The 57,671-nt window shown below is 38.3% G+C and carries 59 protein-coding genes (2 of these 59 only partly in view); 35 read left to right on the forward strand and 24 right to left on the reverse strand.

What is annotated here, in order from left to right; genetic code table 11:
* The 4 genes from G3567_RS08785 to G3567_RS08800 form a co-directional block, all read left to right on the forward strand.
* Window positions 1–2: a 2-nt sliver of an alpha/beta hydrolase family protein gene (locus G3567_RS08785; RefSeq protein ID WP_205521210.1), read on the forward strand. 649 nt of this gene lie to the left of the window's left edge; a 2-nt sliver of its 651-nt coding sequence is all that appears in the window; its start codon lies beyond the left edge, outside the window; the stop codon is cut by the window's left edge — 2 of its three bases fall inside, at window positions 1–2.
* A 21-nt stretch (window positions 3–23) separates the two neighbouring features.
* Complete coding sequence (locus G3567_RS08790; protein ID WP_164004957.1) at window positions 24–956, forward strand: lytic transglycosylase domain-containing protein; 933 nt, start codon at window positions 24–26, stop codon at window positions 954–956.
* A gap of 594 nt (window positions 957–1,550) precedes the next feature.
* Window positions 1,551–2,153: a sensor histidine kinase family protein gene (locus G3567_RS08795; RefSeq protein WP_164004958.1), complete on the forward strand. Its 603-nt coding sequence runs from the start codon at window positions 1,551–1,553 to the stop codon at window positions 2,151–2,153.
* Window positions 2,150–2,887, forward strand: a complete 738-nt coding sequence (locus tag G3567_RS08800) for a response regulator transcription factor (protein WP_164004959.1) — start codon at window positions 2,150–2,152, stop codon at window positions 2,885–2,887. The genes G3567_RS08795 and G3567_RS08800 overlap by 4 nt, the downstream gene beginning before the upstream one ends.
* Window positions 2,888–2,893: 6 nt before the next feature.
* On the opposite strand, the gene G3567_RS08805 is transcribed toward G3567_RS08800, so the two are convergent.
* The gene (locus G3567_RS08805; protein WP_164004960.1) at window positions 2,894–3,409 is read right to left on the reverse strand and encodes a DUF2892 domain-containing protein; all 516 of its coding nucleotides are present in this window, start codon (window positions 3,407–3,409) and stop codon (window positions 2,894–2,896) included.
* Between the two features lie 135 nt (window positions 3,410–3,544).
* Here G3567_RS08805 and rpmH point away from each other — a divergent pair, with 135 nt between their 5' ends.
* The 3 genes from rpmH to G3567_RS08820 all read left to right on the forward strand — a co-directional run bounded on the left by rpmH (window position 3,545) and on the right by G3567_RS08820 (window position 7,159).
* A complete protein-coding gene (gene rpmH, locus G3567_RS08810; RefSeq protein WP_003438882.1) occupies window positions 3,545–3,706 on the forward strand; it encodes a 50S ribosomal protein L34 in 162 nt (53 codons plus the stop codon).
* A gap of 89 nt (window positions 3,707–3,795) precedes the next feature.
* Window positions 3,796–6,648, forward strand: a complete 2,853-nt coding sequence (carB, locus tag G3567_RS08815) for a carbamoyl-phosphate synthase large subunit (protein ID WP_164004961.1) — start codon at window positions 3,796–3,798, stop codon at window positions 6,646–6,648.
* A 1-nt stretch (window position 6,649) separates the two neighbouring features.
* The gene (locus G3567_RS08820; RefSeq protein ID WP_164004962.1) at window positions 6,650–7,159 is read left to right on the forward strand and encodes a gamma carbonic anhydrase family protein; all 510 of its coding nucleotides are present in this window, start codon (window positions 6,650–6,652) and stop codon (window positions 7,157–7,159) included.
* Window positions 7,160–7,232: 73 nt separating this feature from the next.
* Here the strand turns inward: G3567_RS08820 and clpB are convergent, their stop codons facing one another.
* Window positions 7,233–9,818, reverse strand: coding sequence for an ATP-dependent chaperone ClpB (clpB, locus tag G3567_RS08825; protein ID WP_164004963.1), 2,586 nt, complete (start codon window positions 9,816–9,818; stop codon window positions 7,233–7,235).
* Between the two features lie 270 nt (window positions 9,819–10,088).
* On the opposite strand from clpB, the gene G3567_RS08830 reads away from it, so the two are divergent.
* Window positions 10,089–11,273 (forward strand): hypothetical protein, encoded by a 1,185-nt coding sequence (locus G3567_RS08830; RefSeq protein WP_164004964.1) that lies wholly within the window; start codon window positions 10,089–10,091, stop codon window positions 11,271–11,273.
* On the opposite strand, the gene G3567_RS08835 is transcribed toward G3567_RS08830, so the two are convergent.
* The 6 genes from G3567_RS08835 to porX form a co-directional block, all read right to left on the reverse strand.
* Window positions 11,270–12,694, reverse strand: a complete 1,425-nt coding sequence (locus tag G3567_RS08835) for an MltF family protein (RefSeq protein WP_164004965.1) — start codon at window positions 12,692–12,694, stop codon at window positions 11,270–11,272. The two genes, G3567_RS08830 and G3567_RS08835, sit on opposite strands and share 4 nt — an antisense overlap.
* Window positions 12,695–12,820: 126 nt before the next feature.
* On the reverse strand, window positions 12,821–13,117 hold the full coding sequence (locus G3567_RS08840) for a hypothetical protein (protein ID WP_164004966.1): 297 nt from the start codon (window positions 13,115–13,117) through the stop codon (window positions 12,821–12,823).
* Between the two features lie 58 nt (window positions 13,118–13,175).
* Window positions 13,176–13,550: a DUF4258 domain-containing protein gene (locus G3567_RS08845; protein WP_164004967.1), complete on the reverse strand. Its 375-nt coding sequence runs from the start codon at window positions 13,548–13,550 to the stop codon at window positions 13,176–13,178.
* Between the two features lie 9 nt (window positions 13,551–13,559).
* On the reverse strand, window positions 13,560–14,765 hold the full coding sequence (locus tag G3567_RS08850) for an alanine dehydrogenase (protein WP_164004968.1): 1,206 nt from the start codon (window positions 14,763–14,765) through the stop codon (window positions 13,560–13,562).
* A 57-nt stretch (window positions 14,766–14,822) separates the two neighbouring features.
* Window positions 14,823–15,233, reverse strand: coding sequence for a tRNA (adenosine(37)-N6)-threonylcarbamoyltransferase complex ATPase subunit type 1 TsaE (gene tsaE, locus G3567_RS08855; protein WP_164004969.1), 411 nt, complete (start codon window positions 15,231–15,233; stop codon window positions 14,823–14,825).
* A 6-nt stretch (window positions 15,234–15,239) separates the two neighbouring features.
* Window positions 15,240–16,790: a T9SS response regulator signal transducer PorX gene (gene porX / locus G3567_RS08860; protein WP_164004970.1), complete on the reverse strand. Its 1,551-nt coding sequence runs from the start codon at window positions 16,788–16,790 to the stop codon at window positions 15,240–15,242.
* 38 nt (window positions 16,791–16,828) lie between these two features.
* On the opposite strand from porX, the gene G3567_RS08865 reads away from it, so the two are divergent.
* The 20 genes from G3567_RS08865 (at window position 16,829) to G3567_RS08960 (ending at window position 36,080) form a co-directional block, all read left to right on the forward strand.
* Window positions 16,829–18,058, forward strand: coding sequence for an HD domain-containing protein (locus G3567_RS08865; RefSeq protein ID WP_164004971.1), 1,230 nt, complete (start codon window positions 16,829–16,831; stop codon window positions 18,056–18,058).
* Between the two features lie 24 nt (window positions 18,059–18,082).
* The gene (gene lpxD, locus G3567_RS08870) at window positions 18,083–19,117 is read left to right on the forward strand and encodes a UDP-3-O-(3-hydroxymyristoyl)glucosamine N-acyltransferase (protein ID WP_164004972.1); all 1,035 of its coding nucleotides are present in this window, start codon (window positions 18,083–18,085) and stop codon (window positions 19,115–19,117) included.
* On the forward strand, window positions 19,104–20,498 hold the full coding sequence (locus G3567_RS08875; protein ID WP_164004973.1) for a bifunctional UDP-3-O-[3-hydroxymyristoyl] N-acetylglucosamine deacetylase/3-hydroxyacyl-ACP dehydratase: 1,395 nt from the start codon (window positions 19,104–19,106) through the stop codon (window positions 20,496–20,498). The genes lpxD and G3567_RS08875 overlap by 14 nt, the downstream gene beginning before the upstream one ends.
* 1 nt (window position 20,499) lies before the next feature.
* Window positions 20,500–21,282: an acyl-ACP--UDP-N-acetylglucosamine O-acyltransferase gene (gene lpxA, locus G3567_RS08880; protein WP_164004974.1), complete on the forward strand. Its 783-nt coding sequence runs from the start codon at window positions 20,500–20,502 to the stop codon at window positions 21,280–21,282.
* A gap of 7 nt (window positions 21,283–21,289) precedes the next feature.
* Entirely contained in the window at window positions 21,290–21,856 is a 567-nt protein-coding gene (gene efp / locus G3567_RS08885) for an elongation factor P (RefSeq protein WP_164004975.1), read from the forward strand.
* 10 nt (window positions 21,857–21,866) lie between these two features.
* On the forward strand, window positions 21,867–22,802 hold the full coding sequence (locus tag G3567_RS08890) for a UDP-3-O-(3-hydroxymyristoyl)glucosamine N-acyltransferase (RefSeq protein WP_164004976.1): 936 nt from the start codon (window positions 21,867–21,869) through the stop codon (window positions 22,800–22,802).
* On the forward strand, window positions 22,799–23,209 hold the full coding sequence (locus tag G3567_RS08895; RefSeq protein ID WP_164004977.1) for a nuclear transport factor 2 family protein: 411 nt from the start codon (window positions 22,799–22,801) through the stop codon (window positions 23,207–23,209). The genes G3567_RS08890 and G3567_RS08895 overlap by 4 nt, the downstream gene beginning before the upstream one ends.
* A 74-nt stretch (window positions 23,210–23,283) precedes the next feature.
* Window positions 23,284–24,159 (forward strand): succinate--CoA ligase subunit alpha, encoded by an 876-nt coding sequence (sucD, locus tag G3567_RS08900; RefSeq protein WP_164004978.1) that lies wholly within the window; start codon window positions 23,284–23,286, stop codon window positions 24,157–24,159.
* 63 nt (window positions 24,160–24,222) lie between these two features.
* Window positions 24,223–24,969, forward strand: a complete 747-nt coding sequence (fabG, locus tag G3567_RS08905; protein ID WP_164004979.1) for a 3-oxoacyl-[acyl-carrier-protein] reductase — start codon at window positions 24,223–24,225, stop codon at window positions 24,967–24,969.
* A 6-nt stretch (window positions 24,970–24,975) separates the two neighbouring features.
* Complete coding sequence (locus G3567_RS08910) at window positions 24,976–26,988, forward strand: hypothetical protein (RefSeq protein WP_235923531.1); 2,013 nt, start codon at window positions 24,976–24,978, stop codon at window positions 26,986–26,988.
* An 11-nt stretch (window positions 26,989–26,999) separates the two neighbouring features.
* Window positions 27,000–27,815, forward strand: coding sequence for a prohibitin family protein (locus tag G3567_RS08915; RefSeq protein WP_164004980.1), 816 nt, complete (start codon window positions 27,000–27,002; stop codon window positions 27,813–27,815).
* A 207-nt stretch (window positions 27,816–28,022) separates the two neighbouring features.
* Entirely contained in the window at window positions 28,023–28,880 is an 858-nt protein-coding gene (gene hisG, locus G3567_RS08920; RefSeq protein WP_164004981.1) for an ATP phosphoribosyltransferase, read from the forward strand.
* Window positions 28,880–30,169, forward strand: coding sequence for a histidinol dehydrogenase (gene hisD, locus G3567_RS08925; protein ID WP_164004982.1), 1,290 nt, complete (start codon window positions 28,880–28,882; stop codon window positions 30,167–30,169). Before hisG ends, hisD begins: the two co-directional genes overlap by 1 nt.
* A gap of 9 nt (window positions 30,170–30,178) precedes the next feature.
* Window positions 30,179–31,219, forward strand: a complete 1,041-nt coding sequence (gene hisC, locus G3567_RS08930) for a histidinol-phosphate transaminase (protein WP_164004983.1) — start codon at window positions 30,179–30,181, stop codon at window positions 31,217–31,219.
* A 39-nt stretch (window positions 31,220–31,258) separates the two neighbouring features.
* Entirely contained in the window at window positions 31,259–32,392 is a 1,134-nt protein-coding gene (gene hisB, locus G3567_RS08935) for a bifunctional histidinol-phosphatase/imidazoleglycerol-phosphate dehydratase HisB (protein ID WP_164004984.1), read from the forward strand.
* Window positions 32,393–32,983: an imidazole glycerol phosphate synthase subunit HisH gene (gene hisH / locus G3567_RS08940; RefSeq protein ID WP_164004985.1), complete on the forward strand. Its 591-nt coding sequence runs from the start codon at window positions 32,393–32,395 to the stop codon at window positions 32,981–32,983. It abuts the gene before it with no gap.
* A 106-nt stretch (window positions 32,984–33,089) separates the two neighbouring features.
* Window positions 33,090–33,815, forward strand: a complete 726-nt coding sequence (hisA, locus tag G3567_RS08945; RefSeq protein WP_164004986.1) for a 1-(5-phosphoribosyl)-5-[(5-phosphoribosylamino)methylideneamino]imidazole-4-carboxamide isomerase — start codon at window positions 33,090–33,092, stop codon at window positions 33,813–33,815.
* A 12-nt stretch (window positions 33,816–33,827) separates the two neighbouring features.
* Window positions 33,828–34,583, forward strand: a complete 756-nt coding sequence (gene hisF / locus G3567_RS08950; protein WP_164004987.1) for an imidazole glycerol phosphate synthase subunit HisF — start codon at window positions 33,828–33,830, stop codon at window positions 34,581–34,583.
* Window positions 34,584–34,673: 90 nt separating this feature from the next.
* The gene (hisIE, locus tag G3567_RS08955) at window positions 34,674–35,276 is read left to right on the forward strand and encodes a bifunctional phosphoribosyl-AMP cyclohydrolase/phosphoribosyl-ATP diphosphatase HisIE (RefSeq protein ID WP_164004988.1); all 603 of its coding nucleotides are present in this window, start codon (window positions 34,674–34,676) and stop codon (window positions 35,274–35,276) included.
* Between the two features lie 15 nt (window positions 35,277–35,291).
* Entirely contained in the window at window positions 35,292–36,080 is a 789-nt protein-coding gene (locus G3567_RS08960; RefSeq protein WP_164004989.1) for a tRNA pseudouridine synthase A, read from the forward strand.
* On the opposite strand, the gene corA is transcribed toward G3567_RS08960, so the two are convergent.
* From corA to G3567_RS09015, 11 genes are all read right to left on the reverse strand, one after another.
* Window positions 36,077–37,186: a magnesium/cobalt transporter CorA gene (gene corA / locus G3567_RS08965; RefSeq protein WP_164004990.1), complete on the reverse strand. Its 1,110-nt coding sequence runs from the start codon at window positions 37,184–37,186 to the stop codon at window positions 36,077–36,079. The two genes, G3567_RS08960 and corA, sit on opposite strands and share 4 nt — an antisense overlap.
* Window positions 37,167–37,571: a glyoxalase gene (locus tag G3567_RS08970; protein ID WP_164004991.1), complete on the reverse strand. Its 405-nt coding sequence runs from the start codon at window positions 37,569–37,571 to the stop codon at window positions 37,167–37,169. The genes corA and G3567_RS08970 overlap by 20 nt, the downstream gene beginning before the upstream one ends.
* Window positions 37,572–37,768: 197 nt before the next feature.
* The gene (locus G3567_RS08975; RefSeq protein WP_235923532.1) at window positions 37,769–38,326 is read right to left on the reverse strand and encodes a type 1 periplasmic binding fold superfamily protein; all 558 of its coding nucleotides are present in this window, start codon (window positions 38,324–38,326) and stop codon (window positions 37,769–37,771) included.
* 21 nt (window positions 38,327–38,347) lie between these two features.
* Window positions 38,348–40,759: a TonB-dependent receptor gene (locus G3567_RS08980; protein ID WP_164004993.1), complete on the reverse strand. Its 2,412-nt coding sequence runs from the start codon at window positions 40,757–40,759 to the stop codon at window positions 38,348–38,350.
* Window positions 40,760–40,803: 44 nt separating this feature from the next.
* Window positions 40,804–41,115, reverse strand: a complete 312-nt coding sequence (locus tag G3567_RS08985) for a hypothetical protein (RefSeq protein WP_164004994.1) — start codon at window positions 41,113–41,115, stop codon at window positions 40,804–40,806.
* Between the two features lie 52 nt (window positions 41,116–41,167).
* Complete coding sequence (locus tag G3567_RS08990) at window positions 41,168–41,491, reverse strand: DUF6787 family protein (protein ID WP_164004995.1); 324 nt, start codon at window positions 41,489–41,491, stop codon at window positions 41,168–41,170.
* 19 nt (window positions 41,492–41,510) lie between these two features.
* Complete coding sequence (locus G3567_RS08995) at window positions 41,511–41,918, reverse strand: DUF6146 family protein (RefSeq protein WP_164004996.1); 408 nt, start codon at window positions 41,916–41,918, stop codon at window positions 41,511–41,513.
* Window positions 41,919–41,926: 8 nt separating this feature from the next.
* Window positions 41,927–42,697 (reverse strand): septal ring lytic transglycosylase RlpA family protein, encoded by a 771-nt coding sequence (locus tag G3567_RS09000; protein WP_164004997.1) that lies wholly within the window; start codon window positions 42,695–42,697, stop codon window positions 41,927–41,929.
* Window positions 42,694–43,653 (reverse strand): NAD(P)-dependent oxidoreductase, encoded by a 960-nt coding sequence (locus tag G3567_RS09005; protein WP_164004998.1) that lies wholly within the window; start codon window positions 43,651–43,653, stop codon window positions 42,694–42,696. The genes G3567_RS09000 and G3567_RS09005 overlap by 4 nt, the downstream gene beginning before the upstream one ends.
* A 10-nt stretch (window positions 43,654–43,663) precedes the next feature.
* Window positions 43,664–44,734, reverse strand: a complete 1,071-nt coding sequence (serC, locus tag G3567_RS09010; RefSeq protein ID WP_164004999.1) for a 3-phosphoserine/phosphohydroxythreonine transaminase — start codon at window positions 44,732–44,734, stop codon at window positions 43,664–43,666.
* Between the two features lie 6 nt (window positions 44,735–44,740).
* Window positions 44,741–45,778 (reverse strand): acyl-CoA reductase, encoded by a 1,038-nt coding sequence (locus G3567_RS09015; RefSeq protein WP_164005000.1) that lies wholly within the window; start codon window positions 45,776–45,778, stop codon window positions 44,741–44,743.
* Between the two features lie 61 nt (window positions 45,779–45,839).
* Between G3567_RS09015 and G3567_RS09020 the strand changes: the two genes are divergently transcribed.
* From G3567_RS09020 to G3567_RS09035, 4 genes are all read left to right on the forward strand, one after another.
* Window positions 45,840–46,190, forward strand: coding sequence for a 4Fe-4S dicluster domain-containing protein (locus G3567_RS09020; protein ID WP_164005098.1), 351 nt, complete (start codon window positions 45,840–45,842; stop codon window positions 46,188–46,190).
* A gap of 171 nt (window positions 46,191–46,361) precedes the next feature.
* The gene (locus G3567_RS09025) at window positions 46,362–48,242 is read left to right on the forward strand and encodes a DNA topoisomerase IV subunit B (RefSeq protein ID WP_164005001.1); all 1,881 of its coding nucleotides are present in this window, start codon (window positions 46,362–46,364) and stop codon (window positions 48,240–48,242) included.
* Window positions 48,243–48,252: 10 nt separating this feature from the next.
* Window positions 48,253–48,705 (forward strand): hypothetical protein, encoded by a 453-nt coding sequence (locus tag G3567_RS09030; RefSeq protein ID WP_317164170.1) that lies wholly within the window; start codon window positions 48,253–48,255, stop codon window positions 48,703–48,705.
* Window positions 48,702–51,293 (forward strand): DNA gyrase/topoisomerase IV subunit A, encoded by a 2,592-nt coding sequence (locus G3567_RS09035; RefSeq protein ID WP_164005003.1) that lies wholly within the window; start codon window positions 48,702–48,704, stop codon window positions 51,291–51,293. Before G3567_RS09030 ends, G3567_RS09035 begins: the two co-directional genes overlap by 4 nt.
* On the opposite strand, the gene G3567_RS09040 is transcribed toward G3567_RS09035, so the two are convergent.
* Both G3567_RS09040 and G3567_RS09045 read right to left on the reverse strand, forming a co-directional pair.
* The gene (locus G3567_RS09040) at window positions 51,290–51,658 is read right to left on the reverse strand and encodes a DNA topoisomerase IV (protein WP_164005004.1); all 369 of its coding nucleotides are present in this window, start codon (window positions 51,656–51,658) and stop codon (window positions 51,290–51,292) included. The two genes, G3567_RS09035 and G3567_RS09040, sit on opposite strands and share 4 nt — an antisense overlap.
* A gap of 41 nt (window positions 51,659–51,699) precedes the next feature.
* Window positions 51,700–52,125, reverse strand: coding sequence for a helix-turn-helix transcriptional regulator (locus G3567_RS09045; protein ID WP_164005005.1), 426 nt, complete (start codon window positions 52,123–52,125; stop codon window positions 51,700–51,702).
* Window positions 52,126–52,422: 297 nt separating this feature from the next.
* On the opposite strand from G3567_RS09045, the gene G3567_RS09050 reads away from it, so the two are divergent.
* Both G3567_RS09050 and G3567_RS09055 read left to right on the forward strand, forming a co-directional pair.
* A complete protein-coding gene (locus G3567_RS09050; protein ID WP_164005006.1) occupies window positions 52,423–53,571 on the forward strand; it encodes a M14 family zinc carboxypeptidase in 1,149 nt (382 codons plus the stop codon).
* A gap of 86 nt (window positions 53,572–53,657) precedes the next feature.
* Complete coding sequence (locus tag G3567_RS09055) at window positions 53,658–54,140, forward strand: Lrp/AsnC family transcriptional regulator (RefSeq protein WP_164005007.1); 483 nt, start codon at window positions 53,658–53,660, stop codon at window positions 54,138–54,140.
* A gap of 52 nt (window positions 54,141–54,192) precedes the next feature.
* Here G3567_RS09055 and G3567_RS09060 read toward each other — a convergent pair whose 3' ends face one another.
* Together G3567_RS09060 and G3567_RS09065 are read right to left on the reverse strand one after the other, a co-directional pair.
* Window positions 54,193–54,903 carry a YebC/PmpR family DNA-binding transcriptional regulator gene (locus G3567_RS09060; RefSeq protein ID WP_164005008.1) on the reverse strand — a complete coding sequence of 237 codons (711 nt, stop codon included), beginning with the start codon at window positions 54,901–54,903 and terminating at the stop codon, window positions 54,193–54,195.
* 8 nt (window positions 54,904–54,911) lie between these two features.
* The gene (locus G3567_RS09065; protein WP_164005009.1) at window positions 54,912–55,295 is read right to left on the reverse strand and encodes a hypothetical protein; all 384 of its coding nucleotides are present in this window, start codon (window positions 55,293–55,295) and stop codon (window positions 54,912–54,914) included.
* Between the two features lie 223 nt (window positions 55,296–55,518).
* Between G3567_RS09065 and G3567_RS09070 the strand changes: the two genes are divergently transcribed.
* Window positions 55,519–57,018 (forward strand): DEAD/DEAH box helicase, encoded by a 1,500-nt coding sequence (locus tag G3567_RS09070; RefSeq protein ID WP_164005010.1) that lies wholly within the window; start codon window positions 55,519–55,521, stop codon window positions 57,016–57,018.
* Window positions 57,019–57,161: 143 nt separating this feature from the next.
* On the opposite strand, the gene G3567_RS09075 is transcribed toward G3567_RS09070, so the two are convergent.
* Window positions 57,162–57,671, reverse strand: the 3' portion of a protein-coding gene (locus G3567_RS09075; RefSeq protein WP_164005011.1) for a YqaA family protein. It continues 111 nt past the right edge of the window; the window shows 510 of its 621 coding nt (coding positions 112–621); its start codon lies beyond the right edge, outside the window; it ends in the stop codon at window positions 57,162–57,164.

Below are 57,671 nucleotides of genomic sequence, written 5' to 3' on the forward strand. Positions count from 1 at the left end.
AAAAATACTTTATAAAACGCACTATGAAACTTGATACTTTATTAAAAAAAACAATTTTCGCTTTTGGGATTGTCACGCTTACCTTAGGAACTTATTTTACAGTCTCCAGCTTTATGGCTACCGAAAGTAATCAAAACAGTATAGGACCAGAAAAGAATTTCAAAAACGACTATAATGTTTACGCCATAGACCTTCCTGAAAAAATCGATTTTGCCGGAGAACTCACTCCTCTTGAAATCCCTGATATCAAAGAGCGACTGGATAAAGAATTACTGGTGAATACGTACTGGCAATCCAATGCTTTACTTTTGATCAAACGGGCTCATAAATATTTTCCAATCATAGAGCCAATCCTGAAAGAATGCGGAATTCCAGAGGATTTCAAATATTTAGCAGTGGCTGAAAGTGGTTTGGAGCATGTGGTTTCTTATGCTGGCGCTACTGGATTTTGGCAAATCATGGAGGCAACAGCCAAAGAATATGGTCTGGAAGTGAATGACAATGTAGATGAGCGTTATAACATTGAAAAATCTACACGAGTAGCCTGTGAATACCTCAAAAAATCCAAAGAGCGATTTGGAAGCTGGACACTTGCAGCTGCAGCCTATAATGCGGGTAATTATGGTATTTCTAAAGAACTGGAACGTCAGGAGGTTGAAAATTATTACGATCTATTGCTCAACCCGGAAACTTCCAGATATGTGTTTAGAATCATCGCTTTAAAACACATTTTATCAAATGCTAAGGAGTTTGGGTTTAATTATGAGGAAAAGAATCTTTATGAAATTCAACCCATTAAAACCGTTGAAGTAGATACAGCGGTAACCGACTTCGTGAGGTTTGCAGAAAAATTTGATATGAATTATAAGACGCTTAAAATTCATAACCCATGGCTTAGAGATAAACACCTGGATAACTATTCAAAAAAAGTTTATTTTATTAAGGTTTTAAAATAATTTTCAAGGCTTTGCTTAGGCCTGAACTCTGGTTTCTGGCGGATCTTCAGCGGTTTCCCGGGTGAAGTAGATGGGAGTTGTGATGGCTTTGCTTTTGGGATGGAGAATACTTATTGGCAAATAAGCAAGTATCCACTTGGTCCTGATCTAAAAAATGAGATTATCGTCTTACTTAGCCATTAAGTAGGTTCAAATAGCCAGCCCTTAAAAACAGTAGCGCAAATCGGATGTTATTTCGGTTGATTTCAGCATCTTATCTTCAGTTTTTCAAACTAGCAAACTACTTTAAACTCAAGGACACCATTAAAGCCTAGCTTAAACATCGATAGCCCTTCAAATACGGTTTTCTTTAATCGAGTTTTTAAGAATAGGATTATAAAATAGTGCGTTTTTAATAAGATAACTCTTTTTAATAAAAGCCTAAAATAAATTTAAAATAAAGGAGAGAACTTTTTAAAATTCAATTAAAAAGCAATTCATTTATAAATATTGCTATTTGCTTAATCATCCTTTCCGTATATTTAGCAATAATTATAAAGCTATTGTGATTTATTTATTATATTTGTTTTAACCAATTATTTAGAAATTCATTTTATGTCCATTGAAACTCACAGAGATCATGAAAAACTGAGGGAGGTACTAGATAAAACTCTTCATAGATTTAAAAACAACTTGCAAACTCAGCTCAGTCTGATGAATATACAGACTGCTACAAACCGGTCTTATTTTGATGACAAGCATGTGCTGGTGGATAGAATGTTTGCACTCACTCATGTTTATGATTTATACTACGTGAGTAATAAAGAAGAAGACCTTCCGGTAGACTCTAGAGTATCCTTACAGTCTTTTCTTTACCAGTTTTTTCAGTATTTAAAAAATTCGTCTCCTAAAATTGAGTTTGATTTAAGTGATATTTCTGACATTACTATTGAAGTCGATGACTTATTAATCTTAAGCTATGTTATCATTGAAATCAACGACTTTAAAAAAAGCCTTGATGATGATCTTTCCTTTGAAGTTATCCATAAAAATAAAAAAGTAAACATTAGGTTTTCTTTTTCAAGTTTGGATAGTCATCAAAAATTTGAGGAACTTTTTGAAGGTCAATTGAAGATCCTTGATCTTATGGTAATGCAGCTAAAAGGCAAAATGGATTATATGTCAAATTATCTAAAACTTACATTTCCCATCCTATGAAACCAAAAATACTTGTCGTAGAAGACGATAAACTTGTGTCTTTTGAAATCAATACCATACTCGATAGAAATGGTTATGATGTTAACATTTGTGACAGTTACGCCTGCTGCATCAAAAATCTGGATACCTTTAAGCCGGAACTCATCCTGCTGGATATAGATTTAAGTAAAAAATACGAAGGCATACAGATAGGATCTTATCTCAATTCCAAGTCTCATATTCCGTTTATTTACATTACGGGCTATACTGATAACGAAACTTTAAAACGCATACAAACCACAAAGCCTGTCGGTTATTTTTCAAAACCTTTTAGAGAGATAGATATCATCAACAATATTGAGCTGGCCTTATATAATAAAAAATCAGAATCGGATGACAACAATAACCATGAAGATATAGAGGAAAGCAAATACTCTAAACCCGTTAGCAGAGCCTTAGAATATATTGACACCAACCTCAATCAGGAAATTAAAACCGAAGAGCTTATCAGGGTTTCTGGCTGGAGTAAGTTTCATTTTATAAGAGAGTTTGCCAAGGAAGTAGGCGTAACACCTTACCAGTATATTTTTGATGAAAAGATGAAGCTGGCATCCTCTAAATTAAAAAACACATATCAGCCTGTCAAGGAAATTGCTTTTGATTTGGGGTATACCTCAAATTCCAGTTTCACCAATGCTTTCGTGAAGCATTCAGGCCTCTCTCCATCTCATTATCGAAAAAAATACAGCAGGTAATAGCCTTTAGAAACGTTTCATTTGCTGTTTCATCATTTGGATTTGCTCATTAAGCATCCCGTGTTTGTCCAATGCTTTTGCTTCTTTGAGAAGGAGTTGAGCCTCGCGTTTTCTTCTCTTGGTCATAGCGATTCCGGCCAAATTTAATTTTGCCATAGCCAGGTCCTGCTTCATCGATAAACCTAACTTTATCGCCCTTTTGAAGTATTTTTCTGCCTTGGTCATATTGGTTTGAGACAGTAAAAGACCATGAATATAATTGAAATAACCCTGTTGTTTTTGGGTTAGTGCAGTTTCCGGATCTTTTATTTTATCAAGCCATTTTTTTGCGCCTTCAAAGTCCTGTTTTCTCAATCGAAGAAATGCTAAAAGAATCATTTCATTTTTGAAATAAAGAAAAATGAAAATACCAGAGAGTAGAATAAGCGCTATACCGTTTCCGATGTTGCTTTCTACGAATTGATAAATTCCCAAAGCTATGATAAGCCCTGCGATAATGAGTTTGAAGTTTTTGTTGAACATGCGAATTATTTTAGATGCAAATCTAGCAAAAACAATTGGAAAAAACTTTGCAACAAGGCTTGTAAAACTAAAAATGAATCGTATATTTGCACGCAGTTTTCAAAAAATAGATAATACATTTAAAGTCATAAAAAAATGAAAAGAACTTTTCAACCTTCTAATAAAAAGAGAAAGAATAAACACGGATTTAGAGAGAGAATGTCCTCTGTAAATGGTCGTAAAGTTCTTAAAAGAAGAAGAGCTAAAGGACGAAAGAAATTAAGTGTTTCTTCTGAAATGAGTTTAAGAAAAAGATAAAAAATGATTGATTAATTTCAAAATATAAAGGTGTTGCATTTCGCAACACCTTTTTTTATACCCAACAGATTCATTTTAAAATTTCTATTATGCCAAGAAATAATTCCATCAAATCAATTCTTATCATCGGCTCGGGTCCAATTGTTATTGGACAGGCCTGTGAATTTGATTACGCCGGTTCCCAATCTTTAAGATCGCTTCGGGAAGAAGGCATCAAAACCATTCTCATTAACAGCAATCCTGCTACAATCATGACCGATCCGTCTATGGCAGATCATGTGTATTTAAAGCCATTGACAACGAAGTCGATCATTGAAATTCTTAAAAATCATCCAGAGATTGATGCGGTCCTGCCAACGATGGGAGGTCAGACCGCCTTAAACCTGTGCATCGAAGCAGATGATAAAGGGATCTGGGAGGATTTTGGAGTGAAAATAATCGGTGTGGATATTGATGCCATCAATATTACTGAAGACCGGGAGAAATTCAGAAAATTGATGCAGGATATTGGTGTTGGAGTAGCACCTTCCAAAACAGTCACTTCCTTTCTTCAGGGAAAAGAAGTTGCTCAGGTGTTCGGATTTCCGTTGGTGATTAGAGCGTCTTTTACCTTGGGCGGAAGTGGAGCCTCTATTGTGTATTCAGAAGATCAGTTTGAAGAATTGCTTACCAGAGGTTTAGAAGCCTCTCCCATTCACGAAGTCATCATAGATAAGGCTCTGCTTGGCTGGAAAGAATTCGAGCTGGAACTGTTAAGAGATCGCAATGACAACGTCACTATCATTTGTAGCATAGAAAATATGGATCCCATGGGAATTCATACAGGAGACTCCATAACGGTAGCTCCGGCCATGACCCTAAGCGATAGAACCTATCAAAAAATGCGGGATATGGCTATAAAAATGATGAGAAACATAGGAGACTTTGCCGGGGGATGTAATGTTCAGTTTGCTGTAAGTCCAGATGAAAAAGAAGATATCATCGCCATCGAGATAAATCCAAGGGTCTCAAGATCTTCAGCTCTGGCATCGAAGGCTACAGGTTATCCCATTGCTAAAATAGCGTCTAAACTGGCAATTGGTTACCACCTGGATGAACTTCAAAACCAAATCACCCAAACCACATCTGCATTTTTTGAACCCACCCTGGATTATGTTATCGTAAAAATTCCAAGATGGAACTTCGATAAGTTTGAAGGATCGGATAGGACCTTAGGACTTCAAATGAAATCTGTTGGGGAAGTGATGGGTATCGGCCGTTCTTTCCAGGAGGCCTTACACAAAGCAACTCAATCTTTAGAAATTAAAAGAAATGGGCTAGGGGCAGACGGAAAAAGCTATACCGATTATAATCAGATTTTAAGCAAACTCGAATTTGCGAGTTGGGACAGGGTATTTGTGATTTACGATGCTATTCAAATGGGAATACCCCTGAGTAGGATACATGAAATCACCAAAATTGACATGTGGTTCCTCAAGCAGTACGAAGAGCTTTTCAACCTGGAAAAAGAAATTTCAAAATATTCTATTGACAACATCAGCAAAGATTTGATGCTAGAAGCTAAGCAAAAAGGCTTTGCCGATCGTCAAATCGCCCACATGTTGAAATGCCTGGAAAGTGAAGTGTATGCTAAACGTGAAGAATTAAATGTAAATAGAATCTACAAACTGGTAGATACCTGCGCCGCAGAATTTGAGGCGCATACCCCTTACTACTATTCCACCTTTGAAGCGGACGTGGTCAACAAAGACGGGGACAGAATAAACACCAATGAAAGTATTGTCACCGATAAGAAAAAGGTAATTGTGCTGGGCTCCGGACCAAACAGAATTGGACAGGGCATAGAATTTGACTACTGTTGTGTGCATGGCGTCATGGCTGCTGCAGAATGCGGTTATGAAACCATCATGATCAACTGTAATCCCGAAACGGTATCAACTGACTTTGATACGGCAGATAAACTTTACTTTGAACCTGTGTTTTGGGAACATATTTACGATATCATCAAACACGAGAAGCCGGAAGGTGTCATCGTTCAGCTAGGAGGTCAGACCGCTTTAAAACTTGCTGAAAAGCTAAGCAGATACGGCATCAAGATTATGGGAACAAGCTTCGAGTCTCTTGATCTTGCAGAAGACAGGGGAAGCTTTTCAAAATTATTGCAGCAAAATGATATTCCTTATCCGGAATTTGGAGTTGCAGAGACCGCAGATGAAGCCCTCGCACTGGCAAAAGAGCTGGACTTTCCTATTCTGGTGAGACCTTCTTATGTTCTTGGCGGACAAGGGATGAAAATCGTTATCAATGAAAAAGAGCTTGAAAATCATGTCATTGATCTTTTGAGAAAAATTCCTAATAACAAGTTGCTCCTGGACCATTATTTAGATGGAGCCATAGAAGCAGAAGCAGATGCCATCTGTGACGGTGAAGACGTGTACATCGTAGGTATTATGGAGCATATTGAGCCTTGTGGAGTCCATTCAGGAGATTCCAATGCTCTGTTACCGCCTTTCAATTTGGGAGACCTGGTTCTTGAACAAATTAAAGACCATACCAAAAAAATTGCTTTAGCGCTAAATACCGTTGGTTTACTCAACGTTCAATTTGCTATAAAAGATGATCATGTTTATATCATAGAAGCCAACCCCAGGGCTTCCAGAACAGTTCCGTTTATCGCTAAGGCCTATAAGGAACCTTACGTGAACTATGCCACCAAAATTATGTTGGGTCATAATAAACTAAGCGACTTTACTTTCAATCCACAATTGGAGGGTTATGCCATAAAACAACCTGTGTTCTCTTTTGACAAGTTCCACAATGTCAACAAACAGTTAGGACCTGAAATGAAGAGTACGGGAGAAAGCATCCTCTTCATCGATAGCTTAAAAGATGATACCTTCTACGAATTATACGGAAGACGCAAAATGTATTTAAGCAAATAATATGGCATTGATTCAATCTATTAAAGGCATAGCGCCAAGTATACATTCCTCCTGTTTTTTGGCTGATAACTCAACGATTGTAGGTCAGGTCAAGCTAGGGGAAAACTGCAGTGTCTGGTATAATGCTGTCATACGAGGGGATGTGAATTCCATTGAAATCGGTAACGATACCAATATTCAGGATGCAGCAGTTGTGCATTGCACCTACCAGAAAGCTGCCACCAAAATTGGAAACCGGGTTTCTATTGGTCATAAAGCCATAATTCATGGCTGTACGATACATGATGATGTTCTGATAGGCATGGGTGCCATCGTGATGGATGATGCAATCATTGAAAGCGGCAGTATCGTGGCTGCAGGAGCAATTGTGACCTCCGGTACTCGGGTTGAAGCCAATTCCGTTTTCGCTGGCATTCCAGCCAAAAAACTGAAAGCTGTGTCCCAGGAAAATTTTGAAATGATAAAACGAACCGCCAAAAATTATACGCTTTATAAGACCTGGCCGGATTAATTTATATGACATAAAATCAAAAAATCCCGTATCAGTCTTATGATACGGGATTTTTTAGGTCTTGGAACTATTTTTATTGATTCCTAAAAACTAGTTTTCCATCAAATTGATCCAAAAGAATGATGCTGTCTGTTGTAATCTTTTCAGCTAAAATTTCTTTTGAAAGCATGTTCAAAACTTCTTTTTGAATAGTTCTCTTCACGGGTCTTGCCCCATATTGCGGATCAAAACCAATCCTGGCTAAATAATCTATAGCTTCTTGGGTAGCATCTATGGTGATACCTTGTTTCAGGAGCATCCGTTTTAGATTATTGAGTTGAAGTCCCACAATTTCTTTAATGTTATCTTTTGACAGTGGTGTAAACATCACAACATCATCAATTCTATTTAGGAATTCTGGTCTTACACTTTGTTTTAATAAGCCCAGCACTTCAACCTTAGCACTTTCCATGGCAGTATCAATATCCTGAGAAGCATCAAACTTCTCTTGAATAATATGACTGCCAATATTGGAGGTCATCACGATGATTGAATTTTTAAAGTCAGCTAATCTCCCTTTGTTATCAGTCAATCGGCCTTCATCCAGCACCTGCAATAAAATATTGAACGTATCCGGATGTGCTTTTTCAATTTCATCGAGTAAGATCACAGAGTAAGGCTTTCGTCTTACTGCTTCAGTCAGTTGACCGCCTTCTTCATAACCTACATATCCCGGAGGTGCTCCAACAAGACGACTTACGGAATGCCTTTCCTGATATTCACTCATATCGATACGGGTCATCGAACTTTCATCATCAAACATATATTCGGCTAGGGCTTTGGCTAATTCTGTTTTACCAACTCCTGTCGTACCCAAAAACAAAAAGGAACCTATGGGTCTGTTTTGATCCTGTAGTCCGGCTCGGCTTCTCCTTACGGCATCAGAAACGGCTTGTATTGCCTCCTCCTGACCAACCACCCTGTTGTGTAATTCACTTTCCAGCTTAAGAAGTTTTTCACGATCGGATTGTAACATCTTGGTAACGGGGATCCCGGTCCATTTAGCTACAACTTCTGCTATGTCTTCATAATTAACTTCTTCCTTGATTAAGGTGTTTTCAGATTTCTGGTCTTCAACTTCATTTTGAAGTTTTTCCAGCTTTTCCTGAGCTCCTTTGATCTTTCCATAGCGAATTTCAGCTACTTTACCATAATCACCATCACGTTCTGCGCGTTCGGCTTCGAGTTTGTAATCTTCGATATCGGTTTTTATCTGCTGAATATTATCCACGATATCTTTTTCATTTTTCCAGCGGGCATGCAGCGTGTTGCGTTCTTCTTTGAGGTCAGCCAAATCTGCTCTTAAGGATTTTAATTTGGTATCGTCTTTCTCCCGTTTAATCGCCTCGATTTCAATTTCAAGTTGCATGACTTTGCGGTCCAGAACATCAAGCTCTTCCGGTTTAGAATTGATTTCCATTCTCAATTTTGAAGCTGCTTCATCCATCAAATCGATCGCTTTATCTGGCAAAAACCGGTTGGTGATGTAACGCTGAGAAAGTTCCACAGCACCAATGATAGCTTCATCTTTGATTCTGACTTTATGGTGGGTTTCATATTTTTCTTTGATGCCTCTTAGAATTGAGATAGCACTCTCGGTATCCGGCTCATTTACAGTTACTTTTTGAAAACGTCTTTCTAAAGCTTTGTCTTTCTCAAAATATTTCTGAAATTCATCCAAAGTTGTTGCTCCAATAGCTCTTAATTCGCCTCTGGCCAGGGCAGGTTTTAAGATATTAGCGGCGTCCATGGCTCCTTGACCACCACCAGCACCTACGAGGGTGTGAATTTCATCAATGAATAAAACAATATCGCCGTCGCTAGTGGTGACTTCTTTGATCACTGCTTTTAAGCGTTCTTCAAATTCACCTTTGTATTTTGCACCGGCGATGAGAGCTCCCATATCCAGGCTGTAAATCTTTTTAGATTTTAGATTTTCCGGAACATCACCGCTGATTATTCTATGAGCAAGGCCTTCGGCTATTGCAGTTTTACCAGTACCTGGCTCCCCAACAAGCATCGGGTTATTTTTTGTCCTCCTCGAGAGAATTTGAAGTATTCTTCGTATTTCTTCATCTCTTCCAATCACAGGGTCCAATTTCCCTTCTTCTGCCATTCTATTGAGATTATTGGCGTATTTGTCTAACGAATTATAGTTTTCTTCTGCACTTTGAGAGGTTACACGATCGCCCTTTCTCAATTCCTGTATAGCAGCTTCAAGAGCTTTCTCTGTAACCCCCTGGTCTTTCAAAACCTGCGCTACTTTACTATTACTTTTGAAAATTGCCAAAATGAGATGTTCTATGGAGACATACTCATCATTCATTTTTTTAGCAACGATACTCGCTTCATTTACAGTCTTTCCGGCTTCTCTGGACAGCATGATATCACCACCGGAGACTTTAGGAAAGCTTTCTAAATTTTTATCCAGTATTTGTAAAAAGAGTTGCGTATTAACGTTTAATTTTTTCAGGATGAACGGAGTAACATTTTCATCAACTTCAGAAATAGCTTTGAATAAATGCTCATTTTCGATTTGTTGATGCCCCAATTCCTGAGCTATAAGCTGTGCCTTCTGCACTGCTTCCTGTGTTTTTATAGTAAAATTTTTAAAATCCATTTTTTCTATTTTTAAATAGTATTTTCAAAGGCTATACCCAAACGTATTATTGCCATATTGTCAGTTAAAAACCGATTTTAACTAGCATTTTGTCAGCTATAAGAAGCTTATAATCATTAATCTTTAAAAATTATGGGGTTTTATGAAACAAATTTAACTAGGAAATTCATATAGTTTTTATGACTTAAAAGTCGTTTTTTATCGGCACGCAATGTTTTAAAACCTTACCTTTAAACTGATTTGATAAGTTCAATTTTACAATCAAAAATTATGAAACATATAGTACTGCTTCTTAGTATATTAGGTGTGATGTCCTGTCATTCTGTAAAGAAAACACAACGCGCGATGAATTCTGGAAATTATACAGAGGCCATCAATGGATCTATCGAACAGCTTCAAAAAAATAAATCCAGTAAAAAAAGCGCTTTCTACGCAGAGGTACTCAAAAAATCCTTTCAAGCGTACAGGGAGCAAACCTTAAAAACTATCGATTTTTTAGAAAGAGAAACCTTGAAAGATAATTCTAAAGCAGTTTATGAATCTTATGTCAGGCTTCAAAACATACAAAACCGAATTAAGCCGTTGCTGCCACTTGAAAATGAAAACGGGGAAGTTATAGCCTTCAATTTTTACGATTTTACAGATAATATCCTCGCAGGTAAAGAAAACTATGCAAACTATTTATACTTAAAAGCCAGCAACCTGCTAAATTCAAATGATAAAATTAACAGCCGACTGGCGTATAATGATCTCATTGAATTAAATAAACTTGCACCAGGATACAAAGACACGTCTTCATTGCTAAAAGAAGCTTATCTGAAAGGTATCGATTTAATTTATGTTGCTCTCTTCAACGATACAGAGCAAGTGATTCCTAAGGAAGTAGAGGAGAGGCTTCTTAATTTCACAACTTTCAATTTGGATGATTTTTGGACTGAGTTCCACATAGATCGCAGGGAAGCTGTTTCTTATGACTATGCTGTGGAGATCTATTTTACATCCATTCAATTTTCACCAGAACGCCTTTTGGAAAGACAGATTCCACTGGAACGGGAGATTGTAGAGGGATGGAGATACAAGAAAGACAGAAGCGGTAATTATATTCTGGACGATAAAGGAAACAAAATAAAAGAAGATGTACGTGTAAAAGCAAATGGTATACTATACGAAACCTTGCAGTCTAAAGAAGTAAAGGTGATTGCAGAGGTTGAATATTTTGACTTGAATGCAGATCAAAAGATAAACGCTTATCCACTCGAAAGCACCTATGTTTTCGAAAACAGATTTGCAGATTTTGAAGGAGATTCAAGAATCTTGAACAGGGATGAAGCTTTCCTGCTTAGAGGCAGGCCTGTGAAATACCCGTCTGATCAAACTATGCTGATAGATGCTTCAGATGAAATAAAAGATAAATTAAAATCTATACTCAAACGACAACAACAACAGGCTAACTAGTCTTCAATAAACTGTCGGTAATGGTCATATCGTTTGAAGATATCTCTCACATAGTTGAAAGGTTCTTCTCCCCTTACGTAACCATATTTGACAAAAGCCTTGTTATAATGTTCGGGGAAACTCAGGTCGAGCAAAGCGAGTTCAACATTATTGTCCCATACCTGAGGATCCAAACCTTGATTTTCGGCTAGTTTTTGGGCATCTTTCACATGATAGAGTCCACTGTTATAAGAGCCGAGAGCAAATTTAATGCGCTGAATACTATCCTCTATATTTTGATGGCTTTTCATCAATTGATCCAAATACCTGGCACCAGCGTTAAGGCTTTGTTCAGGATTATGAGGATCTGTAACCCCAAGCTCTCTGGCTGTTGCAGGCATGATTTGCATAAGTCCGCTTGCGCCGGCCCAGGAGTTGCTTTCAGGTTTAAATTGAGATTCCTGATAAGCGACAGAAGCCAAAAGTCTCCAGTCCCAGTTGATAAGCTCTGCATTCATTTTGATGAGATTATCATAAGGACTTATTTTATTTTCATTGATGCTGTAAAATTCGCTTTTTACCCGCTTCTTATACAGTCTTTTATTTTTAAAATATTTGTTGTAAATCACATGATAATCAGTGGTTTTTTTAGCATTTTCCAACCATTGATTTACAGTAGCGAGCAATTGAGTATCTCTTTTTCTGACAGCCCATCCTATACGCTGAGATAAGCTTAACGAGGTCCCAATATCCAGTATGGGATAATAAGAAGAATTGATAAAAGCAATGTTTTCATCTGCAATCGTATATTTTATATCTCCAACTGCGACTTTCTTAATGATTTTATCTGTGGATAGAGTGCCCTTAAGGGTATCTATAAATATGTCGCCGCCAAGTTCGTTGGCTAAGTTTACTACCCGTGAGGCATAAGATGAATTCTTTTTAACTGAAATTGTATCTCCAATCAGCTCTACAGGATTGGTTACCAGGTAATTCTTAATCTCATGTAATTTCATTTGTCTCCAGTTCTCAGGTTTTCTTTGTATTAAAACCTGATGGGACAAATACAGTGGTGTTGTGAAATTAATGCGTTTTTTTCTAGATTCAGTAATGGTATACCCATAAGCTAAAAGATCTCCTTCACCTTTCTGTAAGAGTTCAATGAGTTTATTCTCATCTTTAGCAACTATAATTTCAAGTTCTACATCAAGGTCTTCGGCCAGTCTTTCCAGTAATTCATACTCGAAACCCATGGGTCTGCCTTTGTAGAGGAAATAGGTTGTTCCAGAGTAGATAGTTAAGGCTTTTAAAACGCCGCTTTCTTTTATTTTATCTAAATCTCTTGAAAACTTTCCTACGTTTTTGTCGACATCCTTGTTTGTATTCGGTTCGGATTGACAGCTAAAAATAATAATCGATAATAAGAGTAAAATCTTTTTCATAAGGATGCATAATAATTTTCAATATAGCAATTACTTTGGTTCATCGAAAGAAACTCTTAATCTTTTAATAACAAAAAAGCCAGACATAGCTGGCTTTTAAAGTATAATGAATTGATTTTAAATCAGTTATTCTTCATCGCTTTCCTCCTCATCACTTTGAGGTAAATCCACATAATTCAAGTCCATCTCCTCCTCCTCATAATCTTCAACGTCAAATTTCGTCATGGTATCTTCCAGTCTTGTACTGATTTTGACAAGATATATGGTATCTTCAGTTTTAACTTCAACTGCTTCTACGGTTTCATTTTTTGAATTTTTAAATACCACTACATCACGATCGTCGTATCCGTCAGGATATTTCTGAACAAGCATGGAAAGGATTTCGGGTGTGAGTTTTTTGTAATCTATGATGATACGTTTCATTATAAATGGCGTTAGTTTATAGCAAACATAAAATAAAAGTGCACATAAAAAAACAAAATCATTTTAAATTAAAAGCTCTTTTTAAAACAGCAGTTGAATCGCAGTTTTCAAAAATCAAACCCAGCTGTTGCTGATTAACTTCACCTTCAACCTGATAAATTTTGCATGGCTTAGCTTCGATATTGCTTTTTTTGAAATCGATATCGCCAGTTTCTAGAATATAGGAAATAGTGGAGGTATCTATTTGATTCTCTTTAAAAAAGCTCAAGGCCTCATCGGAAACAAGGCGATCTTTAGTCCTGATATTCTTTAAAACTCTGGCATCGAGTCCCCAGTCACAGGAGGTTTTCTTACCGCCCAGAAAAAACATGAGCATAATAATACCTACGACAAATCCAGACAAATAATAGCCGAGTCTTTGGATAAATTTCATAAAACAATTTTAAAAGATAAGTAAATTCGGGTCTCTGTGGTTGAGATCAAACCATTCTGCAACGGGTTTGCTGGTCAAAATCCCATGGTAAAAATAAAGCCCGTTTCTTAATCCGGCATCAATCCTCAAGGCAGGTTCCAGTCCTCCTTCTTCTCCTATGTTAAGCAGGTAGGGCGTGAAAATATTACTGATGGATAAAGAGGCCGTTCTGGAATATCTGGAAGGTATATTGGGTACGCAATAATGAATCACATCGTGTTTAACCAGGGTTGGGCTATCGTGAGTAGTCATGACAGAAGTTTCAATACATCCTCCCATATCTATGCTCACATCAATGATGACCGCTCCTTTTTTCATTTTTTTCACCATGTCTTCAGTCACAATCACAGGAGCTCTGTTTTTACCTTTAGCGGCACCAATTACCACATCTGCTCTCTTCAAAGCCTTTAAAAGAATTTTTGGCTGCAGTGTAGAGGTAAATAAAGGACGGCCGATATTGCTTTGCAGACAACGCAGTCTCGTCAATGAACTATCAAATACTTTTACCCCGGCACCGAGGCCTAAGGCACTTCGGGTTGCAAATTCACCTACAGTTCCGGCACCAAGGATGACGACCTCCACTGGAGGAACACCACTTATATTTCCGAACATAAGTCCATTGCCTCCAGACATATTGGATAAAAGTTCAGCTGAAATCAAAATCGAAGAGGTACCCGCAATTTCACTTAATGCTCTTACCGCAGGATAGTTCCCAAATTCATCTTTTATAAATTCAAAAGCAAGGGCTGTTATTCTTTTTTTAGCAAGGGTTTCAAAATATGATTTTTTACGCGTTTTCAGCTGTAAGGCTGAAATTAAAATGGTTTGAGGCTTTATCATCGTTAGCTCCTCTTCAGAAGGGGGAGCGACTTTTAAAATGATAGGACAGGCAAATACCTTATTGGTATCTTTGGTCACTTCCCCGCCAGCTTCGCTATAATCTCTGTCGTTAAAATTGGCCTGAAGCCCGGCGCCACTTTCTATTAAAACGCGATGACCATTTTGAGTCAAGGCATTAACCGCATCTGGAGTAAGACAAACCCGCTTTTCCTGATAAGAGTTTTCTTTGGGAAGCCCTATAAAGAGCTGTCCTTTCGACCGTTGAATCTCAAGCATTTCTTCCTGAGGAAGTAATTCTGAAGTTGAAAAAGGTGATTTAGAAGAATGTGGATTCATGAATGTAATTAGTTAAGCTAAAATAATTAAAATAAATTGGAAAGTCTTCCTATTTATTTAAAACTCAGTCAGGGTTAAGGTACGAGATTGGTTTTCATCCACCTCCAGCTCTACCAAACTGTAATGTTCCGGCCAGAGGTTTGAAATTTTTTCAGGCCACTCTATAAACACATAATGCTCGTCATCCAGATAGTCTTCAAAGCCCATGTCATAGGCTTCCGATTCCTCTTCAATCCTGTAAAAATCAAAATGATATATGGCTGCTTGTTCACCTTCATATTCGTTTACCAGGGAAAACGTAGGGCTTGACACCTTATCATCACTGCCCAGTGTTTTAACGAGCTTCTTGATAAGGGTGGTTTTACCCGCGCCCATCTGGCCAGAAAACAAGATGGTTTTTGACCTTGCCTTTTCTAAAATTTTGGAGGCAATACGCTCAAGATCTTCTAATGTGTAGCTTAACTTCATGATGTTTTATCTCGGTTCCATCACCACAAAAGGGATAATCATTTCTTCCAAAGATATACCTCCATGCTGATATGAATTTCTGTAATAGTTCACGTAATAATTATAGTTATTGGGATAGGCTAAAAAATAGTTTTCTTTAGCAAAAATAAATGAACTCGACATACTGATACTTGGTAAATTTATTTTTTTAGGATCCTTAGCAACTACCACATCTTTTTCGTTGTAGGTCAGGCTTTTACCGGTTTTATACCTCAAATTTAAACTTGTGTTTTTATCCCCAACGACTTTGGATGGGTGTTTTACATTGATGGTACCATGGTCTGTGGTCATTATCAATTTAAAACCTAGGCCTTGTGCCTGTTGAATCATATCCAGCAAAGGCGAATTTTTAAACCAGCTCTGAGTTAAGGACCGGTAGGACTTATCATTGGAAGCCAGTTCTTTGATCACTTCCAGTTCAGTTTTGGAATGGGACAGCATATCTACAAAATTATAAACCAATACGGTCAAGTCATTGTCTTTTTGGCTTCTGAAATTTTCAGCCAATTTCTTACCTTTAGAAACGTTGGTTATTTTATGATATTGAATTTTGTAGTCTTTTCCAAGTCTCTTTAGCTGGGACTCCAGGAACTCCTTTTCATACTGATTTTTGCCACCTTCCTCGGTATCATTTAACCAATATTCAGGATAAATTTTCTCCATATCTGCTGGCATTAATCCGGAAAATATGGCATTTCTGGCATACTGCGTCGCCGTAGGCAAAATACTGAAATACGGTTCTTCCTTGCTTTTCTTGTAATGGTTTGCAATGGTAGATTCGAAAGATTTCCACTGGTCGTACCTTAAATTATCCACGACGACCAGAAGTGTTGGCTGCGTTTTGGACAATTCCGGCAATATTTTAGACTTAAAAAGCGTGTGAGACAGAGTGGGGGCTTCTGAGTTTTTTTCAAACCAGCCTGGATAATTTTTCTCAATGAATTTACAAAATTGAATATTGGCTTCATTTTTTTGAGATTCAAGAATTTCGAACATGCTGCTATCCTCAACAGTTTCGAGTTCTAACTCCCAGTAAATCAGTTTAAGATAGAGATTGATCCATTCCTGATAGGAATTTACACTGGTCAGCTCAGCTGAAATCTTCCGAAATTCCTGTTGATAATTTAAAGTCGTTTTTTCTGAAATTAATCGGGAATGATCCAGATTTTTTTTAAGGCTTAATAGGATTTGATTGGGGTTGACAGGCTTTATGAGATAATCTGCAATTTTAGAGCCTATGGCCTCCTCCATAATATACTCTTCTTCACTTTTGGTAATCATAATCACCGGAAGATCACTACGCAGCGCTTTTAATTCATTCAGAGTTTCCAAACCCGTAAGGCCAGGCATGTTTTCATCTAAAAAAACAATATCAAAATTCGTTTTGGCAACTTCATCTATAGCTTCAGAACCACTCTGACAGGTCGTTACTTCATAGATTCTTTTTTCTAAAAATAATATATGTGGCTTTAAAAGATCAATCTCATCATCCACCCAGAGTACTTTTATCTTTGACATTTATAACTGTATATTTGTTTTTTAAAACCTAAATCGAATTGAATCAAAGAAACAAACTTAAAATAATAAATGATCCAATTTATGGATTTATTACCATTCCGAGTCCTTTAATTTTTGATCTCATAGAACACCCTTATTTTCAAAGATTAAGACGAATTACACAAATGGGACTTTCTCATTTGGTTTATCCGGGAGCAAATCACACCAGATTTCATCACGCCCTGGGTTGTCTTCATCTCATGAAAAAAACCCTGGACATTTTTAAATCCAAAGGGATTGAAATCACCGAGGAGGAGGAGGAAGCGGTTCTCATTGCGATTTTACTTCATGACATAGGTCATGGTCCGTTTTCTCATGCCCTGGAACACTCCATTGTGAATGATTTATCCCATGAATACCTGTCCTTAGAATTCATGAATAAATTAAATTCAGAATTCAATGGACAATTGGATTTAGCTATCGACATCTTCAGAGGAAATCATGAGAAGAAATTCCTATGCCAGCTCATTTCGAGTCAGCTGGATATAGATCGTCTCGATTATCTAAAGCGAGACAGCTTCTATACAGGCGTAGCAGAAGGAAATATCAATAGTGAGCGTCTTATCAACATGCTAAATGTCGTGGACGATGAACTCGTGGTCGAAGAAAAAGGAATTTACTCCATAGAGAAATTTCTAGTTGCCAGAAGACTGATGTACTGGCAGGTTTATTTGCACAAAACCAGCCTTTGTGCGGAACAAATCCTCATTAGATTGCTTCGAAGAGCCAAAATGGTTTTTGAAACCACCCAGGAAAACATCGAAAACTCAACCTTGAATTATTTTTTAAGGCATAAAATCGATTCTGAAAATTTTGATGAAATCACCTTAAACTTGTTTTCAAAATTGGATGATTATGACATTATATCGGCTTTAAAAGTATGGCAGCATCACGACGATTTTGTGCTGAGCAAGCTCAGCCAGATGATTCTCAATAGAGATCTGCTCAAGATTAAGTTGAGAAATGAACCCATCGATTCTGATAAACTCGAAGAATATTTGAAAAAAGTTCAGCATAATTTTAATATTTCTGAGACTGAAGCTGCGTATTTTGTATTTGAAGGCTCAACTTCAAATCTTGCTTACCAGCCTGACAAAGAACACATTAACATGTGGTATAAAAGCGGTAAAATCAAAGATGTTTCTTCAGCTTCCGATCAATTGAACCTTAAGGCACTGTCCAAAACTGTTGTCAAATATTACATATGTTACCCAAAATCCTATAATTAACCGTTTTTTTCTATTTTTGCCTCGATGAAATTTACAGCTCAACAAATAGCAGAGATACTTGATGGAGTCATTGAGGGTAATCCCAGTGCCGAAGTCGACAAGCTTTCTAAGATAGAAGAAGGAAAAGAAGGATCCCTTACTTTTTTATCCAATCCTAAATACACCCCGTATATATACGAAACTGAAGCCAGTATTTGTATAGTCAATAAAAGTTTTAAGGCTAACCAGTCCTTGTCTACGACCTTGATTAAGGTTGAGGACTCTTATGAAGCTTTTTCAAAACTTTTGGAAGTTTACAACGAAATCAAACTGGATAAAAAAGGAATTGAAACTCCAAGTTCAATTGCAGACTCGGTTAAAATGGGAAAAGAAACTTATATAGGGGCTTTTACTTATATCGGAGAGAATGTCGTTATTGGGGATAAAGTCAAAATATATCCCAATGTATATATTGGAGACAATGTGATCATCGGAGATCATGTCACCATATTTGCAGGAAGTAAAATTTATTCTGAAACTCAAATAGGGAATCATTGCACGTTTCACAGCGGAGTGATTATTGGAGCAGACGGATTTGGGTTTTCGCCTTCCGATAGCGGTGAATATTCTAAAATTCCTCAAATCGGGAATGTTATTATCGAGGATTATGTCGATATTGGAGCTGCTACTACTATAGACAGAGCAACTTTAGGCTCTACTATTATCAGAAAAGGAGTAAAACTAGATAATCAAATTCAAATAGCTCACAACGTAGAAATTGGTGAGCATACCGCCATAGCTGCACAAACGGGTATTGCCGGGTCTACCAAGATAGGCAAAAATTGCCTTATCGGAGGTCAGGTAGGGATCGCTGGTCATATAAAAATTGGTGACCGCGTTCGAATACAGGCGCAAACAGGTGTAGGAAGAAATGTAAAAGACGATGAAGCCATACAGGGCTCACCAGCTTTTGGATATAACGATTTCAACAAGTCTTATGTTCACTTTAGAAACCTGCCTAAAATTATACGTCGAATAGACATTATCGAAAAACAACTTCCCAAGAATGAAGATAACTAATCAAACAACCATTAAAAAAGAAGTTTCACTCCAGGGTGTTGGACTTCATACGGGTCAGAGTGTAACCCTAACCTTTAAGCCCGCTCCAGTAAACCATGGTTTTTGTTTCAAAAGAATGGATTTGGAAGGACAACCGGTTATTCCGGCAGATGCCGCATTGGTTACAGATACCGACCGAGGAACAAGCCTGGAAAAAAACGGGGTTGTTATTCAGACTTCAGAACATGTCCTGGCCGCCTGTGTAGGTTTGGGCATTGATAACATACTTATGGAGTTAAATGCTTCTGAACCCCCAATTATGGACGGTTCCTCCAAGTTTTTTGTAGAAGCTTTAGAAAAGGCTGGGCTGGAAGAGCAGGATGCTCCTAGGCAGGAATTTATTGTCGAGGAGGTTATTTCCTTTAAAGATGACGCAACAGGGTCTGAAATTATTGTTATGCCTGCCGACGAATATCAGGTGACGACCATGGTAGATTTTGGAACCAAAGTTTTAGGAACCCAGAACGCATACCTGAATAGTATGAGTGATTTCAAAAAAGAAATCTCAGATTCAAGAACCTTCAGTTTTTTACATGAATTAGAAGCTTTGCTTTCCAATGGACTTATAAAAGGAGGAGATCTCAACAATGCTATTGTTTACGTGGACAAAGAACTTTCTCCGGAAACCATGGAGAAATTGAAAGAAGCCTTTGGTAAAAATGAAATCTCTGTAAAACCAAATGGAATTCTGGATAATCTTACCCTTCATTATCCCAATGAGGCAGCGAGACACAAATTGTTGGATGTTATCGGTGATTTAGCTTTAGTTGGAACTCATATCAGAGGGAAAGTCATTGCCAATAAGCCGGGACATTCTATTAATACTCAGTTTGCCAAGAAATTGGCTAAAATCATCAAACTCGAGAAACGAAATAAAGTTCCTAAATTTGATCTCAATAAGCCTCCGCTTTACGATGTTACGGAGATTATGAATAGGTTGCCACACAGGCCTCCATTTTTGCTTGTTGACAAAATTTACGAATTAACTGACAAATCGGTAATTGGAACCAAAAACGTTACCATGAATGAGCCCTTTTTTGTAGGTCATTTTCCTGGTAAACCGGTCATGCCTGGTGTGCTTCAAATCGAGGCCATGGCTCAAACCGGTGGTATCCTGGCACTTAGTACCGTAGAGGATCCTGAAAATTACCTGACTTACTTTATCAAAATCGATAATGTTAAGTTCAAACAGCAAGTGGTCCCCGGGGATACACTTATATTCAAGCTGGAGCTCATAACTCCAATACGCCGTGGAATATGTCATATGCAGGGCTATGCTTATGCAAATGATAAATTAGCTTGTGAGGCTGAACTCATGGCCCAAATTGTAAAAACAAAATAACATGAATCAACCGCTAGCATACGTTCATCCAGGAGCAAAAATTGCCAAAAATGTGGTGATAGAGCCTTTTACAACCATTCATAATAATGTTGAGATTGGAGAAGGAACCTGGATTGGATCCAATGTAACTATCATGGAAGGGGCGCGTATTGGTAAAAACGTTAGTATCTTTCCGGGTGCTGTCATTTCAGCTGTACCCCAGGATAAAAAATTTGAAGACGAAGATACTATCACTGAAATTGGTGATAACACTACTATACGAGAGTGTGTTACCATCAATAGAGGGACCAGCGATAAAATGAAAACCAAAATTGGTAAAAACTGTTGGATCATGGCCTATTGCCACATCGCTCACGATTGCATTGTAGGAGACAATTGTGTATTTTCCAACAACAGTACGTTGGCTGGACACATCGTAGTAGGTGATTATGCGGTTCTTGCGGGAATGGCAGCTGTTCAGCAGTTTTGCAGCATCGGCCGTCATGCCTTTATCACAGGAGGATCCCTTGTGAGAAAAGACGTTCCTCCATTTGTAAAAGCGGGTAGAGAACCCTTATCCTATGTGGGTATAAATTCAGTGGGATTGAGACGCAGAGGCTTCGATACCGATAAAATAACAGAAATTCAAAATATTTACAGGATTCTTTACCAGAAAAATTACAATAACAGTCAGGCGGTTTCCATTATAGAAGCTGAAATGGAAGCCACTTCAGAACGAGACGAAATACTTCAGTTTATTAAGGATTCTCAGAGAGGAATCATGAAAGGATATTTTTCAAACTAATAAAATTATGGCTACAACAAGCGACATCAGAAACGGATTGTGCATCAGGTACAATCACGATATATTTAAAGTAACTGAGTTTTTACATGTCAAACCCGGAAAAGGTCCGGCTTTTGTAAGAACGAAACTTAAAAGTGTTACGACTGGCAAAGTGATAGACAATACGTTTTCAGCAGGTCATAAAATTGAGGAAGTTAGAGTTGAAACTCACAAGTATCAGTTTTTATACCAGGACGGTGAGTTTTACCACTTCATGAATGTGGAAGATTATACACAAATCAGACTGCTGGAAGCAGCTCTGGACATGCCCAATTTACTTAAAGAGGGTGAAGTCGTGACTATTTTAATCAATACGGAAGACAATTTACCTTTGTCTGTAGACATGCCACCTCACGTGGTATTGGAAGTCACCCAAACCGAACCTGGCTTAAAAGGGAATACCGCTACCAATGCAACAAAACCGGCTACTGTGGAAACCGGTGCAGAAGTGAATGTGCCTTTATTCATCAATGAAGGCGATAAGATAAAAGTGGAAACAGAGAAGGGGACTTACAAGGAGCGAATCAAAGAATAAGTCGAAATCAATGAAGTTTCCCCAACCACAAAGTCTTAAACAGATTTCTCAGCTTATACATGCTGAATTTGTTGGTCAGCCAGATTTTGAAATTTTAGGAATTAACGAAATTCATGTAGTAGAGCATGGTGACATTGTATTTGTAGATCATCCCAAATATTATGATAAGGCCTTAAAGTCCAAGGCTAGTGTGGTGTTGATCAATAAAAAAGTGGATTGCCCGGAAGGGAAAGCGCTTTTGATCTCTGAAGATCCTTTTACCGACTTTAATAAAATTACCGCTCATTTTACTCCGTTTGAAGCTTCCAGCCAGTCTATCTCAAATTCAGCAAAAATTGGAGAAAACACAATTATACAACCCAATGTGTTTATTGGTAACCATGTAAAAATTGGACAAAATTGCATCATTCACAGCAATGTTTCGATTTACGACGGTGTGGAAATCGGGAATAATGTCCAGATTCATGCCGGGACAGTTCTGGGAGCCGATGCATTTTATTATAAAAACCGTCCAAACCGCCATGACAAACTTCTGTCTGGCGGGAGTATTACAATTGAAGATGGCGTAGAAATTGGAGCGCTTTGCAGCATAGATAAAGGCGTGTCCGGTATGACTACGATAGGGGCAGGTACCAAAATCGATAATCATGTTCAGATAGGTCATGATACTGTGATTGGAAAAAAATGCCTTATCGCTTCTCAAACCGGTATTGCCGGTTGTGTGGTGATTGAGGATGAAGTCACGATCTGGGGACAGGTTGGTATTGCCAGCGGATTGAAAATAGGCAGGAAAGCAATCATTTATGCGCAGTCTGGAATCAGCAAAAATCTTAAAGCAGACACAACCTATTTTGGAACTCCGGCAGATGACATTAAAAAGAAATATAAGGAACTGGCCTACATCAACAGAATACCAGACATTATTCAAAAATTGAAAAATCTATGATTTCCGATAATAAGACCCTAGTAACTAACTTTTTTACCTCAAAATACTATAAAAATTTAGCCGATTTTGAAAAGTACATCCATCCCGACCTTAAGATTGACTGGAATAGCAGCAAGGGCTTTTTTCAATTCGACTACGAGAAATTTAAGGCAATGTCTCTGGAAATGGGTAAATCTTTTGAAAATATGTCACCCGAATTTTCCCACCTCATAGAAGAAAACGATAAAGTCTGTGCCAGATTCACCTACAACGTGGAGACGATGGAATCTCAGGATCTTATAGGATTAGCCGATTTTTTCAGCGTCTGGGAGATAAAAAACAACCAGCTTTACAGAGGCTATATCATGTCTCAACCCTGTGATGATGGCCTGGATGGTGTATTATCCTTTATTAATGACCATAATTAGACAATTAAATACTTAATAATTTTTAAGGCTCGCCTTAAAAAATTACTTTTGTTGAACAAAAATTAAACAAACTTATGAGCGTTTTAGTTAATAAAGATTCAAAAATAATTGTTCAAGGATTTACAGGGAGTGAAGGCTCTTTTCACGCTGAACAAATGATTGATTATGGAACTAACATCGTTGGTGGTGTAACTCCTGGAAAAGGTGGAACCGAACATTTGGGAAAACCGGTTTTCAATACAGTTGCAGATGCTGTTGAAAAAGTAGATGCAGATACGACGATCATTTTTGTTCCCCCAGCTTTTGCTGCAGACGCGATCATGGAAGCTGCAGATGCCGGAATCAAAGTCATTATCACCATTACGGAAGGAATTCCAGTGAAGGATATGATCAAGGCTTCAAATTACATTAAAAGCAAAGACTGCAGACTTATAGGCCCTAACTGTCCTGGTGTAATCACTCCGGGTGAAGCTAAAGTTGGTATTATGCCAGGTTTTGTTTTCAAAAAAGGGACAGTAGGTATTGTTTCCAAATCCGGAACACTGACCTATGAAGCTGCTGACCAGGTGGTGAAAGAAGGATTTGGCATCACAACGGCTATTGGAATTGGCGGAGATCCTATTATTGGAACCACAACCAAAGATGCAGTTGAATTGCTGGTTAATGATTCAGAGACCGAATGTGTCGTTATGATTGGAGAAATTGGCGGTCAATTGGAAGCCGAGGCTGCAAAATGGTACAAAGAAAGCGGCAGTAAAAAACCTGTCATTGGTTTTATCGCTGGTGAAACTGCTCCTGCCGGAAGAACCATGGGACATGCTGGTGCCATTGTAGGCGGAAGTGAAGATACGGCTCAGGCAAAGAAAAAAATCTTAAAGGATTCTGGAATACACGTTGTAGATTCTCCTGCGGAAATCGGCAAAAAAGTAGCAGAAGTCTTATCTAAATAATACTATATTTTAAAGCCTTTGGTTATTGATCAAGGGCTTTTTTATACATAAATCTGAAGCTATATGAAACTACTCGATTCAAAAAATGTAATTATTACAGGAGGCAGCCGTGGAATTGGCAAAGGCATTGCCGAAGTTTTTGCAAAGCATGGAGCCAATGTCGCTTTTACATACAATTCGTCTTCAAGTTCGGCTCAGGAACTGGAAGATCACTTAAAAACCTTTGGTGTTCAGGCAAAAGCCTATCAATCTGACGCTTCCGATTTTGATCAGGCCCAGAAACTGGCTGAGGATATCCTTAAAGACTTTGGCAGCATAGATGTATTGATAAACAATGCGGGGATTACCAAGGACAATTTACTGATGCGAATGAGTGCAGAGGATTTTGATCAGGTGATCAAAGTCAATCTGAATTCTGTCTTCAACCTGACTAAGGCAGTTTTAAGACCTATGTTAAAACAAAGACACGGCAGTATCATCAACATCAGTTCTGTTGTCGGAATAAAAGGTAATGCGGGTCAGGCCAACTATTCTGCTTCCAAGGCCGGAATTATTGGGTTTTCCAAATCTGTAGCTTTAGAACTTGGATCCCGAAATATCCGCTCCAATGTGGTCGCCCCTGGTTTTATAGAGACCGAAATGACCGAAAAACTTGACGAGAAGACCGTAGAGGGCTGGAGGCAAGCCATTCCATTAAAACGCGGTGGACAGCCTGAAGATATTGCCAATGCCTGCGTTTTCCTTGCAAGTGACATGAGTTCTTATATCACCGGACAAACCTTAAGTGTAGATGGTGGGATGTTAACCTAACAACGAATGATGACAAGTCAACTTTTGCTATTGCTTTTTTTAAATTCTGCATGTGCATTGGGTTTGACCTTGGTCTTATATCGAAATATACGCAAAGACAAAACTCAAAGAGTTCTCGCACTCTTTAGATTTTTGTCTTTTTTTTTGCTGGGACTTTTACTCATCAATCCGGAAATCGAGGCTACACAGTATAGCCTTGACAAGCCAAAACTGATTTTTGCTTTCGATAATTCAGAATCTGTAAAACAGGTCGCAGCCCCTTCAGAACTCAATGCTCTGTTTGAGCAACTGAAGAGTGATGAAGGCTTAAACGAAAGTTATGATCTAAACTTTTTAAAGTTTGGATCAGGCTTAAGTTCCCTTTCAGACAGCCTGTCTTTTTCTGAAACGTCTACCGATATTTCAAAAGTCATCGATTATGCGAATACCCTAAAAGAACCAGAAACCTCCTTTGTGCTGATCACCGATGGTAATCAAACCTTGGGTAAAGACTATAATTTCAACGCTTTCAATTCCAAACTCTATGCGGATGTTTTGATTATTGGAGATACAACGCGCTTTATTGATTCTAAAATAGATTTGATCAATCTCAATACCTATGCTTATTTCAAAAATAAGTTTCCGGTTGAAATTTTTGTTAGTCAAAACACGGCTCAGCCCACTAGCCAAACCTTAAGCCTAAGTGAGAATGGTACTGTTTTAGCCCAAAAAACGCTTGAAATTCCCTCTAAAAGTTCTGTAAAAACTGAATTTATCCTTACGGCTGAACCTGTTGGAATGAAGGTCTTAAACGTGGAGTTAGAGCCTCTTTCAGAAGAAATAAACCCACTCAATAATCAAAAAACAGTTTCTGTAGAGGTTATAGATTCAAGATCCAGAATACTCCTGGTGTCAGATTTTCTGCATCCGGATATTGGTTTTTTCAACAGGGTACTGGAATCTGATAAAGATTTGGAATTGGTTTACAAAACCACGGAGGAAGTCAGTACGATTTCAGAGTACGATTTAGTTATTTTCTATCAGCCTCAGGCGTCATTCCGGAATTTAATTCGTCAGGCTAAGAAAAATACAATAAATCACCTCATTATTGGAGGTTCACATACGGATTACAGCCTGTTGAACAGTTTAAATCTTGGCTTTCAAAAAGAAGTGATCTCCTCTACGGAAGAGTATGCTCCGGTGTTAAATCCCGATTTTAGCTTATTCCTTGTCAAGGATTTGAATATTGATATCTACCCGCCGCTTAAAGATAAGTTTGGGGATATACAGTTCAACACAACCTATTCAACACTATTAGGCAAGCAAATGAATGGAATTGCTGTAGACTCCCCCTTATGGATTTTCAATACAGATCAGGTCAAGCAATCCGTTTTGTTTGGTGAAAACCTCTGGAAGTGGAGGGCAAAGCACTATCTGGAAAATGCATCGTTCACTAAGTTTGACCAGGCTTTCCAGAGAATCATTCAGTTTTTAGCCCAGTCCAAATCCAAAAACAAGCTTAGCGTTGATGTGGAACCTGTTATCAGTTCGGGAGAAAATCAATTCATAAAAGTTAAGTATTACAATGAAAACTTTGAGAGTGATACGCGATTTAACTTTGACATAACACTCGAAAATATTGATTCGGGGCAGGTGGAAGCCTTCAGATTATTAAAAGACGAGGAGGCCTATAGTTTTGATTTGTCAAAACTGGAACCCGGGTTTTATTCCTATAAAATTCAAAGTAATGAAGTTGAACCGTCAAAGGAGGGGCAATTCCAAGTCTTGGAGTATTCAAGTGAAATGCAATCGATGAACGCGGATATTCAAAGCCTAAGCAAACTCGTATCCAATGATAATCTTTACGCCTTTGCTAACCGAACAAAATTGATTTCAGATTTAAAAGCACAGAAGCCTAAACCAATTCAAAAATCTATCAAAAAATCAGATAGTTTAATCAATTTTGAATGGCTTATCCTTTTATTAGCTTTAACTTTGAGTTTAGAATGGCTTTTTAGAAAATATAAAGGCCTAATTTAAATTTTATTATCATGGAAAGATTACCTAAAGCGATTGTACCAATCATAATAGTTGTTGTTATCGCCATCATTTTTATTTCTAACTCTACTGTAAATATCAACTCGGGTGAAGCTGGAGTTTTATTTAAACGTTTTGGTGGAGGTGTTGTGACCGATGAAGCCCCTATGAAAGAAGGATTTCATATTGTAGCTCCCTGGAACACAGTGTTTATTTATGAAGTGAGACAACAAACCATAGACGAGTCTATGCAAGTTTTATCTTCAAACGGACTGGATATTAAACTGGATGCTACCATTTGGTTTGAACCCACTTATGACCAACTGGGATTACTACACAAGGAAAGAGGTGAAGATTATATCTCCAGGTTAATTCAGCCTGCGGTGAGATCCGCCACAAGATCTGTTGTTGGACGTTACAAGCCTGAAGAGCTATATGCTCAAAAAAGAGAGTCTATTCAAAATGAAATGTATGATGAAACTCAGCAATTGTTGAAAAATCAGTACGTACAGGTAAACAGAATTCTTGTTAGAGATGTTTCTCTTCCACCTACAATTAAGCAGGCTATTGAAAGAAAACTGAAGCAGGAACAGGAATCTTTGGAGTATGAATTTCGTCTAGAAAAAGCGACCAAAGAGAAACGTCGTCAGGAAATTGAAGCTGAAGGTAAGGCCAGAGCCAACAGAATTTTGGATGCTTCACTTTCTGATAAGATTTTAAGAGAGAAAGGAATTCAAGCTACTGTTGAGTTATCAAAATCCGAAAATGCAAAAGTTATTGTGATAGGATCTGGAAAAGAAGGATTGCCAATCATCTTAGGCAACAATTAATTTTCTCTTAAAAGCTAAAAAGCGTTTTAAGAATACAATAATTAGTTTAAATTTGCACAGCAATGAAGTTACATACTCTACATCATTATTTACCTAGCTCGCTCAAAGCGGTTGGAATGTAATATGTAGAATTTAACACATATACAATACCCGTTTGAGCCAAAAGCTTTAACGGGTTTTTTATTTTAAAAATTTGAAGAATTTAACATGGAAAAATTAAGAATTGCTATTCAAAAATCTGGTCGACTTAATGAGGAATCATTAAAGATTTTAAAAGACTGCGGAATTTCTATCAATAATGGGAGAGATCAATTGAAAGTAGATGCTTCCAATTTTCCGCTTGAAATCTATTACTTAAGGAACGGAGATATCCCTCAGTATTTAAGAGATGGCATTGCCGACCTGGCTATTCTAGGTGAGAATCTGCTCCACGAGAAAGGAGAAGACCTAATCATTCAAAAAAGGCTGGGATTTTCAAAATGCAAAGTCTCTCTTGCTATACCAAAGCAATCTGAAATGAAAAGTGTCAAAGACCTCGAGGGCAAGCAAATCGCTACCTCATATCCAAACACGCTTCAAAAGTATCTTGACAAACACAGCGTTAAGGCAAACATTCACCTGATTACAGGCTCGGTAGAGATCGCACCAAATATCGGTCTGGCGGATGCTATATGTGATATCGTATCCAGCGGGAGTACGCTTTTCAAAAATAACCTAAAAGAGTCTGATGTTATTTTAAACAGTGAAGCTGTTTTGGCGAGTTCACCAAGTCTAACAGCTGAAAAGCAACACATCTTAGACAAACTCCTGTTTAGAATTGATGCGGTACTGAGAGCTGAAAATTCCAAATACGTGCTGCTGAATGCCCCTAATGACAAACTTGATGAAATCATCAAAATTTTACCAGGAATGAAGAGTCCAACGGTAATGCCGCTGGCAGAAACCAACTGGAGTTCTGTGCATACAGTTCTTCAGCAGGAAAAATTTTGGGAAATAATAGACGAGCTGAAATCAGCCGGAGCTGAGAGTATTCTTGTAAGTCCAATCGAAAAAATGATCTTATAATGAAAACCATACAATTTCCGAAGAAAGAGGACTGGAATGAGTTATTGAAACGGCCTACCCGAACATTTAAAGACATCGAAAACACCGTCGATGATATTTTCAAAAACATACAACAGGGTGGAGATCAGGCTGTCCTGAAGTACACCAGTATGTTTGACGGGGTAGATTTAAAAAGCTTTGAGGTTAGCGCTGAAGAAATCGACCAGGCACAAAGCCAGGTTTCTGATCCGTTAAAATCTGCGATTCAACTTGCCAAATCAAATATTCATAAGTTTCATGAAGCTCAGAAAACGGAGCCTGTGAAAGTGGAAACTCAGCCAGGTGTAACCTGCTGGCAGACCAAAAAACCCATTCAAAAAGTAGGCTTATATATCCCGGGGGGAACGGCACCCTTATTTTCCACCATTCTTATGCTGGCTGTCCCTGCCAAAATTGCCGGTTGTAATGAAATTGTGTTATGCACACCACCGGATAAGCAAGGTAATATCAATCCCGTTACCTTATATACAGCAAAGCTTTGCGGCATTGATAAAGTATTCAAAGTGGGGGGTATACAGGCGATTGGTGCCATGACCTTTGGAACAGAAACCATTCCTAAGGTTTATAAAATCTTTGGACCGGGGAACCAGTATGTGACCGTTGCGAAACAAGTCGCTACAACCTTTGATGTGGCTATTGATATGCCCGCTGGTCCATCTGAACTTCTGGTTGTGGCCGATGAAACTGCTAACCCGGAGTTTGTAGCTTCAGATTTGCTGAGTCAGGCAGAGCACGGTTTTGACTCCCAGGTGGTTTTGGTTTCTACGGATGAGGCTACGATAGATAAGGTGAAAACAGCGATTGAAAACCAGCTGAAAGAACTTCCCAGAAAGGAGATGGCAACCAAAGCGATAGAAAATTCGAAATTTGTACTGGTAAAAGATCAGACATCAGCTTTGGAACTAATTGATTTTTACGGACCAGAACACTTTATCATTTCGACTAAAAACGATGATTATTTTGTAGAACATATCAATAATGCCGGCTCTGTGTTTATAGGGAAGTATACGCCGGAAAGTGCGGGAGATTACGCTTCCGGGACCAACCATACCCTGCCTACCAACGGGTATGCAAAGCAGTACAGCGGTGTAAATTTAGATAGTTTCAACAAAGCGATTACCTATCAAAAAATAACAGAGGAAGGAATTAGGAATATAGGTGAAGCGGTAGAGCTGATGGCAGAAGCCGAAGGTTTGCAGGCTCACAAAAACGCGATGACCTTGCGAAGAAATGAGGTCGAGAATAAATAATACAAGACTATGATTTTAGATAACCTGATAAGAGAAAATGTGAAGAATATGTCCGCCTATTCTTCTGCCCGGGACGAATTCAATGCCGCTGCTGATGACTTCCTGTTTTTGGATGCCAATGAAAACCCCTTTGATACAGACTATAACCGATACCCCGATCCTTATCAACATCGGCTAAAAGCTGCAATTTCTGACATCAAACAGATTCCAAAAGAAAATATTATCCTTGGAAACGGCAGTGATGAAGTTTTGGATTTGATTTTTAGAGCCTTCTGTGAGCCTAATCAGGATGAAATTATCACCATGCCACCCACCTATGGCATGTATGAGGTCTTGGCAAATCTCAACGCCATTAAAACAGTAGCGGTTCCGCTTAAAAAAGGGTTTCAAATCGATGTGGATGCCGTACGCTCTTCCATCACAGAACAGACGAAATTGATTTTTATTTGTTCGCCGAACAATCCCTCTGGAAATCTTCTTCAGATCAACGATATCAAAATCATATTGGATGAATTTTCCGGTTTGGTGGTGATTGACGAAGCCTATATTGATTTTGCCGCGAATAGTTCTTTTATTTCAGAATTGAATGATTATCCCAATCTGATTATTACGCAGACCTTTTCAAAAGGCCTTGCACATGCGGGCATTCGCGTAGGAATGTGCTTCGCCAGTGAACGCATCATCTCCGTGCTCAATAAAATCAAACCGCCTTACAATATCAATCAGTTGAGTCAAAGTAAGGCCCTGGAGGTTATTCAAAGTTTTGAAACCTACCTGTTCCAGATAGAAATTGTAAAATCTGAACGTGAACTCCTTTCTGAAGCATTCAAAACCATAAGCTGGATTCAACATATTTATCCCTCTGAATCTAACTTTTTACTGTGTAAAGTTGATGATGCCAATTACAGGTACAAACAACTATTAGAGCAAAAAATAGTAGTCAGGAATCGAACAAATCAGCATCTTTGTGAAAATTGTTTGAGATTCACGGTTGGAACTCCAGAGCAGAATCAAACCTTGATTAAGGTTTTAAAACAGCTGGATTCATAATGATTTAGTTTACGTGAGCGCATTAAAAAAAAATAATAGATGAAAAAGGTTTTATTTATAGACAGAGACGGAACGCTTATCAAAGAACCGGCCGATGAGCAAATCGATAGCTTTGAAAAGTTAGATTTTTACCCGGAGGTATTTACATACATGCATAAAATCGCCGCAGAACTAGATTACGAGTTGGTAATGATTACCAATCAGGATGGCCTAGGGACTGATGTTTACCCTGAAAACACGTTCTGGCCGGTTCAAAACTTCATCATGCATACCTTCGAGAATGAAGGGGTTCACTTTGAAGATGTGTATATTGATAAAACCTTTCCCGAAGACAATGCGCCTACACGAAAGCCTAAAACCGGACTGCTGACCAGGTATTTCGAATCCGACTATGATCTTGAAAATTCATTTGTCATAGGCGATCGAATGACCGATGTAGAATTGGCTAAAAACCTTGGGGCTAAAGGTATTTTTATAGATAACAAAACCAATTTAGGTGAAGGAGAAACCGAAAATTCACAATCTGAACTGGAAACCCATATCGCTTTAAGGACAGATTCCTGGAAAGTTATTTATAGTTTCCTGAAACTGGAAACCAGGACAGCAAGCCTTAAGCGAACCACCAAAGAAACCGATATAGAGGTCAGAATTAATCTGGATGGAACAGGAAAAAGTGATATCTCTACCGGAATCCATTTTTTTGATCATATGATAGATCAAATCGCCAGACATGGGCATATAGATATTGAACTCCTCGCCAAAGGTGATCTTGAAGTGGATGAACATCACACCATCGAAGACGTCGCTATTGTTTTAGGTGAAGTTTTTGCCAAAGCTATAGGCAACAAACTCGGTATTGAGCGCTATGGATTTTGTTTGCCCATGGACGACAGCTTAGCCCAGGTCGCTATAGACTTTGGTGGAAGAAACTGGCTGGTTTGGGATGCTGAATTTAAGCGAGAGAAAATCGGTGAAATGCCTACTGAAATGTTTTTGCACTTTTTTAAATCCTTTACCGATGGTGCCAGGTGTAATCTTAACATAAAAGCTGAAGGGGATAACGAGCATCATAAAATTGAAGCTATTTTCAAAGCCTTTGCTAAATCCATTAAGATGGCGGTTAAGCGCGACGCTGAAAAAATGATTTTACCAAGTACAAAAGGACAACTTTAAATGAAAATAGCCATTATAGATTACGGAGCGGGAAATGTAAAAAGCATTGAATTTGCGTTGCAGCGTTTAGGATTCGAATCTGAATTGACCAGTGATGCCAAAACAATTAAAGCTGCAGACCGGGTTATTTTTCCGGGTGTCGGCGAAGCCAGCAGTGCTATGCAGATGCTGAGACGAACAGGTTTGGACACGCTCATCCCCAAACTGAAACAGCCTGTTTTAGGCATTTGCCTGGGTATGCAACTCATGTGTAAGCACTGTGAAGAAGGCGATACGAAAGGTTTAGGCATATTTGATGTGAATGTGGTCAAATTCAATACAAACCTGAAAGTTCCTCAGGTGGGCTGGAATACTATTTTCAACTTAAAGTCAGCCTTGTTTAAAAGCGTTGAGGAAAATTCCTATATGTATCTGGTTCACAGTTATTATGTTCCAACCTACAATAACAGCATAGCCACTTCAGATTATGGTTTAGAGTATAGCGTGGCCCTTCATAAAGATAATTTTTATGGCGTTCAGTTCCATCCTGAAAAGTCAGGACAAATAGGGGAACAGGTTTTGGAGAATTTTATAGTCAATTGTAATAAGTAAATAGTATTTAGTAAAATGTAAGCAGCACAAGAAATTAGAGCCTAAGAAAAGGCGCTGAAACTTACTGTAAACTAAGAACGAATAACAATAAACGAACAACAAGAAGATGAGAATAATACCGGCGATAGATATCATTGAGGGTCAGTGTGTAAGGCTTTCCAAGGGGGATTACGATACCAAAAAGGTGTATAATGAAAACCCACTGGAAGTCGCCAAGGCTTTTGAGGACAGTGGCATCGAATATTTGCATCTTGTGGATCTGGACGGCGCTAAGTCAAAACACATCGTGAATCATAAGATTCTTGAAAGCATTGCGACGCATACCCGTTTAAAAATTGATTTTGGGGGTGGATTGAAGTCCGATAAAGATCTTCAAATCGCATTTGAAAGCGGTGCTCAGCAAATAACTGGAGGAAGTATTGCTGTCACCAACAAATCCCTGTTTCTGGATTGGGTGGCCAGATTTGGTTCACATAAAATCATTCTTGGTGCCGATGCCAAAGACGGAAAGATTGCCACCGGAGGCTGGAAAGAATCCTCAGATCTTAATATTGAGACGTTTATCAGGGACTTTGTGGATGAAGGGATTGAATACGTTATTTCAACAGATATATCTAAAGATGGCATGTTAGAGGGACCTTCGGTAGATCTTTATGTCTCTATACTTCAAAATAATCCTGAGCTCAAACTCATCGCCTCAGGCGGCATTTCAGGTTTACAGGATTTAGAGGATGTTTACGAAATTGGCTGTGAAGGCGTTATCATTGGAAAAGCCATTTATGAAAATAGAATCAGCTTAAAGGAATTGGAAAGATTTATTTTAGAACACTAAAAAAAAAAGACTTTGCTCACTAAAAGAATAATACCTTGTTTGGATATCAAAAATGGCCGGACCGTTAAGGGTGTCAATTTTGTTGAACTTCGAGATGCAGGGGATCCTGTGGAATTAGCCAAAATCTATGCCGATAATTATGCTGATGAATTGGTGTTTCTGGATATTTCTGCTACTGAAGAACGTCGGAAAACCCTGGCAAAATTAGTTGAAGAGATCGCTAAGCATATCAATATTCCGTTTACCGTTGGTGGAGGTATTTCTTCCGTAGAAGATGTAGCTCTGCTTTTGAAGTCCGGAGCCGATAAGGTGTCCATTAATTCTGCGGCAGTGAAAAACCCAAAATTAATTTCGGAAGTGGCAAAGCGTTTTGGGTCTCAGTGTGTGGTGGTAGCGATTGATGCCAAGCAGATAGACGGCCACTGGAAAGTACATCTGGTAGGCGGAAAGCAGCCTACAGACATCGACTTATTTGAATGGGCAAAAGAAGTTCAGGAACTGGGCGCTGGAGAAATTCTGTTTACCTCTATGGATCATGACGGGACCAAAGCCGGCTTTGCCAATGAAGCCCTGGCGAAATTATCAGAGGAACTTCACATTCCGATCATCGCTTCAGGAGGTGCTGGAAATGTAAAGCATTTTGAAGATACGTTTATACTTGGGAAGGCAGATGCAGCACTGGCAGCAAGTGTGTTTCACTTTAAGGAAATCGAAATTTCAGACTTAAAAAACGAATTGAAGTCTAAGGGTATTTCAATCAGAATATAATCAGGAAAAACTTATTCTAAGGGCTCTTGTCATTTTGAGTCCTGAAGATTCGGGAAGAAAAAATCAATAGTTTTGAATAAAAAATAAATTATGACCATAGATTTCAATAAAAATAAAGACAATTTAGTTCCGGCCATTATTCAGGATGCGGTGACGAAAAATGTTCTCATGCTAGGCTATATGAATGAAGAAGCCTACAAAAAAACAGTGGATACAAAACTGGTGACATTTTACAGCCGGAGTAAGAACAGACTGTGGACTAAAGGAGAAGAAAGCGGAAATACATTAGACCTTGTCGATATCCAGGTGGATTGCGATAATGATACCTTACTCGTTCAGGTTCATCCCAACGGACCTACCTGTCACACCGGAACGGATACCTGCTGGAAAGAAGATAATGAAACGACGTTTGGATTTTTAACCCACTTGGAAAACACGATCCGGCAGCGCAAAGCGGAAGGAAAACCAGACGAAAGTTATGTGGCCAGTCTGTTTGAAAAGGGCATCAACAAAATTGCTCAAAAAGTAGGGGAAGAGGCCGTAGAAGTTGTCATCGAAGCAAAAGATGACAATGATGATTTATTTTTGAATGAGAGCGCAGATTTGTTGTTTCACTACTTAATTTTACTACAGCAGAAAGGCTTCCAACTTAAAGACGTTGAAGATATTTTAAAGTTTAGGATCAAGAAATAGAAAAAGTCTGCCTGTATGCAGTATAAACGCTTTTATTACCTTATTCAGCTTCAGTACTTAGGGTTTCGCTACCACGGATGGCAAAAACAGCCTGATGTCTTGACGGTTGAGCATATGCTTAGCAAAACCTTGAATTATATCCTGGAGGGCAAGCGGTTTAAAGTTATTGCAGCGGGCAGAACCGATGCCATGGTTTCAGTAAACCAGACCTATGCGGAGCTATTCATCTATGAAGACGAGCTGGATTTAGATATATTCTTAGAGCTTTTCAATAAAAACCTCCCCCAGGACATCAAATGTCTTTCTATTGAAGAAACCACTGCAGATTTCAATATTATTCAGCATCCTAAAGTCAAAGAATACCTTTATTTTTTTTGTACACAGGAGAAAATGCATCCGTTTTGCGCCCCTTTTATGGTGAATCTTCAGGAAGACCTGGATATAGAACTCATGAAACAAGGAGCCGCTTTATTTGAAGGAGAGCACGACTTCTATTCTTTTGCGTTTCGTCCTAATCCTGAAACTCAAACCCAGGGAAAACTTGATGTTTGTGAGCTCAGTGAAAATTCAATTTACACCGCCAATTTTTTCCCGGAGTTAAGTTATGTTTTAAAGGTCGTAGGAGAAGGCTTTAAACGCCAGCAAATCCGACTTATGATGGGCGCTTTAATCGATCTTGGCCGACATAAATATGATCTTGAAGAGCTCAGAGCAATTATCGATGGACGGAATAAAATCAAGCTTGAACACATAGCTCAGGCTTCAGGCTTAATTTTGAATAGGGTGAAGTTGATAAATCCTTAAAACCAATTTTTTCTTTTAAAGAAGTAGATTAAGGCTATAGTCATTACTAGCATAACGCCCCAGACGATAAAATACGCGGGTCTATATCCAAGTTCAGGCATAAATTCGAAATTCATCCCGTAAACCCCGGCGATAAAGGTGAGTGGTATGAAAATGGAAGACATGATGGTAAGCACTTTCATCACCTGATTCATTTTATTACTCAGGCTACTCATATACATATCCATTAATCCCCAGACAATCTCTCGGTAAATGTCAACGTTCTCAGTTACCTGCAAAATGTGATCATATAAATCGGCTAAATAGGCTTTCGTAGACTGATCATAAAGCTCGTGTTTAGAAATCTGCAACTTTCTTATAAGTTCCTTGGCAGGAAAAATCGCCTTGCGTACACTTAGTATTTCACGTTTCAACAACTGAATTTCTGAGGTTGAGGCATTATGCGCGTCCTTGAGAATCCTGTCTTCAAGATTTTCAGTTTTTTCTTCAATCGTTTCTGTCACATTATAGTAATTATCTACCACCGCATCAATAAGCGCGTAAAAAAGATAATCTGTGCCTCGCATGCGAATTCTTCCCACTTTATTGTGAATTCGTTCCCGAATGGAATTGAAAATGCTATCCTGTGACTGTTGAAATGAAATGATATAGGATGTATTGAAAACAATCCCGAAGTGATTTTTAATCAATAAGCCCGCATCATTATGAAAAATCATTTTGAGGGCAAAGAATACGTAATCCTCAAACTCATCTAGTTTTGGTCTTTGTTTGGTGTTGGCAATGTCTTCTAAAACAAGGGGATGTATCTGCAGTAAGTTTCCAAGATCGGCCAGTTTTTTAACGTCATGAACCCCAATAAAATTTATCCAGTGTTGGAATTCTTTGTCGTGAGTGACCAGCTCATGGACTTTTTCTAGAGAACAATTGTTATGATACACCACTTTTTCTTCGTTATAACTGATGACGTTGATAACCGTTTCTTCCGAGGTTTCTTCACCAACATAGGTTATTTTTCCAGGTATTTGGTTCTGAATGGGTTTACGCTTCAGCTTTAAAGCTTTAGGGTAATGTAATTGTTTTAAGGTGTTATGCACTTTGTTTTTCAAAATAGTGAAGTTGAGATTGTAAACGTTCTTTGGTCAGATTGATAATTCTTTTATTGACTTCTGAAGAGTTTTCGTGATAAAACTTATACTCATCAATAGTGAAAAACCCTATAAACACGCCTCTTAACAGGTTTTTGAACTTCGAATCTTTCTTTACCGTATTTTCGATATAATTAAGTTTCTCCATCTCACCGAGTTTATGAAATACATTTTTATACCTCACGATATAATTTTCAAAAAGCGATAGAATCAGCTCATTTTGAAATTTGGCAATGGGCCTTAAGGTTGAATTTTGGAAAGATTCTAAACTCAGGGTAGTTTCATCAATCTTGGCATTGGGCACTTCTAGTCGAATGTTTAGAAGCTGCTCATCTCTTGAAGTCATAGAAATTATTTTTACTAAAATAAGAAAATCTTCCTTGCCTTGTATGGAATCCGGGAGATAAAGAAAGACAGCAGTTTATTTAATTCATATCAATAAAAAAGCTATTCTTAATTTTCACTAACTGACTCATTTAATCATAAGTTGCAGTGAATACAAAGAATAGCTTTTTTAATGCTGAAGTTGGCCTGTTATTTTTTTTACTGGATAGTTACATCGAAAGTGGCTTCAATATCGGTTTCTCCACCGACTGAATCCGATAAAATACCTTCGCTGGCACCAGCAGCGAATTTATTTCCATCATGAATAAGGATAAAGGTTAAAATCCCATTGCTTACAGTTGTGGTTTGTAATCTAAATTCAACTCCGATAGGGTTACCATCAACATCAGTATCCAGATAAGTGGTGTTTAAATCCAATGAAGTAGATGGAAGATAAAAAACCTGATGTTCATTGCCTTCTTCTCTTACTTCTACTGTAATATCTTCTGCTGGATCTTCAAGTTTGTTCAAAAATTCAACTCGACCGGTATAAGTAGTATTGGCAGATAGGGGCATAGTGGTTTTTTCAGGATTGAGGCCGTCTGCATCGAGATCATTGTATGAAAATGCTAGCATCTCAGTTCCTCCTTCCGGAGTTAAATACACATTTAAGGTAGTGATGACTTCTTCCTGATTGATTAGTTCTGGTGCATCATCGTCACTGGAACACGCACTAAAGGTTAATAAGGCAATAAGGCTTAAGCTTAATAATTTCATAGCTTTCATAGTTTTTTTGTTTTAATAGTTGAATTTTAATTGTAACATAGCATTGGTGCCAACTTCATCGGCATAAAATCGTAGTCTATTGAGGTAGTCTCTGTATCGCGTATTGAGAACATTATTGATGATAAGATCAATACTTAAGCTGTTTGAATTTAAATCGAATTCTATTCCGCTTCTAAAATTTAATAGATGATAGGCCTCTGGTGGCGTGCTTATATCGACCAGAACCTCTTCAAAGTTTCCTGTGCTGGTATTTACAATATCAGCAATAAAATTATTATCAGGAAACAGACGTTGTTCTGCCACAAATTTGCTGTTAACAGAGAGATAAAAATTCTTCCACTCGGCTTTAGTGTAGGTCAGAGTGTTTGACAAATTGAAAGGAGGCATATTGATAAGCGCCGTATTTCTGTCTAAATCAGTGCCATCAACAAAAGCGAAATTGGACAGTAAATCGAAGTTTCGGTAGGTATAACTGGCACTCACATCTACACCAAATAATCTGGCATTGGTTTGTCTGTAAGCATATACTGGAAAGGATCCTCGAATGGTAGTTTCTATTCCCCGGGGTTCAAGAATAATAAAATCTTTGATATAGTTGTAATAGGGCTGAATGCTAAAGCCTAAATTGTTGATTTTCCCCTGTAACTCCAGTCCTGTTTTCAAAGATTGTTCTGAATCGAGTTGGAGCTCTCCAAGTTCTATGGTGGCCAGGCTATGATGAAGTCCTTCACTAAATAATTCTGAAGGATTTGGAGCCCTGCTGGCTGAGCTGATATTGGAAATCAATTTCCAGTCGTTTTTAAAAATATGGGTAGCGCCAATGGTGCCTGAGAAATTGTGATAATCAAAAACTGGATTTGTTAGAATCTGATTGCCAAAATCTTCCACTTCAAATTCCGGGTACAGTTGATTATAATTGAGATTTCGCCATCTGGATGTCGAATAGAACTTATCGGCATTGATGTTGCTGAAGTCATATCTGAAGCCTGCGTCGATCTTCCAGTTTTCACTAACCTCATAGATTGAGCTTGCAAATACACCAGCAGAATACATCTCATAATCTGGAATTAGACGCTTTACGCCGGTATTGGGATCACTGAAATTGGTTTGTGCATTTAACTCTGCGCCGAATTCTGAATTAAAATCCTTCACTTCTGTCCATTCCAGCTGAGCGAGTAGAGTATGGGTCTTTAAATTCATATCCATAGCAGCCAAATCGCTTCGTCCACCACGCCTTACATCAAATTCTAACCTGTCATTATTTTGAAAGGAATACTGAAGACTGGCTTCACCGATGTTGTTGATCTTTTTAAAGGTGTTGAGCTTGTAGATTTGATGAGTCACCTCCTGTTTGGGATTATTGATCGTATATGAAAAATCGTCTATATAAAAAGGCTCTTGCCTATTGATGGCATTCACCAGATCTCTCGCATTTCCAATATGAGCAGCTCTGAGGATTCCAATCTCAGTATTGGTTAATTTAAAACTGAAATCAATCCCGTAATCGATTTTATTAAGCCCGATTCCTAAACTCAGGTTATTTTCTCTTTGTCCTGTATTGGTCAATTGGTAATCCGGGGCTCTTAAATCTCCCAGCCTTTTAAGACTGCCTTGAATTCTGTAGTTGAATCCATTGCTTTTAGATTTAATCAGGCTGGATGAGAGGGTTCCCCCACGGCCATTGGTTTCACCGGTCAATATGGTTTTACCCATCAGCGTGTCTTTTATTGGAGCCTTTCGGGGCTCTACGACGATGACTCCTCCAATAGCATCCCCACCATATTTTAAGGCTGAAGCCCCTTTAATGACCGTGACGTTTGCAGCCGAATTGATATCCACATTGGGCGCATGATCTTCACCCCATTGCTGATCATAAAGCCGAACATTGTCGTTGATAATCAAAACCCGAGAGCTATGAAGACCTTGTATGATAGGCTTTACAATGGAACTTCCCGTATTGAGACTAGAAACTCCGCTGATGCTTTCCAAAGCTTCGCCAAGGGATGCACTGCTGAATCTGTCGAGTTCTTCACTTTTTATCTGGCTGGAAATGGATGAGTTGAGATCAGCGTTGTAAAGTTTGCCTTTAAGTAAAACTTCATTGAGTTCTTCTAAATGGTGTTCCAGTCGAAAGTTGATTTGGGTATCTTCGACAAGCCTAATGCTTTTGGTTGCAGAGACACAATACGGATGGGTGACCTTGAGCCTCAGTTGACTTTCACACAATTCCTTGAATTCATAATAACCGTTTTCATCGGTATAAGAAACGGTATTCGTCCCTTCAATAGAAATCACTGCTGACTGAAGAGGCATGTTATTATGGATGTCGATAATCTGGCCTGAGATTGATAAATCGCAATCCTGGGCAAAAATAAACGAACTTGCAGATGCAAGAAAAAGCAAAAGACTGAACTTTTGAAACATATACTGGGGTTTAAACTAGAAACAAATAAAGAGTAAAAGCTACTTTAGGCTAGTTTAAAAGGGGGAGGTTTATTGTAATACTTACCAGATTTACGGACTCGTTTTGGATAAACTTTATAAACCGAAACTGTGGATTCAATCTGACTTTCGAATTCCTGAAAGGTAAATTCCGGCAGAGCAGGTGTGATGAAATGAATATCCTCCTGATTGGTCAGGACATATTCATCACAGGTTTTACAGAGTTCTACGGCTGAAAAATCCTCATTATCAAATAAATGACTTAGCGCATGAGCATTAACAACGGTCGTTGTGAACACCATGAATATGACTAAAGTTATTATTTGTTTGAAATTCAAAGTCAAATAGTTTTTTGCGAATGTAATATATTTTTACAAATTAAAAATATATTTAGCTTTTATCAAAAAAAAAGCCAAACCCAAGTCTGGAAAGCATTTTCTTTTCAAAATTCCAAAAGAATTTATTTTGACCAAATAAGGTTCCTATTACGACTAAAAGCACCTGATAAATAGGGAAAATCAGTAATATTCTTAAAGAATAATAGATAGAACCGCCAAAAAAATGCTCCGGAAAGACCTCCCGGTGGAGTCCTATATAGTCGAGAACAGGTTTAGCTAAATAGGCTGACAGAGACCCTGTGATAGCGAAAACTATAAAAATGATAACCAATTGAAAGTTGGATTGTATGCCCCAGCGTTCCTTTAATTTTTTCATGACGCGAAAATACAAAAGCTTATCGCAATCGCTGCCCATATTTCTCCTGAAAATACAGGAAATAATTATAAAGCAGGTAATTTACTTCATAGCCGTAATCCACATTATAGTCGTAGTTGATTTGCATAGGATACAAATCCGGACCATACTGGGATGGATTATTAGCTCTTATGTTATAATTGGCTACGAAAATTCTATTTCTTTGCTCTAAATAATCCTGTCCATAGTAGCCTCTTGGTTTTTGAGTGGCAAGCCACGCATTGAAGCCAGGTTCCAGGATTATGATTTCATATTCCAGACTATCATTGGCAATACGAATCGTATCATTTTTAAGGTCAGAATCCTTAAACTCGGGATTAGATTCTCGTTTTTGAACAGAACAAGCGATAATAAGGGATAAGACCAGAATCGTTAAAAAATATTTCATTCCCTAAGTTAATCCTTTCTGAGCATATCTACAATAAAAGCGCCTGGATATTTATCCTGCAATTGAGTCATGAAATCTTCAGCTTCCTGTCTTGTGCTATGCTGACCCAGGATGATAGCGTAAACTTTTACCTTGTCTATGCTTTTAACCTGGATCAGAATTTCACTGGCATAACTGGCCTTTAACTTATGAACCAGCTTCAGCAAATTATCACTTTCCTGAAAACTTGCAATTTGCACCCCGTAATAGTCAGGTTTGACCAGGCTCACATCAAGCTCATAATAGTCCTTGGTTTCTTCCTGCTCTTTAGGAAGTGATTCAAAATCTTCAGCTTTACTGTTTTTAACCTGAGTCATTTGCTCAGTTTGTTGCTTTTTTTTGTTTTCGGCCGGAGGAGCCTGGTATTCCGCCCTTCCTTTAGAGACTGGCGTATCTTTTGCAAGGACTTCAATTCTCACTTCTGTAACTCCGCTTTCCAGAATTCCCAGGGATTTCGCTACCGACCTGGATAAATCTATAATCCTTCCCCTTATAAAAGGTCCTCTGTCGTTAATCTTTACAATAGCTGTATTATAATTATTGAGATTTGTAACTTTTACTTTAGTCCCAAAAGGAAGTGTTCGATGTGCAGCCGTAGCTAAACTGTGTTTGTAAATTTCCCCACTCGCCGTTGGTCTGCCTTCAAATTTATCAGAATAAAAGGAAGCCTTTCCTGTTTGTGTTTGTGTAAAGACAATATGACCTGCCAATAAAAATATTCCTAAAAGAAATGTTTTCATGTTTTTTGATTCAAAAATGATAGGATTTGATTGCTAAGCTCTTTAGCAATTCGATCTTGAGTTTCCTGTGTAGCTCCTCCAATATGCGGACTCAGAGACAACTTAGGATTCATGAGCAGTTGGATAGGGGGTTGTGGCTCATCTTCAAAAACGTCTAATGCCCCAAAGCTTAAGTCATTGTTGTCTAATGCCTTAACCAAAGCCACTTCATCCAAACATGTACCATGCGATGTATTGATTATACCAGCGGTAGACTTCATTTTCTGAAACTCTTTTGTTCCAAATAAGTATGCAGTCGTTTTTGGAATATGAAGACTAATGACATCCGATGTTGACAAAATCTCATCAAATGATGAGGATGATAATTGAAATTTTAAAGTCTGCTTATCATAAAAGTCCAGTTCTAGTTCAGCAGATGTTGTGCTTTTATCATAGAATTTTACCCGCATTCCTAAGGCAATCGCCTTTTTAGCCACTTCCTCTCCAACGCGGCCTAAACCGATAAGGCCAATCGTTTTGCCCTTTAGTTCGCTGCCACCAGAAAAAGATCGCTTCAAAGCTTTGAAGTTCTGATCCCCCTCCAGGGGCATTTCCCGGTTAGAATCCTTAAGGTGCCTCATGCAGCTTAAAAGATGGGCTATGGTAAGCTCAGCTACGCTATTGCTCCAGGCCTGTTCTGCCTGAAAAACTTCGATGTTTTTTTGTTTGGCGAAATCCAGGTCTATGTGATCTGAGCTTCTATCGCAGTTCCCTATAAGTTTTAGCGAGGGCATTTCAGAGATCACCGCCTTTGGTAGAGGAGTAGAGCTCTTTACTAAGAGCCCTTCTATGTGGTTGGTGTTGATATAATTGGTTAACTGATTCGAGGCTACGGTTTTAATCATCACCTCATGACCAGCTTCTTCCAGAAGTTGAGTTCCGGTATCAGAAAAGCCATCGGTTGCTAATAATTTCATGCTAAGGTTTTTATAGGGTTTTTTCAAAATGCTTCATCACATCGACAAGGACCTCTACACTTTCAAGGGGCAATGCGTTATACATGGAAGCCCTGTAGCCACCTACGCTTCTGTGTCCATGTAATCCGTTGATGTTAGCCGATTTCCAGAGCTCGTCAAATCTTGAAGCTAAGGACTCATCGTTTAAGGTGAAGGTGGCGTTCATCATAGATCGGTCCTCTTTGCCGGTAAAGCCTTCAAAAAGTGAATTTCTATCAATTTCAGAATAGATCAGTTCAGATTTCGCTCGATTCTTTTTCTCCTGGGCAGAAACCCCACCATTTCGAGATAGCCATTCCAGCGTAAGCATCGACACATACACAGAGAAAACAGGCGGTGTATTGAACATGCTTTCTTTTTTGATGAATAACTTGTAATCCATCATCGATGGAATAGTTCGGGAAACCTTGCCTAAAATATCTTCTTTTACGACAACAAGAGTGGCTCCGGCAGGCCCCATATTCTTTTGAGCTCCGGCGTATATAAGTCCAAACCGGGAGAAGTCTAGGTCTCTCGAAAAAATATCACTGCTCATATCGCAGATGAGTGGAGTCTCATCCGAATCTGGAAACGACTTCATTTGAGTTCCGTAGATGGTATTGTTACTCGTGCAATGCATATAATCCAGGCCCTGGGGAATACTGTAATTTTTCGGGATAAAATTATAATTGCTTTCTTTTGAGCTGGCGACAATTTCGATTTCACCGAAGTTTTTTGCTTCTTTAATGGCATTGGAAGCCCAGGTTCCGGTGTCTAAGTAACCGGCTTTTTTTTCAAGAAGATTATACGCTGTTGTCAAAAACTGCATACTTGCTCCACCCTGCATAAATAGGGCCTTGTAACCTTTATTTTGTAAATTCAAATGCTCCAGAGCCAGGGATCTGGCCTTTTCCATAACCTCCACAAAGGCTGAGCTTCTGTGAGAAATCTCCAGGATAGACAGCCCGGAACCATCCAAATCTATGACAGACTGCGAAGCTTTTTCAAAAACTTCAAGGGGTAATATACAAGGTCCCGCGCTAAAATTATGAGGTCTTTCCATGTTTGATCAGTTGTTTTCAATTAAAAATTTGATGGTATCTACGCCATCGGCATAATCTGCCAGACCGGGATGTTGAGCCTGTCCAAAATCAACAGCGCTTAAGCTACGCTGCCCAACGATACATTGTATATTCTGTTGCTCTTCCAGCAGGCGGGCTTTCAGCTGCATTTCATCGGTGTAGGTTTCGTAAAACAAAACTCCAATTGGTGAAGAAAATTTTTCATCTTCCTTCAGAAGTAAAAAACCATTATCCAGCAATTTAACCGAACTCATCAAGTAAACCGCTTTGTTATAGTCGTAATTATTGGCGTATTTATGATGATTTATAAGGTCTTTATACCCAAACATCGCTTTGAAGAAGTTATCAAAATCATAGGTTTCAGGAACAAACAATTTGGAAACATTTCGGCATCCTAAGCCAAAATATTTGAAAACATCATGCCCTAAAGCTTCCAGGTCTTCTTTAGATTCTGTTCCGTCCAGGATAGCAGCTGAATTCCTGTTTTTACGAATAATATGCGGTTTGTCTTTAAAGTAATATTCAAAATAACGGGCTGTATTGTTGCTGCCTGTAGCAATAACCGCATCAAACTCGGGAAGCTTCTCCTTCGTAAACTCAATTTTAGATTTGAATTCCGGTTCGATAGCTATAAGTTCTTCAGCAAGGAAGGGGACCAGCAAGCTGTCATTTGAGGATAGTTTCCCGATAAAGTGATGACCTGTAATCAAAACACTCAGAAAATCATGAAATCCTACCAAAGGGATATTTCCTGCCATGACCACGGCAACTCTTTGTTTGGTATAATCTCCAAGCGTATAAGGCTGAAGCCATTTGGATAACTGATCTTGAGTAAGCGTCTTGGACCAGTCTTCAAGTGCGCTGTGGATTTGATCTTGGGTAAACCAGGCATTTTGCAACTCGGCGTTTCTTAAGACATTAGTCAATTTTTGTGAAAAATTAGAGCTTGAGTCTGGAGAATCTATGTAGTTTTGTAGTGAAAATCCAAGTTTCGAAAACGCATCTATTCTGGCATCTAAAGTCATATATTTGGCTATCCTTTATAGTGTTGCTATTTTTGAACAAACTTACATAAATAATACTCAAATGGCTATTAAAATAACAGACGAATGTATCAATTGCGGTGCCTGCGAGCCCGAATGTCCTAATACCGCAATTTATGAAGGAGCAGATGATTGGAGATATGCGGATGGTACAGATCTGGAAGGAAATATTGTACTTCCGGATGGCAAAGAAGTGAATGCAGAAGAAGCTCAGGAACCCGTCAGTGATGAATTATATTATATCGTTGCAGACAAATGCACGGAGTGCTTAGGCTTTCACGAAGAGCCGCAATGCGCAGCAGTTTGCCCGGTGGATTGTTGTGTTCCCGATGAGGAACATGAAGAAACAGAAGAAGAATTACTCGGCAAACAATCTTTTATGCACAAGGAATAATAAATGATTCCATTTATAGACACAAACCCCTAGGCCACAGTGTTATAGGGGTTTCGTGTTTTTATTTACATATTTTATCTTAAAAAATATTTATACTTGCCTTAGATTTTAAATTTGCTTCAGATTTTTATTTTAAAGAAATCGTAGTATATTTCGGTGTTCAGAAAAATTATGGCAGAAGAAACAAAGTACACAGAAGACAATATTAAATCACTAGACTGGAAGCAGCATATTCGTATGCGTCCAGGGATGTATATAGGTAAACTCGGTGATGGTTCCGGAGCCGATGATGGAGTTTACATCTTATTAAAAGAAGTGCTAGACAATTCCATAGATGAATTTGTCATGGGCTCTGGTAAAACCATCGAAGTTTCCATTCAGAATTCAAAAGTGATCGTAAGGGATTATGGTCGGGGGATTCCGTTGGGTAAAGTGGTGGATGTGGTTTCCAAAATGAACACGGGGGGAAAATATGACACCAATGCCTTCAAAAAATCGGTGGGACTCAATGGCGTTGGTACCAAAGCCGTAAATGCATTATCCAGTTATTTCAGAGTAGAATCTACCAGAGACAACAAGTCTGTTTCTGCTGAATTTGAGCAGGGTAATCTGATTAAAAAGGAAGACCTTGATGAAACTTCAAGACGACGCGGAACTAAAGTCACGTTTATACCGGATGAAGTCATTTTCAAAAAATATAATTTCAGAAATGAATATATTGAGAAAATGCTCAAAAATTATGTCTATCTCAATCCGGGATTGACCATACTTTTCAATGGTGAAAAATACTATTCGGAAGAAGGCTTAAAAGACTTACTGAGCGACCGAATCAGAAATGAAGATCAATTGTTCCCGATCATTCACCTGAGAGGAAACGATATTGAAGTGGCGATCACCTTTAGCAAAGCTCAATATTCAGAAGAATACCATTCCTTCGTCAACGGACAAAATACAACCCAGGGTGGAACACACCAGTCCGCTTTTAGAGAAGCCATTGTAAAAACGATACGCGAGTTTTATAAAAAGAATTTCGAACCCAGTGACATCCGGAAATCGATCGTTTCAGCGATCAGCATCAAGGTGATGGAACCTGTTTTTGAAAGTCAGACCAAAACCAAACTGGGTTCTACCGATATGGGAGGAGACTTGCCGACGGTAAGGACTTATATCATGGATTTTCTGAAGCAGAAACTGGACAACTACCTCCATAAGAACAATCAGACGGCTGAATTGCTTCATAGGAAAATACTCAGAGCAGAAAAAGAGCGAAAAGATCTTTCCGGGATTAGGAAACTCGCCAAAGACAGGGCTAAAAAAGCAAGTGTTCACAACAAAAAACTCAGAGACTGCAGGATTCATCTTGAGGATACCAAAAAAGAAGGCTATCTGGAAACGACTTTATTCATTACGGAAGGAGATTCTGCAAGTGGAAGCATAACAAAATCAAGGGATGTAAACACGCAGGCGGTTTTTAGCCTTAAGGGTAAACCCCTTAACTCTTACGGACTAAGCAAAAAGATAGTTTATGAAAATGAAGAATTCAATCTTTTACAGGCCGCATTAAATATTGAAGATTCACTGGAGGATTTAAGGTATAACAACATTGTCATCGCAACAGATGCCGATGTAGACGGGATGCACATCAGATTATTGATCATTACTTTTTTTCTTCAGTTTTTCCCGGAACTGATCAAAGAAGGGCACTTATATATCCTGCAAACCCCGCTTTTTAGAGTGAGGGATAAAAAACAAACCTTTTACTGTTATTCTGAAACTGAAAAAAGAGAAGCCATCAAAACTCTGAGGGGAAAACCAGAAATTACCCGGTTTAAGGGACTGGGTGAAATTTCTCCGGACGAATTCAAGAATTTTATAGGCGAAGATATTCGGTTAGATCCTGTGATGCTGGATAAATACAAAAGTATTCCTGAAATTCTGGAGTTTTATATGGGTAAAAACACACCCGACCGCCAAAATTTTATAATCGATAATTTGAAAGTAGAAATTGATCTGGTGGAAGAGGTTGAAGAAGAGATTCATGAGGTTAAATAATTATAAATTTGTGAAAAAAATACCCTGGATTTATTACTTCTCGGTAATAGTTCTTTTACTCACTATTTTTCTAAATCATCAACTCGGCAAACAACTCTTTCCATCAAACACCTACTATTATGCGACGCTTATAGTCATAAGTTTAGCTTTGGTTTATGTCTATTTTGCAGGAAAATATTTTGAATATGACAGCGAGGGAAGTTTAGTTGTCTTCTTGAACAAGGGAGCCATTCTGTCTGAATTTATCAGTTACCGCACTAAGATTTATGAAATTAAAAGAGAAAAAATAAAGGATTACAAAATACGCAACCTGTTGATATATAAAAGGTTAACCGTGTTTTATTCAACAAAAAATACAGACAGAAACTTCAGGGTTAACATCAGTATGTTAAGTCCAAGGAAAATAAGATTTATGAAGTTATCTCTTGATAAAATAATAGATAAAAACAAAGCCAACCTATGAGTGACGATTTAGATTTGACTTCTGATTCTCAAAATGAATTTGATCCTGGCGCAAAGGATGAGTCCATAAAGGTGACAGGGATGTTTCAGGAATGGTTCCTGGATTATGCCTCGTATGTCATTTTAGAAAGGGCCGTACCTGCGATTGAAGATGGTTTTAAACCAGTGCATCGTCGAATTTTACATTCCATGAAAGATCTGGACGATGGACGCTATACAAAAGTTGCAAACATCGTTGGTCATACCATGCAGTACCATCCACACGGAGACGCGAGTATTGGAGATGCTATCGTACAGATTGGTCAAAAAGACATTCTGATCGATACCCAGGGAAACTGGGGTAACATTCTAACGGGAGACCGAGCAGCGGCTTCAAGGTATATTGAAGCACGCTTGTCGAAGTTTGCACTTGATGTAGTATTTAATCCAAAAACCACGGAATGGCAAATTTCCTATGACGGCAGGAAGCAGGAGCCTGTAAATCTTCCCGTGAAATTCCCTATGGTCCTGGCTCAGGGCGCTGAAGGTATTGCCGTGGGCTTAAGCACGAAAATCTTACCTCACAATTTCAATGAACTCATAGAGGCCTCTATCAAACACCTGGAGGGTAAGCGCTTCACTATTTATCCTGATTTTGTCACCGGTGGCGTTGTAGATGTCTCAAATTATAACGACGGATTAAGAGGAGGAAAGATCAGGGTGAGAGCAAATATTGAAATAAGAGATAAAAATTTGCTTGTCGTGAATGAGATTCCTTATTCTACCAATACATCCACCCTTATAGATTCTATCTTAAAAGCGAACGAAAAGGGAAAAATAAAAATTAAAAAAATCGAAGACAATACGTCTTCTGAAGTTGAAATTCTCATTCATTTACCCAATAATATCTCACCGGATAAAACGATAGATGCCTTGTTTGCATTTACAAACTGTGAGGTTTCCATTTCGCCTTTAAGCTGTGTTATTATTGATGATAAACCCCACTTTCTAGGCGTTTCTGAGCTTCTGAGGAGAAGTACAGACAACACGGTTCGTTTATTAAAATCTGAACTGCAAATAAAACTAGGAGAATTAGAGGAGCAGTGGCATTTTGCATCTCTGGAAAAAATATTCATAGAAAAACGCATCTACCGGGATATTGAAGAGGAAGAAACCTGGGAAGGGGTTATAGAGGCCATCAATCTCGGTTTGCAGCCACACATCAAGCATCTCAAACGCAAAATAACAAGGGATGATATCACACGATTAACTGAAATCAAAATCAAAAGGATTTCAAAATTTGATCTTGATAAAGCTGAGCAAAAAATCGAAGCCTTGGAAGGCGAGATTCAAAGCGTGAAACATGACCTGGAGCATTTGATTGACTATTCTATCAATTATTTTAAAAATCTGAAAGAGAAATACGGCGCTGGAAAAGAACGCAAAACAAAGATTCAGCTTTTTGAAGATATTGAAGCGACAAAAGTCATCATGAGAAATACGAAGCTTTATGTCAACAGAAGTGAAGGCTTTGTAGGAACGTCTATGAAAAAAGAGGAGTACGTTACCGATTGCAGTGATATAGATGACATCATTTGCTTTACGGAAGACGGTACCATGATGGTCACCAAGGTAGAAGACAAGACCTTTATTGCTAAAAACATTATCTACGTTGGAATTTTCAAGAAAAAGGATAAACGCACCATTTATAATCTGATTTACAGAGATGGAAAAGCAGGTTATAACTACATGAAACGATTTGCAGTAACCTCCATTACTCGAGACAGGGCTTATAATGTTGGCAAGGATAAACCCGGTACTAAACTTTTATACTTCTCTGCGAATCCTAACGGTGAAGCCGAGCTGGTCACCGTGTTTTTAAGACAGAAAAAAGGATTGAAACGTCTCAAGTTTGACATTGATTTCTCTGATTTAGCAATAAAGGGCAGGAATGTGAAAGGGAATCTGGTTTCTAAAATGCCGATTAAAAGTGTAGAAATAAAAGAAGAAGGGGTATCAACTCTTAAACCAAGAAAAATCTGGTTTGATGAAACCGTGAGGCGACTCAACGTGGACGAAAGGGGTGAACTGCTAGGAGCCTTTAGAGGTGAAGACAGACTCTTGATTATCCGTCAAAACGGAATCGTAAAAACGATAATACCTGAACTCACCACACGATTTGAAAACGATGTGATCGTTATTGAAAAATGGAATCCCAAAAAACCAATCTCAGCGATTTACTGGGAAGGTGAAAAAGAACGCTTTTATGTTAAGCGCTTTTTAATAGAGCAGCCTGATAAAGAAGAATTAATCATCACCGATCACCCAAATTCCCAACTGGAGGTCGTGTCTACAGATTATATGCCCAGGATTGAAATCGAATATAAAAAAGCGCGAGGTAAAGAGAGAAAAGAGAACGACACAGTAAATGTGGAAGAGTTTATCGCTGTAAAGGGTATAAAAGCCCAGGGAAATCAATTGACCTCAGAAAATGTCAAGCAGATAGATGTACTCGACCCTCTGCCTTACGAGGAAGAGACTCCAGATGCTGAAGGGGACGATACAGATGAAGTGAAGCCAGGCAATAATCAATCTTCGTTGTTCGATTAATTTATCTTGGTCACACGGCCTTTTTGCTTGTTATTCTTCCCGACAATGCTGTACTCGAAGGTGTAAGCATTCTTTGACGTGGAAAGTATTTTCATGTGAATAGGCTGCTCTTCAGCCATATTCTTGGGATTTATAGTTTTTAAAACGTATTCACAATCATTGATCCAGCGGATGGAGGCCGTGTCTTTTTTATTTTCATAAATTTCGACTTCCAAAGAGTCATTTCTAATGAAAGTCGTTTTCACCAGGTCACCATTGAGGTAGGTTTCAAATTCGAATGTACCTGTTTTAAAATCTTTGCACTGCCGTTGTGGGTTGTAACAGGAGGCTAAACATAAGCTCAAAAGTAAAATAAGATAGCGCATTGACTTTTTTATGCAAAAGTAGTCCAAATCTAATGACTGCCTTAGGTTTTAGGATAATTTTCATACGACTCAAAGCTGCCGTCAGCATAGAATATAATGACCTTCTCAATATCTTTTCCTGACCTTCTCTTTGGCTGACTTTCCATGTCAGCTACAAGCCTGTCGTTTTTAGAAGTGACTGCTTTAGAATCATCAGAGTCATCAGTTGGTTTTTCAAGAGTATTATCTTCGTTCTGATCAGCAGGAGGAAAGTGCCCTTTTCCATTTAAAAGCCAGTAAAGTTCAACCTCTTCAAAGCTGGACACAACTTTCATCACAAAATCCAGACTGGGTTTATTTCTTCCGGAAAGAATATGAGAAATAGAAGCCCTGCCTACATCAATCTTATCCGCAAAAGAGGAGGCCGACAAATCGTAATAATCGAATATCTCCTTAAGACGTTTTGAAAAATCCTTACTGTTTACCATTGTAAATTATTATATGAGAATATCTATTCAAATAGGTCACTAATGTAAACAATTAATCCGGATTATTCAATAGTTCGTCAAAAACAAGCTGGTCTTTATTAAAGTCATACTATATATAGTACATGTTAAATTGCTATTTACTAGTATATTAGAAACTATTTATTGATCAATAGGAAAAATTCCACTGAAGAGGGAAGGATAACTCACACTTCTTCAAACTTTAGTTTACATCTGTAACTATTTTATGCTTTTGAATTGTTTACAAATGTATAATCCTATTTTTATACATTTGTAAACATGAATTTAAAGCAGCCCGATTTTACTGAACTACTAACGACCTATTCAGAATTTAAAGTTTCATCTCTTCAGGGAAGATATCTGAAAGAAGAGGATCTTCTCGAGGTCTTTAAGACGCTATCCAAAAAGTTCACAATCAAACATGAAGGCCATTCTGAAGAAGGTCGAATTATTTCTTCATTTCATGTAGGTAAAGGACCTCGAAAGATTTTGATCTGGTCTCAGATGCATGGAAATGAAAGCACAACCACCAAGGCAGTTCTAGATGTATTGAATTATTTTTTGACCTATCCGGAAGTTTCTGAGGCCATTCTGGATCGATGCAGTTTCGTTATCGTTCCTGTTTTAAATCCTGACGGCGCTGTTAACTACACCCGCGTGAATGCCAATGCCATCGATTTGAACAGGGATGCGTATTTGAAAACGCAATCTGAAAGCAAAATACTGCAGGGCATTTATTCTGAATTCAAGCCTGAGGTGTGTTTTAATATGCACGATCAGCGGACTATCTTCAGTGCGGGTTCAACCGATAAGCCTGCTACGGTTTCCTTTCTTTCACCATCTTTCAATGAGGCGCGAGATATTGATGCCATCAGAACGAAAGCCATGGGTTTAATTGCAAGGGCTAACCTGATGCTTCAAGAATTTATTCCAGGTCAAATCGGTAGATATGACGATGCTTTTAACATCAATTGTATAGGAGATTACCTTCAAAAAAAGGGAACCCCTACAGTTTTGTTTGAAGCTGGTCATTTCCCCGGCGATTATGATCGCGAGGAAACGCGAAAATATATTTTTATAGCTTTGCTGAATATGATTATCGATGTGGCCAACAACGAAAATTTTGATGCCGTCGAAACCTATTTTGAAATTCCTGAAAATGAAAAACTTTTCTATGACGTGATTTTAAGAAACGTGAATTATAACGACAACCCCACTGATATAGCGATTCAATTCAAAGAAACCCTCAGCGCGCATCACATTAAATTTGTTCCTGTTATAGAAAGAATAGACAGGCTGAATGATTATTTCGGACATCGGGAAATCGATGCTGAAGGTCAAATTTTGGAATTTGAAAAGCCGGTGCAGTTGAAGGAAGGTGAAATTTTATCATCGTTTACACTTAACAATAACGTTTTCGCTATATAATTGCTAAAGATTTAGCCGAATCTTTCTTTTATAATTATAAATTTTGATTATTATTGCATTTTATTTAATAATATAAGATTTCACATATGAAAGGAAAAATTAAACTTGACGAGACAGATCACCAGATTCTGAATATGCTCATTGACAATACTAGAACTCCGTTTACTGATATTGCCAAAAAATTGGACATCTCTGCGGGTACAGTGCATGTAAGGGTTAAGAAGATGGAAGAAAGTGGGATCATCATCGGTTCGTCACTGACTCTGAATTACAAAAAATTAGGCTACACCTTTATAGCTTATGTTGGTATTTTTCTTGAAAAGACTTCTCAAACTCAATTTGTTCTTAACAGAATTGAAGAAATCCCAAACATTACCGTAGCCCACGTGACTACAGGTAAATTTAACCTGTTTTGTAAAATAAGAGCTAAGAATACAGAGCACGCCAAAAACATTATTTTTCTTATCGATGATATCGATGGTGTCAGCAGGACCGAAACCATGATCTCCATGGAAGAAAGCCTTAATGATAAAACCCGATTGATGAAATCGATTTTTGAAAATATGTAAGGACTGTTTCTTTAAAATTAAAAAGGCTGGATTTTCATCCAGCCTTTTTAATTTATTCGCTCATCGTATGATAGACGTTTTGAACATCATCATCCTCTTCAATTTTCTCTAGAAGCTTTTCAACATCCTCCTTCTGTTCATCGGTAAGACTTTTTGTGACTTGTGGTATTCTGTCAAAACCAGAGGATTCAATTACTATATCACGCTCTTCTAAATATTTTTGAATGTCTCCAAAATTTTGAAATGGTGCATAAATCATGATACTGTCTTCATCTTCAAAGACTTCTTCAGCGCCAAAGTCTATCATTTCCAGTTCCAATTCTTCAACGTCAAGACCTTCAGAAGCAATTTTGAAGTTGCAGGTGTGATCAAACATAAATTCCACGGAGCCGGAGGTCCCTAAATTTCCGTCACACTTATTAAAATAAGACCTGATGTTGGCTACGGTTCGGTTGGTATTATCTGTGGCTGTTTCTACAAGAATGGCAATACCATGCGGAGCATAGCCTTCATATAAAATAATTTTATAGTCGCCCAGGCTTTTGTCGGAAGCTCTTTTGATCGCTCTTTCGACGTTATCCTTGGGCATATTGGCCGTTTTGGCATTTTGAATAACAGCTCTTAACTTCGCATTGGTTTCAGGATCAGGACCGCCTTCTTTTACAGCCATGACAATATCCTTACCTAGCCTGGTAAAGGTCTTGGCCATTGCAGACCAGCGCTTCATTTTTCTGGCTTTTCTAAATTCAAATGCTCTTCCCATACTTAAAATTATTCAGCAAAAGCTTCCATTTTACGGTTGTATTCTCTTATTTCAGCCTTGTTGACAGGGTTTTCTGACTTTTTAATCAGATTGATTAAATAAAGAAGGCTCTCCGATCCTGTGATAATTTCAGAATGTTCCGCTTCAATTTCCTCACCAGACTCTTCGTCAACGAGTGGTTCATCCTGAGGAATCGGAATTGCAAAAACCTCATTTTCTTCCACATGTTCAGTCACCAACCTCAATGTCTTAGCGACAACAGGTAAGTTTTCTTCCACTGCGTAAGGACGCAGTTCTCTCACCATGTCTACCACATCGTCTGTTACTATCTCGTTCGACTCAAGAGTTTCGACAATAGAATCAATTAGTTTTATTGCTTTTTTATTTTCCAAGGCTTTTATGTTTTTTAGATGTTATGCAAAAATAATTTTTAGTTTATATATATAGGTAGTTGTTTCTCTTTTTTTGAAAATATACTTGCATTTACCCTGATGAAGTCCTCTGCAAAGTATAGATTTTGTTTTATAAAACCCTAAATAATTTCAATAAACGCTTTAATCTGCGTATTTTTGCAAATCTTAAATTAGTAAATCACATTTCAACTCAAGGAAGTTTATGCCTGAAAAGACTGCAGAAAAGAGCCTCTACGATTATCAAGAAAAGGACTTAGTAAAGATTTTTGATAAGATTGAGAATTCTCCAGATAATTATAATCTATTGTATCAGTTACCAACGGGAGGAGGTAAGACCGTCGTATTTTCTGAAATCGTAAGACGATATATCGAAAAAACAGGAAAGAAAGTCATTGTGCTCACACATAGAATTGAACTTTGTAAGCAGACCTCCGATATGCTTGAAGGTTTTGGAGTAAAAAATAAAATCATCAATTCAAAAGTAAAAGAACTTCCGGATGATAATGAGTACATGTGTTTTGTGGCCATGGTTGAAACCCTGAACAATAGATTGAATGAAGAAAAGCTGAATATGAAAAATGTCGGCTTAGCTATCATTGATGAAGCCCACTATAATTCGTTTACCAAACTTTTTGGGTATCTGGACAAAGCTTTTATTCTTGGCGTAACTGCAACACCCTTAAGTTCTAATATTAAGCTTCCCATGCATCGAAATTATGAGGAGCTTATCGTGGGAAATTCAATATCCTCATTGATAGAACAGGGATTTTTGGCAGAGGCCAAAATGTTTAGTTATGATGTAGGTCTTGGTACACTGCAGGTAGGAATCACAGGGGATTACACCGTTAAATCTTCTGAAGACCTGTACACGAACCTGGATATGCAGGAAAAGCTGATTCAGGCCTATGAAGAAAAGTGCAAAGGCGAAAAAACTTTGATTTTTAATAACGGGATCAACACCTCCTGGTATGTATATCAGACCTTCAAGGATGCCGGTTACGACATAAAACACCTTGATAATACTCACAATAAAAAGGAGAGAAGGGCGATTCTGAAATGGTTTAGAGAAAAACCTGATGCCATTCTTACTTCTGTAAGTATTCTTACGACGGGTTTTGATGAACCTACCGTTAAAAATATAATTTTAAACAGAGCGACCAAATCCTTAACGCTTTACTTCCAGATGATAGGTAGGGGATCCCGTAAACTGCCTCATAAAGATACGTTTAACGTGATCGATCTCGGTAACAACATCGCCAGATTTGGACCCTGGAACGCATCTGTAGACTGGCAAATGATTTTTGAAAATCCAGATTACTTCCTGGATAATATGGTTTCTGATGAAGAAATTGAACTCAACTTCAAGTATGAAATGCCGGAGGAAGTGAGAGAGATGTTCAAAAATTCGGAGAATGTAGAATTTGATATCAGAAGACGTTATAATGAAACCATCAACAACGGTGATAAGTCTAAACTGGTTCTGGAAGAATCTATAGCTCAGCATGCCAGAATGTGTGCCGAAAATTCGGAAGATGTTTTTGATGCCAGAATTTTAGCCAGAGAATTGAAAGATGATATTAAAGACCGTATAAAACGCTATTCCAACTGCATCATCAACAACACCAAAAATTATAGAGATTGGCTTTACGAAGATTACGTCAGAAAACTGAGGGTAAAGATCAACGAACACTTTATGGATTAATCCATTTTACAAAAGGGCTATTTAAGTATAGTCCTTTTTTTGATCATTCTGTATTTGGAATCGAGGGAGAAAAGTAAGGCTGTGTCAATCAGGCTATGAGACTTCTGAATGCTTAAAACTGATAAACGACACTTGTATATCTCTTAAAGCGCCCCAAATATTAAGGCTCCGTAAATCGCAAATCGAACAAACCTTAAGGCGCCATAAAGCAAATAACTTCCAAATGGGAATTTAATTATCCCGGCCGAAATGCTGGCAATGGCAAACGGAAGTGGGAGTAAAGCTCCTACCAAAATCAAGATTCCTCCCCATTTTCTCATGTTCTTGATGTGCTTGGCCATTTTTACTTCCAGGAATACGAATACGGATGGGATGCTGGCAATACCTCGCCCCACAAAATAAGAAATAATACCTCCAAGATAGGATAGGGTAGCCAGAATAGTCAAAAAACCCCATGGTGAAGCGGCCTTACCGCACCAGGCGATAAAGATTTCCGGCGGAATAAGACCCAAAATGGATTCTGAAGCAAAAAATATAGCAAAAACTGCAACCGGATGAAAGTTTTCTGTAATGTACAACAGCATGGTATTGACATCGATTACAAAAAAATGAATTCCAAGTAAAATCGCAACAAATATCAAAATAGGAGGGGC

Source organism: Psychroflexus aurantiacus, assembly GCF_010820555.1.
Taxonomy (GTDB): Bacteria; Bacteroidota; Bacteroidia; order Flavobacteriales; family Flavobacteriaceae; genus Psychroflexus; species Psychroflexus aurantiacus.

Bases quoted from the DNA above. Each gene is read 5' to 3' on its own strand.
- G3567_RS08790 (WP_164004957.1), top strand. From the start codon at position 24: ATGAAACTTGATACTTTATTAAAAAAAACAATTTTCGCTTTTGGGATT.
- G3567_RS08795 (WP_164004958.1), top strand. From the start codon at position 1,551: ATGTCCATTGAAACTCACAGAGATCATGAAAAACTGAGGGAGGTACTA.
- G3567_RS08800 (WP_164004959.1), top strand. From the start codon at position 2,150: ATGAAACCAAAAATACTTGTCGTAGAAGACGATAAACTTGTGTCTTTT.
- G3567_RS08805 (WP_164004960.1), bottom strand. From the start codon at position 3,409: ATGTTCAACAAAAACTTCAAACTCATTATCGCAGGGCTTATCATAGCT.
- rpmH (WP_003438882.1), top strand. From the start codon at position 3,545: ATGAAAAGAACTTTTCAACCTTCTAATAAAAAGAGAAAGAATAAACAC.
- carB (WP_164004961.1), top strand. From the start codon at position 3,796: ATGCCAAGAAATAATTCCATCAAATCAATTCTTATCATCGGCTCGGGT.
- G3567_RS08820 (WP_164004962.1), top strand. From the start codon at position 6,650: ATGGCATTGATTCAATCTATTAAAGGCATAGCGCCAAGTATACATTCC.
- clpB (WP_164004963.1), bottom strand. From the start codon at position 9,818: ATGGATTTTAAAAATTTTACTATAAAAACACAGGAAGCAGTGCAGAAG.
- G3567_RS08830 (WP_164004964.1), top strand. From the start codon at position 10,089: ATGAAACATATAGTACTGCTTCTTAGTATATTAGGTGTGATGTCCTGT.
- G3567_RS08835 (WP_164004965.1), bottom strand. From the start codon at position 12,694: ATGAAAAAGATTTTACTCTTATTATCGATTATTATTTTTAGCTGTCAA.
- G3567_RS08840 (WP_164004966.1), bottom strand. From the start codon at position 13,117: ATGAAACGTATCATCATAGATTACAAAAAACTCACACCCGAAATCCTT.
- G3567_RS08845 (WP_164004967.1), bottom strand. From the start codon at position 13,550: ATGAAATTTATCCAAAGACTCGGCTATTATTTGTCTGGATTTGTCGTA.
- G3567_RS08850 (WP_164004968.1), bottom strand. From the start codon at position 14,765: ATGAATCCACATTCTTCTAAATCACCTTTTTCAACTTCAGAATTACTT.
- tsaE (WP_164004969.1), bottom strand. From the start codon at position 15,233: ATGAAGTTAAGCTACACATTAGAAGATCTTGAGCGTATTGCCTCCAAA.
- porX (WP_164004970.1), bottom strand. From the start codon at position 16,790: ATGTCAAAGATAAAAGTACTCTGGGTGGATGATGAGATTGATCTTTTA.
- lpxD (WP_164004972.1), top strand. From the start codon at position 18,083: ATGAAATTTACAGCTCAACAAATAGCAGAGATACTTGATGGAGTCATT.
- G3567_RS08875 (WP_164004973.1), top strand. From the start codon at position 19,104: ATGAAGATAACTAATCAAACAACCATTAAAAAAGAAGTTTCACTCCAG.
- lpxA (WP_164004974.1), top strand. From the start codon at position 20,500: ATGAATCAACCGCTAGCATACGTTCATCCAGGAGCAAAAATTGCCAAA.
- efp (WP_164004975.1), top strand. From the start codon at position 21,290: ATGGCTACAACAAGCGACATCAGAAACGGATTGTGCATCAGGTACAAT.
- G3567_RS08890 (WP_164004976.1), top strand. From the start codon at position 21,867: ATGAAGTTTCCCCAACCACAAAGTCTTAAACAGATTTCTCAGCTTATA.
- G3567_RS08895 (WP_164004977.1), top strand. From the start codon at position 22,799: ATGATTTCCGATAATAAGACCCTAGTAACTAACTTTTTTACCTCAAAA.
- sucD (WP_164004978.1), top strand. From the start codon at position 23,284: ATGAGCGTTTTAGTTAATAAAGATTCAAAAATAATTGTTCAAGGATTT.
- fabG (WP_164004979.1), top strand. From the start codon at position 24,223: ATGAAACTACTCGATTCAAAAAATGTAATTATTACAGGAGGCAGCCGT.
- G3567_RS08910 (WP_235923531.1), top strand. From the start codon at position 24,976: ATGATGACAAGTCAACTTTTGCTATTGCTTTTTTTAAATTCTGCATGT.
- G3567_RS08915 (WP_164004980.1), top strand. From the start codon at position 27,000: ATGGAAAGATTACCTAAAGCGATTGTACCAATCATAATAGTTGTTGTT.
- hisG (WP_164004981.1), top strand. From the start codon at position 28,023: ATGGAAAAATTAAGAATTGCTATTCAAAAATCTGGTCGACTTAATGAG.
- hisD (WP_164004982.1), top strand. From the start codon at position 28,880: ATGAAAACCATACAATTTCCGAAGAAAGAGGACTGGAATGAGTTATTG.
- hisC (WP_164004983.1), top strand. From the start codon at position 30,179: ATGATTTTAGATAACCTGATAAGAGAAAATGTGAAGAATATGTCCGCC.
- hisB (WP_164004984.1), top strand. From the start codon at position 31,259: ATGAAAAAGGTTTTATTTATAGACAGAGACGGAACGCTTATCAAAGAA.
- hisH (WP_164004985.1), top strand. From the start codon at position 32,393: ATGAAAATAGCCATTATAGATTACGGAGCGGGAAATGTAAAAAGCATT.
- hisA (WP_164004986.1), top strand. From the start codon at position 33,090: ATGAGAATAATACCGGCGATAGATATCATTGAGGGTCAGTGTGTAAGG.
- hisIE (WP_164004988.1), top strand. From the start codon at position 34,674: ATGACCATAGATTTCAATAAAAATAAAGACAATTTAGTTCCGGCCATT.
- G3567_RS08960 (WP_164004989.1), top strand. From the start codon at position 35,292: ATGCAGTATAAACGCTTTTATTACCTTATTCAGCTTCAGTACTTAGGG.
- G3567_RS08970 (WP_164004991.1), bottom strand. From the start codon at position 37,571: ATGACTTCAAGAGATGAGCAGCTTCTAAACATTCGACTAGAAGTGCCC.
- G3567_RS08975 (WP_235923532.1), bottom strand. From the start codon at position 38,326: ATGAAATTATTAAGCTTAAGCCTTATTGCCTTATTAACCTTTAGTGCG.
- G3567_RS08980 (WP_164004993.1), bottom strand. From the start codon at position 40,759: ATGTTTCAAAAGTTCAGTCTTTTGCTTTTTCTTGCATCTGCAAGTTCG.
- G3567_RS08990 (WP_164004995.1), bottom strand. From the start codon at position 41,491: ATGAAAAAATTAAAGGAACGCTGGGGCATACAATCCAACTTTCAATTG.
- G3567_RS08995 (WP_164004996.1), bottom strand. From the start codon at position 41,918: ATGAAATATTTTTTAACGATTCTGGTCTTATCCCTTATTATCGCTTGT.
- G3567_RS09000 (WP_164004997.1), bottom strand. From the start codon at position 42,697: ATGAAAACATTTCTTTTAGGAATATTTTTATTGGCAGGTCATATTGTC.
- G3567_RS09005 (WP_164004998.1), bottom strand. From the start codon at position 43,653: ATGAAATTATTAGCAACCGATGGCTTTTCTGATACCGGAACTCAACTT.
- serC (WP_164004999.1), bottom strand. From the start codon at position 44,734: ATGGAAAGACCTCATAATTTTAGCGCGGGACCTTGTATATTACCCCTT.
- G3567_RS09015 (WP_164005000.1), bottom strand. From the start codon at position 45,778: ATGACTTTAGATGCCAGAATAGATGCGTTTTCGAAACTTGGATTTTCA.
- G3567_RS09020 (WP_164005098.1), top strand. From the start codon at position 45,840: ATGGCTATTAAAATAACAGACGAATGTATCAATTGCGGTGCCTGCGAG.
- G3567_RS09025 (WP_164005001.1), top strand. From the start codon at position 46,362: ATGGCAGAAGAAACAAAGTACACAGAAGACAATATTAAATCACTAGAC.
- G3567_RS09035 (WP_164005003.1), top strand. From the start codon at position 48,702: ATGAGTGACGATTTAGATTTGACTTCTGATTCTCAAAATGAATTTGAT.
- G3567_RS09040 (WP_164005004.1), bottom strand. From the start codon at position 51,658: ATGCGCTATCTTATTTTACTTTTGAGCTTATGTTTAGCCTCCTGTTAC.
- G3567_RS09045 (WP_164005005.1), bottom strand. From the start codon at position 52,125: ATGGTAAACAGTAAGGATTTTTCAAAACGTCTTAAGGAGATATTCGAT.
- G3567_RS09050 (WP_164005006.1), top strand. From the start codon at position 52,423: ATGAATTTAAAGCAGCCCGATTTTACTGAACTACTAACGACCTATTCA.
- G3567_RS09055 (WP_164005007.1), top strand. From the start codon at position 53,658: ATGAAAGGAAAAATTAAACTTGACGAGACAGATCACCAGATTCTGAAT.
- G3567_RS09060 (WP_164005008.1), bottom strand. From the start codon at position 54,903: ATGGGAAGAGCATTTGAATTTAGAAAAGCCAGAAAAATGAAGCGCTGG.
- G3567_RS09070 (WP_164005010.1), top strand. From the start codon at position 55,519: ATGCCTGAAAAGACTGCAGAAAAGAGCCTCTACGATTATCAAGAAAAG.